Genomic DNA, 40,608 nt, shown 5'->3' with positions numbered 1-40,608 from the left:
CCTCATCAGGAGCAAGCTCCATCAGAGATCCGCTCGACTTGCATGTATTAGGCACGCCGCCAGCGTTCGTCCTGAGCCAGGATCAAACTCTCCATAATAGAGAGCCAGAAGGCTCATTACTTTATTGCTGGTTTGCCTTCCGACGACCGAAGTCGTCTTCCGACGTTTTTGTTTCTTACGCTCAATGTTCAGTTTTCAAAGAACAATCGGTGTTTCTTTTTTTCAGTGCCGCTCGAGGCGACCTTTATAATATACCACAGCGCCCAATCGGTTTGCAACAAGTTTTTTATTCCAAAACCCGATTTTTTTTGTTGATCTTCTCGACCGCTTTCGCCGATCTTTTCGACCGCCCAAGAGGCGCGAGATCTAATTTAACACATGCAACCTCACGCGTCAACTGCCTGCGACAACATTTTTCGCAAAAGCTTATTTTTCATCGCATTCCGTACTTTCTAACACTGTCTGGACTTCTTCCAAACGAACTTAGGCCAGCAGCGTCCATTGCAACCCCAGCACCAGACCGATGCCCGGCACCCCTAGCAGAGCAACGGTTCCAATCGTAAACGGGTTCAGCGGAACATACCAACCGGTCACCCATCCCGAGAAGTTCAGCGCGTATAGCGCCAGCGCGGCCAACACCAGATGAATGCCGAATCTTGTCAGCCAGCCCTTAGGAACGTTGCGCCTTAGGAGCACGACGATCAGCGATAACCCCGACACGACTAGCAAGGCAAGCCAGAACATTTTCATTTCGCTTCTCGCACCTCCTTAATAAACTCGGCGGATTCGCCAAACCTTCCCTTTGCCTGTTTGAGCAGCATGCCCAGCTTTTTCTCGGCGGCTTCCAGACAGTAGATCGCATAGTCCACATGATCGTCGCCCAATGCATGCTGAAATCTCCATTCCGCAATCTTCCACTCCTGCTCGGCTCTACGAATGTCCGCAATCAGCGTCTCATTTTCGAGCGGCCGCGCCGCGCTTGATCTACGTTTTCTTAACCATTCCATATTGAAACCCTCCCCTTCGCTCATGCATCCCCTAATCGAGGGACAACCTATAGTTATTTCTATGAGAAGGCTGAAGTCTCTTAGAACTGCCAGATCATAAAGCAGGGTTACCCGAACGGCTTATCGAATAACCAAGGGAGGATATTGGAGGCTAATTCATGAAACCAATCGATACAAATAGGAGAGGAGCAGTAAAATGAAATTCGCCGAATATCGCTACGAACGCCCGGACGTGCAAGCGATCGAGCGCGACTTCAAAGCCCATCTGGGCACATTCGCATCCGCCGACAGCTTCGAGGAGCAAAACTCCGCCATGACGGAGCTCAACAAGCTGCGCAATACCTTCGAATCTATGAGGGAAATCGCCGGTATCCGCCATTCGATCAATACAGAGGACGAATTCTACAAAGCCGAGCAGGACTTTTTCGATGAAAGCGGCCCCGTGGTCCAGGAGTATGTGAACGATTATTATCGAGAGCTCGTGAATTCCCGCTTCCGCCCTGAACTCGAACGGAAGTGGGGCTCGCAATTGTTCCGGATGGTGGAGCTGTCGCTTAAAACGTTCAGCCCCGAGGTAATCGAAGATCTTCAGCAGGAAAATAAACTGACGACGAAATATGCCAAGCTGATCGCTTCCGCCAAAATTCCGTTCGAGGGAGAAGAAAGAACGCTCGCGCAATTGACGCCGTTCCAGCAATCGACCGAGCGCGAAGTGCGTCAGCGCGCTTCGGAAGCGGTAACCGGATTTATGTCCGCCAACGAAGAACAATTCGACAATCTGTACGACGAGTTGGTGAAAGTGCGGACAAGAATCGCTCGTAAGCTAGGCTTTTCCAGCTTCGTCGAGCTTGGTTACGCCAGAATGAGTCGAATCGGATACGATGCCGGAATGGTGGCGAACTTCCGCAAGCAGGTGCACGAGCACATCGTCCCCACTGTCACCAAGCTGAAGGAACGCCAAAGAAAGCGCATAGGCGTCGACCGTCTGCTCTACTATGATGAGAATCTTACGTTTCTGTCGGGTAATGCCAAGCCTAAGGGCGATCCGGATTGGATCGTGGACAACGGTTCGCGAATGTATGCCGAGCTGTCGCCCGAGACGGACAAGTTCTTTCGTTTTATGCGAGATAACGAATTGATGGATCTGGTGAGCAAGAAGGGCAAGCAAAGCGGAGGATATTGCACCTATATAAGCGATTATGGAGCTCCGTTTATTTTCTCCAACTTTAATGGGACGGCGGGGGACATCGACGTACTGACTCACGAGGCCGGACACGCGTTCCAGGTTTATGAGAGCCCTCGACTGGGCATACCGGAGTACAGCTTCCCTACTTATGAGGCTTGCGAAATCCACTCCATGAGCATGGAGTTTTTCGCTTGGCCGTGGATGGATCTCTTCTTCGAGGAAGAGGCGGATAAGTATCGTTACCAACACTTGGCGGGCGCATTGATCTTCCTGCCTTATGGAGTCACCGTGGACGAGTTCCAGCATTATGTGTACGAAAATCCGGAAGCGACTCCGGCGGAGCGCAAACGCGCCTGGCGCGATATCGAGAAGAAGTACCTCCCTCATCGCGATTACGCGGACAACGCTTACAATGAACAGGGCGGATTTTGGCATAAACAGGGCCACATTTTCAACTCGCCGTTCTATTACATTGATTACACGTTGGCGCAGATTTGTGCGTTTCAGTTCTGGAAAAGAATGCATGAGGATCGCGCCGAAGCTTGGGCGGACTACTTGCATCTGTGCCGTCTGGGAGGTACGTTGTCCTTCGTCGAACTGGTGAAGGAGGCCGGATTGGTCTCGCCGTTCGAAGACGGGTGCGTCACCTCGGTCATCGGAAGTATTGAAGAGTGGCTGAACGGCGTTCAGGATCAGACGTTATAGGAATATAGAAAACCCCGAGTTCGCCTTCGACGGCGGTCTCGGGGTTTGGCTTATCGCGATGGCGCGTCAATTCAGTTCTCTGCGACCTTCCAACGCCTTGGAGATCGTCACTTCATCCGCGTATTCCAAGTCTCCTCCGACCGGCAATCCGTGAGCGATTCGAGTGACCTTAATACCGAATGGCTTGACCAGCCGGGATAGATACATCGCCGTCGCCTCGCCTTCAATGTTCGGGTTGGTGGCCAGAATCAGCTCCTGTACCCGCTCGTCGCCTAGTCTACGCACCAATTCGGCGATGCGGATATCGTCCGGCCCGAGGCCGTCCATCGGGGAAATCGCCCCGTTAAGCACATGATAGTGACCATTGTACTCGCGGGTTCTTTCCATAGCTACGAGATCTTTCGGCTCCTGAACGACGCAGATGACGGAGGCGTCTCGCGCCTTGTCCGAGCAAATCCGGCACGGGTCTGTATCGGTAATATTACAGCAGACGGAGCAGTAAGTGAGATTGCGTTTGACGTTCACCAATGCCTTGGCAAAATCGATCACGTCTTCCTCTTTCATCCGTAGGACGTAGAACGCCAGCCTTGCGGCCGTCTTCGGCCCGATGCCGGGAAGGCGGGAGAAGGAGTCGATTAGCTTGGCAATCGGTTCCGGATAGAACAAGGGCTCAGTCTCCTCTAAAGAAGTTGTTCAAAAAATTCGCTTTTGATCACGAAGCAACTCAGGATGCTTATTCGACTTCGAATCTTGAATTCTAGAACAAGCCGGGAATCTTCATGCCCCCGGTATATTTGCTCATATCCTGATTAGCCAGATCGTCCGCTTTAGTAAGCGCATCGTTAACGGCAGTCAGAACGAGATCCTGCAGCATCTCGACGTCTTCCGGATCAACCGCTTCCGGCTTGATCTTGATGTCGAGAAGCTTCTTGTGACCATTGACGGAAACGGTAACGACTCCGCCGCCCGCCGATCCTTCGATCGTCTTGTTGCCCAGTTCCTCTTGAGCCTTCAGCATTTGCTCCTGCATTTTCTTAACTTGCTTCATCATTTGGTTCATGTTGTTCATGTCGTGCAACCTCCCGTAGTTTGGTTTAATCGTCCTTAATCGTGACCAGCTCTTCCCCGAACAGCCGTACAGCTTCGTCTACCCAAGGCTCGCGGCCGGGCTCCTCCCCCTCGGGAACAAGCTGCAGCTCTTCTGCCTCAGGGGAACCTCCGGGCGTGCCCTCGGATTCCGCGAGCACTTCTTGCCACTCCCGCTGCAAAGTCGTCACGAGCTGCGTCGGACTGCCGAAAATCGAGTTCAGCACCCCTTCGATTACGCCCCTGTTAGCCGGCTTCTCGGTCGTCTCCCGATGAATCGAGTTTTTGAAAGCGACCAGAATCGAGCCGTCCTCGAAGGAAACCGGTTCGCCGTCCACCAGCCAAGCATGAACGGTAACCCGCTCTTCCTTGACTCTCTGCATGATCTGCGGCCATTTGGCCAAGTAAGAGCCTGCGGAGCCGCGGGCGGAAGCGAATGCCGCCAGCTTCTGGCGCGACACCGTCGCTGCGCGCGGCGCCGTGGATGAGCCGGGGCCTGCGGAGCCGCGTGAGCCCCCGGACCCGGACGCCGGCTTGCCGCCCGGCGAAGCGATCGCCGCTCCGCCATTGGTCAGCGCACCCAGCTTGCTCTCCAGAGCTGCGAGCTGCTGTTTCAACTGTCCAAGCTCTTCGCGGCCGACTCCCGAATCCGCTGTACGGATAAGTGGCTGTTCGCCGGCATCTCCGGAGCATAGCTTAAGCAGCGCGATCTCGAACATCGTCTGAGGATGCGCCGCGTATTTCATCTCCCCTTGATAACGGTTCAACAAATCAATGATAGCAAATAACCGCTCGCGAGAAAATCCGGCAGACATTTCCTTCAGCTCCGCTGGGTTGCCGACCCTTCCCGAGGACTCGCCGGCTTCCGGAGCAAGCTGCGCCAGCAACAAATCGCGGAAATAATGCATTAGCTGCTCCAGACATTTTTCTGCGCTTTTTCCCGCTCTCATCATCTCGTCGATTTCCAGCAAAACCTTCGAAGCATCATTCTCTCTCACGGCAATCGCCAATCGGGCGAATTGCTCGGAAGGCAGACCGCCCGTCGCCTCCACCGCCAGCTCCAGACTGACTCGCCCGCCCGTGAACGAGGAGATCTGATCGAGCAGACTTAACGCGTCCCGCATGCCGCCGTCGGATAGGCGGGCAATATAGCGTAGCGCCTCATCCTCCGCAGCGATGCCTTCCTCTCCGCAAATCTCTCTCATCAATCCCGTCTGTTCCTCCAGCGGAACTCTGCGGAAATCGAATCTCTGACAGCGGGAGATAATGGTTGGAGGCAGCTTGTGAGGCTCCGTCGTCGCAAGAATGAACATGACGTGGCCGGGCGGCTCCTCCAACGTTTTGAGCAGCGCGTTAAACGCTTCCGTAGTTAACATATGAACTTCGTCGATAATATACACTTTACGCCGTACTTCTGTCGGCGAATATTTGACCTTGTCGCGAATATCGCGAATTTCCTCTACCCCGCGATTGGATGCCGCATCGATCTCCACGACGTCCATAACCGAACCGCTGGTAATCCGTTCGCATTGCGAACACGAATTGCAGGGCTCCGGCGAAGGGCCGTGCTCGCAGTTGACCGCCTTCGCCAATACTTTCGCTGCGCTGGTCTTCCCCGTTCCCCTCGGACCGCTGAACAGATAGGCATGCGAAAGGCGATCTTCGCTAATCGCATTTTGCAAAGTCTGAACGATATGTTGTTGTCCGACCATGTCCTTGAACGTCTGGGGACGCCATGCCCGGTACAAAGCTAAATGTGCCATTGCTAGTCGCTCCCGTCGGCTTGCCGTTTCATCCCCCATTATACATCATCGGATGGATGTGCTCCACCTTCGTTCAATAACAAGGAAGACCTACGATAAACAGCGCGCCGTCTCCATCGGAGGCCACTTCGATGCTCCCGCCCAAATCGTCCACGATGCGCTGACAGACGGACAGCCCCAGTCCCGTGCCTTGGGGCTTCGTTGTGAAGAACGGGTCGAACACCTTGTCGAGCGCTTCCGAAGGAATCCCCGGCCCCGTATCCTTGAATTCCACTGTAATTCGATTAGTCTCTTCTGAGATGCCGCACTCGCGAATTATTAATGTCCCTCCTCCGTCCATCGCTTCTATTGCATTTTTCCCAAGGTTCAAAAATACTTGTTTCAGCAACTCCTTGTCCGCCAAGATCGGAGGCAGCTCAGGCCGGGGCAAGTAAATCACCGTTACGTTATGCAGCAACGCTTCGTTGCGTATCATCGGCAATATTTCCTGAAGAACTCCCCCAACCTTCATCGAAGCTTGGCGCAATTCTTTGGGCCTGCTTAGCAGCAGAAACTCGCTGACCAGATCGTTCACCCTATCGAGCTCGGACAATACAATTCCGACGTAATCGTACTCCTTCTCCATATCGCGATCCCTGAGGGATTTGCTCAGAAGCTGCATAAATCCTTTGATTGCCGTTAGCGGATTGCGAATCTCGTGAGCCGTGCCCGCCGCGATCTGGCCGATCGTCTTCAGCCGATCCGAACGTCTGACCTGCTCCTCCAAAGCCATTCGGTGAGATACGTCCCGGAACAGTACGAAAGCGCCGGTCCGCGTCTCCCCTTCCATCAAATTTTCGCCGTCGATCATAAGCGTATGTAGTTGCTTGTCTTGCTTCCAGTTCAAGACCTTGCTGCGAAAGGTCCTTCCTTCGAGCAAGCTCCGGTCGAACGGATGAGGCTTCAACCCAACCTCGTCAAACCATAACTCCGCATGCTTACTCACGATATCGGCTCTTGGAAGTCCGCACAAGGACACAATCATATCGCTGACTTCCACAATGTGAAAATCGGAATCCAGCAGCATGACGCCGACTCCTTCCATGGATAGAAAGCGGTTGACGAATTGCCTGACGTAGCGTTCCCGCTCGGCTTCAATTCCACCTGCCGCACGGACTCCTTCAAGATTTGCCGATTCGTCCATCATTTTCACTTCACCTCCGGACAACGAGCCAGCAATTGTAAATATTCGGTATTCCGGGCGATTTCCCTCCTTTCGGCCTATATGAAAAAAAGCACCATGACCGAATCGTCATGGTGCTTTGCTCGTATGCGCGATCAGAACCGTGCACCTGATCTCGATAATTGCGATCCAGCCGTATAGGAGCGAGACGCTCAGGCAAGGCTGCCCCCCAGCACAAGAACTAAACCACTTACGGCTGCTTCCTTCCGGACCTGACCGGGTTCATGGCCGTCCCTCGCGGAGGACCTTGCCGTCAACACATCCACACACCTACCGGAACCTGCATCGCAAAACCTCAAACAGGAATTCAACCTCGCTGGAGCGGATTGCGAGTTACAGGGCACCGCTACCTCCCCGTCTAGCACGGCAAAACTAAGTATAGCGACTTGCGCGAGGAAATGCAACCGAAGGAAACACTTCCCGAAAAAAAAGCTTATTTCATCGATTGAACGTGAATTGTGTACCGAGGATAGTTGAATCGCAGCACTGTTGCCGCCTGCTGCTCGACCGTCGGGATTTCGCGCGGGGCCAAGCCCGCTTCCAGCTTGATGGTAACGTAAGCGTCCGCTCCGTTAAAGGTGATGGAGGAATCGGCTACGCCCGGCACATTTTTGATCGCCCGCCGCATGGAAAGATTGTCGTTTTTGTAATCCGTCACGATATGATGCCCAGGCAGCCCGGGATGGGCGTTCGTCTGGCCGAGATAACCGTCCTGCTTGTAGTTTTGCGTTTTCACGCCCGACCCTGTTTTTCCATTCGTTGCGCACCCGGTAAGCGCGAGCAGCAGACATAACCCGGTCAGTAACGCGATCGATTGTTTTCTCATGAAAAAAACCTCCCTTGTATCCCGTAGGATTTCAAAGGAGGCTTATCTCTATACGGTCTAATTTTGCCATGCGTCGATAACCGGAAAGGCTGGCGGCGCTCGCTGGCGATTGCGTAATTAGATGCCGTATTTTTTCTTAAACTTGTCAACGCGACCGCCCGCATCGATAAACTTCTGTTTACCGGTGTAGAACGGATGGCAAGCCGAGCAAACTTCGACTTTCAGATTCGACTTGATCGAACCTGTTTCGAAAGTGTTGCCGCATGCGCAAACAGCCGTAACTACGTTGTATTGCGGATGAATGGATGGTTTCACAGGTTTCACCTCTTTCTGCCCTGGATCAACAGTCGGATCCAGAGTATTAGACACATGAGGGATTATATCACAGCGCTGTCCGGCCATGCAACTGCTAATCCCCGCCGCGTTCTTCGGCTTCTTGCGCTCCGCGAGGTTTGCGGCATTTTAGGTTCTGACCTCGAACTCATCCATGAATATCCATGAACTGAGCTGAGTGACCTTCGCTTTGACATACCTTCCCGTCACCCCGCTCAAGCCGGTCATTTTATAATCCTTCGTCCGGGTTGCCTCTCCGACAGCGGGTTTGCTTACAACGCCGACCGAAGTGAAATTGATATTATCCGAAGATACGAAATACTCCACCTGCTTGGGCAGAAAAATATAACGCGGTTTGTCTTGCAAAAAGCCGGCGTTAATCTCGTCAATCGTCGAGACCGCTCCCAAGTCGACGACGAATTCGAGCGGAGCGGCGGCAAAATATCCCTGCCATTCGGCATCGCCGAAATTAGAGGTCGCTCGGATCCCGTCTGTTAATTGCCCGCCGCTATCCGGGTAATTCGCATGAGCGGGCTCGCTCGCCGTATATGTCTTGCCTAGAGCCAAATTCGTCGGATAGCTTGCGCCTGCCGGAGTCGTAACGTTCGCCGTCGCAGAGAAGCCCGACAGATTTCCCGCAGCGTCTATCGCTTGAATTTTATACTGATAGGCCGTGCTGGCGTCAAGCTGAACGTCGGTAAACTCGGACAGGCTCGTATACGTTCTGCCTACCCATTCGTCATTGCGATAGATTTGGTAGCCGACCACTCCGATATTATCGGTAGAACCCGTCCATAGCAGCTGAACGGTTTGCGAATCCAGCGCAGTCGCGCTTAGTCCCGCCGGAATTGTCGGGGCGACGGTCTCCACCGTTCCGTTGTCGTAATAATCTTTGTACGTATCGTAATAGAGCGAATTCCCTTGTTGCGGGCTGATATAATGATTAAAGCTGAAGCTTAAATAATTCGTTACGTACGGCTGCACCGCGTCCATATCGTCAACCATCGTCTGGATCGCCATTGGCTGGAAATCCAAATTAAACGTTTCCGTATCGGCCCACAGTTCGGTAGTCGGCCTTGCATTCGCAATGGCGCTCTGAGTGGCGGCGAACCAGTCGGCCAGCTGTCCGGTGGTTGCATGTCCTGCTCCCACGCCATCCTGCAGCGCGATCACGTCGATCGGGGCGACATCCAAAATATATTCCCACATGTCCTGCCAGCCTGCCAGATTCAATCCGCCCGCCGGATTAAAATAAGGCGAGATAACTACGGGCTTGTTGGGAGACAGCGTTTTAAGATGGGCGATTACGTTATCGTAGTAATTGGCCAGCCGTCCCCATTCGGTTGCGGTCGGAAAATTCCAGTTTTCCACCTCAAGGCTCAAGTACCAACCCTTAAATGAAGAATAGCTTCCATATTTCGTCCACAGGTCGTCCGCGAACGCTATCGCCGCATCCTCTTCTTGGTCCAGCCAAATTGGATCGTTGGCGTATTTGAAAAACCAATCGTCGTTGACGTTTAATCCCACATAAATATCCGTTCCGACGCTCTCGCCGGTCTCTAGGGCAAGCTCCATCAAATCCTGAGTCGTATTCTGCGTGTAACCCGTCACGGACGTCGGATAGACCGCCGTCTTGAACTTGCTGTTCGCCGTCCATTGCAGCACCAACTGGTCGATTCCCACGTCCTGCATGTACTCGAACTCCTCTTCCCACTGAGCGGCATTCCACGAATCCCCCAGATCCGGCTGGAGGAAAGTTCCGCTGAATACCGGCGGGCTCGTAGTCTCAGTCGTTATCGGAGCGCTCGCAGCCGATAGATTGCCCGCTTTATCCTTCGCTTTGACCGTATACGTATAGGAGGTTCCCGAGCTCAGCCCATCGATCGTTACATAGGGAGCGGCGGTAAACGCCACTACCGTCAATCCGGAATAGACGTAGTAGCCTGTCACGAGTACATTGTCCGTCGAAGCCGTCCATGAGAGGGTTACGCTGGAGCCGGTCGTTTCCGTTACAGCAAGCCCTGTCGGAACAGTGGGAGCATCGACGTCAATCACGGCCGGTTCGTCCTGCAGCGCTTCGATCTCATCGGCGAACGTCCACACCGAATCTCCTTGCTCCACCGCAACCTTCACGTATCTGGCCGTTGTATTCAGCAGGCCGGTAAGCCCGTAAGCGACGATCTGCCGCGTTCCATCCGTAGAAGGCCGAACGACAATGCCGGCCTGGACGAACGTCTCGCCGTCGACGGACAAGGAATACGTCACCTGGTCAGGCAGATGGATGCCCGTAACCAGGTCTTGGAGGAAACGAATGCTTAAGTCTGTGATCGGCTCCAATTCTCCCAGATCGATGACGAAGTCGAACGTTCCGCTGCCGAAATGCCCTTGCCAGGCGGAATCGCTATATACATCGGAAGCGTAGAGGCCGTCGGTCAACTCCGAACCGTTCGTATCCGGGTAGCTGACATGCGCCGAAGTGCCCGAGACATAAGATTTACCGGCGGCTGCATTGACTTTGCCGGGAGGGATGAGAGCGCTGGCATGCGAGTAGGGCAGCAATGCGAACAAGATGACGACAACCAATGCCACAACTGCAGTCTCTTTGCTGAAAAGTCTATGGCTTGCAACGGATGCGTTCATATTCACAATCTCCTTTATGAATCGGAATAATTGCATATGATCGTTGAATCGCCAAACCGCAACAGATAGAGAAAGCTATGCGAGCTGGGCTGGGGCGTGTATGCATACACGCCCTAGGTCGCTGTTTGCTGCCGTAACTACAGACCGAGGAAAAACTGCATCGTCTGATCGCCGAATCCAGGCAAATATTCATGACCGAAATCCGGATAAATCTCCAGACTTTTCGGCGCCGTAATTTTGTTGTAAACCGAGAACTGCGTCGATGGAGGGCAGCCGATATCCATCATAGAAATTCCCAGGATCACTTCCCCGCGAATCCGCTGCGCCAAATATTGAATATCGATGTACCCCAGCTTAGTAAAGATTTCTTGCTTGCGCCGGTGCTGAGGATCGTGAAAACGGAAAAATCTCTTTAATTCCTGATTGCCCGGGTCCAAGTCCAGATCGTATCCCTGCAAATAATCGCAAAGATACGGGAACGTAGGAGCGAGCCGCTTAATTCTCGGCTCCAGCGCACCGCACGCCAACGTAAGACCGCCCCCTTGCGAGGCCCCCATCGCCCCGATGCGATCCGGATCCACTTCCGGGAAGCCCATCGCGATCCCGGCCAATTGCGCCGTATCCAGGAAAATGTGACGGAACAGCAGATTGTCGGGATGATCGTCAAGTCCGCGAATAAGATGGCCGTTTAATGTCGTCCCTTTTACTCCTCCGGTATCCTCCGATTTCCCCCCTTGTCCCCGTACGTCCATGGCGATGACGGAATACCCCACGGATGCGTAGCTAAGTTTGTCGCACCATTCTCCCGCGCTGCCGGTATACCCGTGAAATTGAAGAATCGCCGGATGCGGAACCGGAGCGTTCTTGGGCCGAACGTACTTGGCATGGATTCTCGCGCCGCGCACGCCCGTAAAATACAAATCGAAGCAATCCGCATTAGGTGCCTGAAATTCGCTTCTGACCAATTCCACCTCCGCCTTTACCGCCCGCATCTCCGCCAGCGCTCGGCTCCAGTATTCGTCGAAATCGTCGGGACGAGGGTTGCGGCCCTGGTATTCCTGCAGTTGCTCCAGCGACATATCCACTAATGGCACAGGTTGTCATCCTCTCGTCGTGAAGTGCATCTATGCTTTAATGCCCGTTAACGTAATGCCCTCGATAAAATATTTCTGCGCAAAAAAGAACAAGACGACAATCGGCAACGTGAACAATGCGGAAGCGGCCATAAGCAGATCCCATTCCACGTAGTGCTCGGCCATAAACGCTTGCAGCCCCAACGTCAGGGTGTAGTATTTGTTGTCGTTCAAATAAATCAACGGCCCCAGAAAATCGGACCATGTCGCGATAAAGGTGAAGATCGCTACCGCCGCCAGCGCCGGCTTGCACAGCGGAAGAATAATTCGCGTAAAGATCGTAAACTCTCTGGCTCCGTCAATTCTCGCCGCATGGATCAAGGAATCGGGAATTGTCATAAAAAACTGCCTCAGCAGAAAAATATAGAACGGAGCTCCCGTAAACGTCGGAAGGATTAGCGGCCAGAACGAGCCAACCAATTGCAGCTTCTGAAAAATCATAAAGACGGGAATCATCGTCACTTGGTAAGGCAGCAGCATCGTGGCGATAACGATCGGAAAAATCATATTTTTGCCTTTCCACTCCACCTTAGACAGCGAATAAGCGACCAGAGAAGACGAGATCACCTGTCCGATTACGCTAAACACGCTGACATAAAACGTATTTAACGTATAGCGTACATACGGAATCCGCTCGAACACCCGAACATAGTTCTCCCATTGAAACTGTTTCGGAACGATGGACAACGATTGCGAAATTTCATTCAGCGACTTAAGGGAGGTACCCAGAAGCCACAAGAAGGGAACTGCAAAAATAAGGCCCAGCGCAATCAACACGAGATGAGGAACCACTTTACTGCCCAGCTTTCTCGCAGGCGACCCAATCACCTTACTCCCCCCCGTAAGTAACCCATTTCTTCGATGATTTGAAAATGGCCCAAGTGATGACTCCGACGAGAATGAACATCACCCAAGCCATCGCCGAGGCTTTACCCATTTTCAGATAGTAAAACGCGTTCTGGTACAAATAGATTGCGTACATCAGCAGCGAGTTTTCCGGGCCGCCGCTGGCACTGTTCAATCCTCCCGAGCTGCCAACGATAAAATAAGCCTGAGTGAAGTACTGAAAACCGTTAATAACCTGCATAATTAACTGAAACAAGATAATGGGAGATATGCCGGGAAGCGTGATATGGACAAACTTCCTTCCGAAATTGGCTCCGTCGATCTCTGCGGACTCGTACAGCGATCTGGGCACATCCTGCAACGAAGCAAGAAAAATGACGATAATATTGCCTACCGCCCATACGCCGATAATGAGCAGTGAAGGCTTCGTATAGCTCGGATCGCCGAACCAGCTCGGCTGGTAAACTCCAAGCTTCCCGAGCAACTGATTCAGCAAGCCATACTGTCCGTTCATGATCCAGATCCACAGAAGCGTCGAAGCCGCGATCGGCACGATTGTAGGCAAGTAAAAGATCGTGCGGTAGAAGGCCATCCCTCGCACCTTCATATTCAACAGCATGGCGATCAGCAGCGCGAAGATCAGATTAACGGGGATTCCGATCAGCGTAACGTACAGCGTATTTTTCAGACTTTTCCAGAACAGCTCGTCTTCGAACAGTTCGGAATAGTTTTTCAAGCCGACGAATTTCGGAGGCTGGAAGACATTAAACTCCGTGAAGCCGTAATAGAGAGACAGCAGAATCGGGTACAAAGTCAAGCCGACAAAGCCCACTAGCCAAGGACTGGCGAACAATAAGCCCTTGATCGTATTTTTCTTCACCGTGCACCTCCAAGATGCGGATCAAACCGCGTCCCATGGAAATTCCTCAGCTCCAGAGAGTAGGATTCTCCATGGGACCCGGTCCCGTTATTGCAGCTTCTGGCTCTTCTCTTCCGCCGCCTTCAGTGCGTCTTCCGCCGATTTCTTGCCGTTGGCCGCAAGCTCGAATTCATCCGCAATCACCTTGTTGTATTCCGCCTGCACCGAGATGGCCGGGAACGATTTTAAATTCGGACTCTTGGCCGCTTCGGCGAACGCTTGGAAATCCGGTATGCTCTGCAGTGACGGGTCGTCATAGAGCGAGGATCTGGCCGGCAAGCTTCCGAAATCCTTGTTCATCTTCACCATCGTCTCCTTGGACATCAGCCAGCTCAAGAACGCCCATGCGCCTTCTTTGTTTTTGGCGCTCTTGGCAATGAAGAAGGTCGAGCTGCTGACTTCTCCCCCGCCCGCCAATTCAGGCTTGCCCGCCGGTGCCGGAAGCGGCGCAACGCCGTAATCGAGATCCGTAATTTTGAGCACATTTTTCACGATATGTCCGAACCACGGTCCGTCGAAACGGATCGCCTGATTGCCTGTCATAAACGGATCGGTCGCATCCATATATTTGGCGGACGAGCTGAACTTCGCGATATTGTCTTGACCGAACTGCTCCCGGTAGGATTGGATCAGCTTAAGCGCTGTCAACGTTCCCGGATTGTTGGGAGTCAGCTTGCCATCGGCGGAAATATAATCGCCGCCCATTGCGTAAGTCATCGAATTCGGATAATAAACGAACGGATAGTCCGGGAACCCGAGCACTTTAATCGTCTTGTCGGTATTAACCTGAGTCAGCTTGACCGCAAATTCGAGCAGCTCTTCGTCTGTCTTGGGAGGGTTGGCGATACCGGCTTCGGCAAACAGCTTCTTGTTGTAGAACATCATATTGAAAGATACGTTGCTTGGAAGCGCATACAGTTTTCCGTCGTATTTAGAACTATCCAGGACGGCGGGCACAAAATCGGAAATATCGTAATTATCGCGCGCGATGTATTCATCGAGCGGTTCGAGAATGCCCTTCTCCGCGTAGGACGCCGTGTTAGAGCTAAAGTTGTCCGTCACGTCCGGTCCGCTGCCGCTGGATAGCGCGACGATGATCTTCTGCATATCCGGCACGGATAAACCTTTGACCGTATATTGATCTTGACTGCCGTTGAATTCAGCAATCAGCTTTTCCATCGCTTCTCCTTCCGCCCCGGTCCACAAGTACCAGAACGAAACCTCGGATCTTTCTTTGTTTTCCGACTTTGGCGACTCGCTTGCCGGTTGCGAGGAAGCTCCTCCCGCCGATTTCGAAGGTTCCGACGATCCGCCGTTGTTCGTGGAGCAGCCCGTTAACGACAGACTGATCGCTATGGTCGCGGTAAGAAATCCTGTGCCCAACTTTTGCAAACCCTTCTTATTCATGCTCAACCCTCCGATTGGTTTACTTTCTTGGTCAAACCTGATTTGCTTCCCAGCCCCCGAGAAACCGTTTACATTTTACTTTCGGCAGCATCACCCCCGTTGTCGCGAAGAATCTGATTCATCGCCCGCTTTTATGAAGGATATATTTTTTATGAAGAGTCGAATAGTTGGATATATCGTCCCGATAAAAGCGTGCCAAACCACCCTCTAAACTCTTTGCCACCTCTCTTGGATAAACATACTATTTTAAACAGCGACTGGCTGTTTTATCAACATCATAACAGGAATCATTTGGATTTGGAATATTTATTTTATTTTTTACTAAAAGTCGGATATATCCTCCTATTTATGCTGTATGATAGAAAAAGATTCGAAAAAGGAGGCTCTTTATGACCACTATCGTTTACCTTCCGCTCGACGAACGCCCTTGCAACGCTTTGTTCCCGGCACAGATCGCCGCCATGACCGACGTACGGTTTGTCGTCCCGCCCGTTTCAGCGCTTGGAAATAAAAAACAGGCAGCCAATCACGAGCGGATCGCCGAATGGCTACTTAAGGAAACGGAGGGAGCCGACTATGCGATCCTTTCCATCGACATGCTTGTTTACGGCGGGATTGTTCCGTCCAGGCTGCATCGGCTCGACGAACAAGAATGCCTCCGTCGGCTGGCTGTCCTGAAAAATCTGAAATCGGCCAATCCGCGCCTGCGAATATACGGCTTTAACCTGATTACCCGCGCCCCGGCGTACAATAGCAGCGAAGAAGAGCCGGATTATTATGCCGAGCACGGCGCGGATCTGCATAAATACGGCTGGCTGTCCGACAAAATGGAACGAGAGACGCTCACACCGGAAGAAACCGAGGAGTGGAGCCGGCTCCAGACCCGTTTGCCCCACGACGCGCTTCACGATCTCCTCGACAGGCGGCGAACGAATGCGGCGCTTAACGAAGCCGCTGTCCGATATGCGCAGCAGGGAACGATCGATTTTCTGATCATCCCCTTGGATGACAACTCCAGATACGGTTTTACCGCCTTGGAGCAGAGGAAGCTGCTTCACTCCGTGGAAGCAAACCGGCTGATGGACCGCGTTCATATTTACCCTGGCGCCGACGAGATCGGCTGTACTTTGTTCACTCGCGTCTTCTGCGAGATCAAGCAGTATCGTCCGGAAGTGTTCGTCCGCTACTCCTCTATTCACGGACCGGCCGTTATCCCCAAATACGAGGATCGCTCTCTCGGCGAGAGCATCAAGTGCCACCTGACAGCAGCCGGCGCTTGCATCGGCGACAGCTCGGCGGATGCCGACGTCGTGCTTATGGTCCATTCGGCCGCGATCGGCCAGCATGAAATGGCGGAAACGGGAATACCGTTCGGAGAGCGCCACCGCACTTATTTTTCCGAAATCAATTACCGCGAGTTCGCCCAGGCCATCCGGATGTATTCGAGCAAAAACAAATTGATCGCGCTCGCGGACGTAGCCGTATGCAATGGCGCCGACACGGTTCTTATGAACCTGTTGGAGGATTCCGGACTCCTGCCCGCTCTCTCCGCCTATGCGGCGTGGAACACATCCGGCAACTCCCTCGGAACGGTTATCGCGCATGCGATCGTAGCTTCTTATTATCGTAAAGAGGAGCAAGCTCCTGAGCGAAAGTCTCTTGAGAGGGAATTTTTGCTCTGTCGTCTGATCGAAGATTGGGGATATCAGTCGCTCGTCCGCGGGGATATCGTCGCCAACGATTTACCTGAGCTTGGCGGGGAGTATTTCAGCATCGATCACATTCGCGAGCAGGTTTACGAATTAATCCGCACGAAGCTGGACGAGTTTATCCGCAACCGCCTGGCGGATTTTCAGCTGGACCGTTACCGGCTGACTGAGATTCGACTTCCTTGGAATCGCATGTTCGAGCTTGACTTCAAGCTGCAAAGGATTGAAGCGGAGGAAGGATAAGGCGAGAAATTGGGGATGTCCCATAGATAGAGTTGTGTTGAAATGCTCGATAGACAAAGAAGGGGTATGTTGCCTCCCGTAGACGCTTCATACGCTACTGAAATTATCCGGTGTCGGGTTTCCCCATTCAGGATTCAGGAGTGTATAGCATCGGCAGGAGGTACATACCCCTTTACCTTGTTCATCGATAAAATCTTCAAGCAGCCTGAAGTGCTTACGGGATAGCCTTGTCGGCTATGGACGAGCAACCGGGGGCACGTGCGTATACGATCCGATCACGACGTCCGGCAGCTCCTGCTTATAGATTTCCAGCAGTGTTTTCATGCCGTAGATCTCCCCCTGAGCTGGCGGGATAAGCTCAAGATAAGCGTCCGGGTCGATGTTCAGATTGCGCATCTGGATCAGCTTCAAGCCGGTCCGCCGCGCAAAGTCGATCATCGCCTCAATCTCTTCCTCGCGATCCGTTACGCCCGGAAAGATCAAGTAGTTGATCGACGTATACACGCCCTTGTCCGCCGCGTACCGAAGCGACTTCTCCACGTTCTTGAGGGTGTAGCCCCGAGGTTTGTAGTACGCGTTGTAATGGTCGTCGAGCGCGCTGATCGTACTCACGCGCATCAAATCCAGGCCCGCGTCGGTAATTGCCCGCAGGTGATCGGACAGCCCCGCGTTCGTGTTGATATTGATGTAGCCGAGCGACGTCTGCTCGCGCACGCGCTTGATGGCTTCGATGATCGTCTTGGCCTGGGTTGAAGGCTCGCCTTCACAGCCTTGACCGAAGCTGATAATCGATTGCGGCGTCTTCAAGTGCTCCAGCATAATGTCGACGACTTCATCCGCTTCCGGCCGGAACTTCAATCGCGTCTGCGGAGCGACGAAGCCGCTGTCGTCCGGTTGCTCGGAAATGCAACCGTAGCAGCCCGCGTTGCATGAGAACGACACGGGAACGGCGCCTTCCAGACGCTGCAGGAATGTATTGGATGCGGTGAGGCATTCGTATTCCAGCGCGCAGTGAGACAGATGCTTGTATAGCCGGTTGTCCGGATACGTCCCAAGCAGCCGGTCGACTTCAAGCTTAAGCTCGTTGCGATCGCAGTTCTCGGGATTCCACGGCTCCGGGTCGTCGGTCTGCCCCGCCGCCACATAGAAACCGCCGTCCTTCCAGACGACCGCAGTGTAGCCGAACAGCGGGAATTTCTGCGATTTGTCCGTCTTCGAGTAGCCCGGCACATAAAATCGCGTAAAACCTTGCGGAAGCAGCGCCCCTACCGCTTGATAATTGCCGGGAAGAAGCTGCATTCTGCCGCTGTCCGGGTCCATGCCGATAGCCCTTGTGTGAGGCAAGCCCACAAGCGTCGCTCCCGCAGGAAGCGGAATGAGCTCGTCTTCGAGAAGCTCGACGAGGTTGTCGCCGCTGCGGGCTACGCCGTACAGCTCGGGATGATCGAATACGTTGCCTTGTTCGTCTGCATATACCAGGTGCATCGCTTAACCTCTCCTTCGAGACTCAGGTGCTGCTCCGGGGAGGCCGGCGCCCGCCGGTGCTTGAAGAGTGGCTTGAAGAGCTTGGCGCGCTCGCAGGCGCGTTGACGTCCAACATATCGAGAAACTCCTGATTCGTCTTCGTGTTGGCCAGCTTCTTCAGGAAGCCCTCCACATATTCCATGGAATCGTTCATACTCTTGCGGATCGCCCACAGCTTGTCGAGCGCCTCCTTGTCAAGCAGCAGCTCCTCCCGCCTCGTCCCCGAACGGCGGATATCGAGAGCCGGGAAAATTCGGCGTTCGGAAAGCTTGCGATCTAGATGAAGCTCCATGTTGCCGGTGCCTTTGAATTCCTCGTAAATAATATCGTCCATACGCGAGCCGGTCTCCACGAGAGCAGTAGCCAGAATCGTCAGGCTGCCGCCTTCCTCGATATTCCGCGCCGATCCGAAGAAGCGCTTCGGCCGGTGGAAAGACGCCGGATCGATACCTCCCGACAACGTGCGTCCCGACGGAGGAACGACCAGGTTGTAAGCCCGCGCCAGACGCGTAATACTGTCCATCAAAATTACAACGTCCCTCTTGTGCTCTACCAGACGCAGCGCGCGTTCAAGCACAAGCTCCGCAACCTTGATATGGTTCTCCGGCACCTCGTCGAATGTGGATGCGATGACCTCGCCTTTGACCGAACGCTGCATATCCGTCACTTCTTCCGGACGCTCGTCGATCAGCAGAACGAACAGGTCGATCTCGGGATGATTCGTAGCGATGCTGTTGGCGATTTCCTTCAGCAGCAACGTTTTGCCCGCTTTAGGCTGAGCGACGATCAAGCCGCGCTGGCCCAATCCGACAGGTGCAACGAGATCCATAATGCGAGTGGACAGTTGGGTGGGAGACGTTTCGAGCTTGATTTTCTTCTGCGGGTAGAGCGGGGTGAGTGCGGGAAAATGCAGCCGTTCCGCGGCGGTCTCCGGAGCGATACCGTTGACGGCGTTCACTTGCAGAAGGCCGAAATAACGTTCGTTTTCCTTCGGAGCCCGGCACTTGCCGGATACGAGATCCCCAGTGCGCAAATCGAATTTACGAATTTGCGAGGCGGAGATGTAGATGTCCTCCGGACTCGGCAAGTAATTGATCGGCCTCAGGAACCCGAAGCCTTCGGGCAGAACGTCCAGCACGCCTTCCATGTACATCAGGCCGCTTCGTTCCGCCTGCGCTCGCAAAATCGCGATAATCAATTCTCTTTTTTTCATCTGGGCATAGTTATTGATCTGGTGCTGCTTCGCAAGCTTGTACAGCTCGGTCAGCTTAAGTCCTTCCAAATCGCCCATCATCAGATCGGTCAATGGAATCCCTACTTTTTGTGAATTAAAATAATATTCGACGCAAGCGACAAACTATCCGTCTCTCCATACTTCCGCGCCCAGATTGCTGAGCTGTGTGACGAGGCGCTCGTATCCGCGATCGATATATTCAACGCCGCTAATCTCCGTCGTCCCCTCTTCGACCGTCAGCGCGGCTACGACAAGCGCTGCGCCGGCGCGAAGGTCCGCAGCTTTAACTTTGGCCGCGTTCAGCGGGCCGCCCTCGATGATGGCGGATCGGCCTTCCACCCGAATTTGCGCACCCATTCGCGCCAGCTCGGGAACATGCTTAAACCGGTTGTTGTACACATAATCGGATAACACACTGACTCCGCGGGCCTGCGTAAGCAAGCTCGTCATCGGGGATTGCAGATCGGTGGCGAAGCCGGGATAGACGAGAGCCTTCACGTCCACCGCTTCGTAGAGGGATTGTCCGACAACGCGAATCGCTTCGTCCATCTCGTACACATGTACGCCCATCTCCTGCAGCTTGGCGGTTATCGCTTCCAGATGCTTCGGAATAATATTATCGATAAGGACGTCGCCGCGGGTCGCCGCAGCGGCTATCATATAGGTTCCGGCTTGAATGCGATCGGGGATAATCGAATGGCGGCAGCCGTGCATCTCGCTAACGCCCTCAATGCGAATCGTTTCCGTGCCTGCGCCTTTGATCTTTGCCCCCATGGCGTTGAGCAGCGTCGCCACGTCGATAATCTCCGGCTCCTTCGCAGCGTTCTCGATCAGAGTGAGGCCTTTGGCGCGAGAAGCTGCCAGCATGATGTTGATCGTTGCTCCGACGCTGACGACGTCGAGATAGATTTTGGCCCCTCTTAATTCCTTGGCTCTAATCCGAATCGAGCCGTGGTCGTTCGTCACTTCGGCGCCAAGCGCCTCGAAACCTTTAATATGCTGATCGATCGGGCGCGGCTCGAAATTGCAGCCTCCCGGCAAGCCGATCGTCGCTTCTCCGAATCTCCCTAACAAAGCCCCCATTAAATAATAAGATGCTCTTAACAATTTAACTCTGCCGTTAGGCATAGGAACCGAGCTCATGCCTGACGGGTCGATCGTCATCGTATCTTCTTGCCAAGTCACCTTGCCGCCGAGCTGCTCAAGAAGCTCCGCATAGACCGCTACGTCGCTAAGCTGCGGAAGATTGTCCAATCTCACTTCCGACTCTGCCAATATCGCTGCGGGAATAAGGGCGACGGCGCTATTCTTCGCGCCGCTGATGCCGACCGTTCCTCTGAGCGGCCGGCCTCCGCGGACCATCAATTTATCCATGAATGCCGTCTTCCTCCTCGTGGTGTTGCCGAGGGGAACCCTCGGCACATGAAGGAACGGGAAAACGCCCCATGACGTTTTCCCGCGTTGAAATTCGATAATAGGATGCGATATAAATTAAGCTTTGTTGCTGCTTCCGAACAGGCGGATTTTCTCACGTACGACGGCTTTCATCGCGTCGCGGGCAGGAGTCAAGTATTTGCGAGGGTCGATTACGCTGTCATTCTTTCCAAGGACGTCGCGAATAGCAGCCGTGCAAGCGACTTGGTTCTCGGTATTTACGTTGATCTTGCCTGCTCCGGATTGAATCGCTTCGCGAATCATATCGTCCGGAACGCCGGAGCCGCCGTGAAGCACGACTGGAACCGGAATTTTAGCTACGACTTCTTTAATGATATCGAAGTGAATTTTCACTTCGCCCTTGTACATGCCGTGAGCCGTACCTACTGCGATTGCCAGGCAGTCAACGCCCGTCTCTTCGTAGAAACGGATCGCTTCTTCCGGCTTGGCCAACTTCGCGTCAGCCTCGTCTACGCTAAGATCGTCCTCGACGCCGCCGATCGTGCCCAGCTCGCCTTCGACGGATACGCCCATCGCATGAGCGGCTTTAACGACTTCCTTGGTCAAACGGATGTTATCCTCGAACGAGTGGTGCGAACCGTCGAACATAACGGAAGAGAATCCTGCGCGGATACATTTCATTGCGATATCGAAGTTGCTGCCGTGGTCCAAGTGCAGCGCGATCGGAAGACCGGATTTCTCGGCGGCCGCTTTAGCGATCGCAACGGTGTATTCCATTCCCATGTACTTAAGAGCGCCTTCGCTAACGCCAAAAATGAACGGGGAGTTTTCCTCGATCGCAGCGTCGGTGATCGCTTGGGCAAACTCCAGGTTATTCATGTTGAATTGACCGATGGCATACTTACCCGCTTTGGCTTGAGGCAGAAATTCGGACATGGATACTAATGGCATAGTGTAATATTCCTCCTGCAGTTTCATTCGATTTCTCACGCATCGTACATACTGCGTTATTATAACACAAAATAACTTTGCGAAGTAAACCGAACTCACGTTTCCAGGTTTATCCTTAGTTGCGACCCCCCGCCGAATTAAGTGCCTGTTGCGAACTGCGAAGACGAACCGTGTCCGAGTTGCATATTGACGGCCAATCTCATCTCGTCGATGTCGAACGGCTTCGTGAAATGCATTAGCGCGCCCAGATCCGTCGCCTCCTTGATCATGTCCAACTCTCCGTATGCGGTCATCATGATGACTTTAATGTCTCGGTCATACTCCTTAATCTGCTTGAGAATTTCAAGCCCGTCCATCCCGGGGATCTTCATATCAAGCAGGACGAGGTCAGGGCGGTTCGTGCGCACGATATCCAACGCCGCTCTTCCGTTCGCCGCTTGAAAGGTATCATAGCCCTCGGTAGCGAAAACCTCCAACAACAAAATGCGGATACCGACTTGATCGTCAACAATCAGCAGTCTTTTCTTGTCCAAGAGCTCATCCCTCCGAATCGCCTTTGTAGCCTTATTCGTGACCGCTAGCGGAAATTCCTTCTGTTTCCATGTAAAAAAATGTACAATGCTTCAAATATCCATGATTGACATTTCGCCGTTCTTGTTATTCCTTCACAAAATGATTATCTGAAACGTTCTAATAGTCAACCTTGATTGAGGTTTCCAGTGTCAATCGCAGTCGCTGCCCAGATTAATAGAGAGGGAGTTTACGCCTTGTAGATTTTAAGCGGGCATTCCTCAGTAGACGGTTTCCGGCTTTCTAAAGCGGATGTCCCGCCCTATTTCCCCCGATTGACCCCTTTTGGAGAAAATAAAGAGGATTTTCCGCCCCATTTTCCGCCATTCACCATTTTGGTGAAAATAAAGCGGATATCCCGCTCTATTCCTCCCATTTCCCGCCATTCGACAAAATTAGTGCGGACTTTCCGCCTTATGTTGTTCATGAAAAAAAGACCGTCCCGGCAATGCCGAAACGATCTTCGCTAGTGTCCGAATTAAGCCTCGGAACGCTTCAACGCCGCTTTCACGAATTCGCGGAACAGCGGCTGCGGACGGTTCGGACGCGAGGTGAACTCCGGATGGAACTGCACGGCCAAGAACCATGGATGGCCCGGAAGCTCGACCATCTCCACAAGACGTCCGTCCGGCGAAGTGCCCGAGATGCGCAGGCCGGTCGACTCGATGCGCTCGCGATACTCGTTGTTGAACTCGTACCGGTGGCGATGGCGCTCGTAGACAAGCTCGTCCCCGTAGCATTGCGCAGCCAGGCTTCCCGGAGCCAGCTTGCAAGGATAGAGGCCGAGACGCATCGTGCCGCCGAGATCTTCGATATCCTTCTGCTCTGGCAGCAGATCGATGACCGGATACGGGGTCGCCGGATGAATCTCGGAGCTGTTCGCGCCGTCCAAGCCGGCCATATGACGAGCGTATTCGATGACGGCCACCTGCATGCCGAGGCAAATGCCGAAGAACGGAATTCCGCTCTCTCTCGCATACCGGATCGCGGTGATTTTTCCTTCGATACCGCGATCTCCGAATCCGCCCGGAACAAGAATGCCGTGCACGCCGCCCAGCATCTCTTCCACGTTGCCCGGTTCTATCTCTTCGGCGTTGACCCAGCGGATGTTCACTTCGGAGTCGGCGTCGATGCCGGCATGCGCCAGCGATTCCACGATGCTTAAGTATGCATCGTGAAGCGCGACGTATTTGCCCACGATCGCAATCTCCGTCGTCTTCTTAAGCGACTTCACGCGGTTCACGAGCGCTTCCCACTCCGTCATATCCGGAGCGCCGACTTGCAGGTTCAAATGCTTAACGACATAGTCGTCCAGCCCTTCGTTGCGCAGGTTAAGCGGAACCTCGTACAACGTCGAAGCGTCGCGGCATTCGACAACCGCATTGGCGTCAATGTCGCAGAGGGACGCGATCTTGCGTTTCAAATCTTCGGCCAGCGGATATTCCGTACGGCAGACGATGACGTTCGGCTGGATGCCGATGCTGCGCAGCTCCTTGACGCTGTGCTGAGTCGGCTTCGTCTTGACCTCTCCGGCAGCTTTAATATAAGGAATGAGCGTCACGTGAATATACATCACGTTGTCCCGCCCGATATCGCTCTTGATTTGGCGAATTGCTTCGAGGAACGGCAAGCTCTCGATGTCTCCGACCGTGCCGCCGATCTCCGTAATAACGACGTCCGAGCCCGCTTCCTTGCCTGCGCGGAAGACGCGATCCTTGATCTCGTTCGTAATGTGCGGAATGACCTGCACTGTGCCGCCGAGATATTCTCCGCGACGCTCCTTGCTGATGACAGTCGAATAAATCTTGCCCGTCGTCACGTTGCTGTTCTTCGATAGATTAATATCGATAAATCGCTCGTAGTGGCCGAGATCCAGATCGGTCTCCGCTCCGTCGTCGGTCACGAACACTTCACCGTGCTGATAGGGGCTCATCGTCCCCGGGTCAACGTTGATGTACGGATCGAACTTTTGGATGGTTACTTTAAGCCCTCGATTTTTAAGCAGCCGTCCCAACGATGCAGCCGTTATTCCTTTGCCGAGCGAAGAGACGACGCCCCCCGTTACGAAAATATATTTGGTCACCCTGTCCGAAACCTCCCGCTGCCTGCTGATGCGGCATTCTCAATTAGCTTTGCCTGAAACTGATTTTCCCTTGCAATCCGGGGAAAAAATAAAAAAAGTGACGCCCAATAAATGGGGGCACTTTTCCTAAAACCAACCCTATAAAAAACCGCGCTTCTAAAGCCCAAGCCTTAGTTTAACTTCTGGAATGGGCGGTGTCAAGTAGAACGGCTTCCCCATTCTGCACGAATGGAGAAGCCCCGAATTCACGGCGCTTGCGCCCTGCGGCGCCCCCGTCAATCTTCGTCTTCTTCGTCGTTATCGTCGTCCGCGGCTTCCTCGTCGTCGGCTTCGAAATCGTCATCCTCGTCCTCGGATTCAAGCTCTTCGTCGATCTCGGCTTCCTCGTCGTCCTCAAGCACGACCTCGTCGTCGGCTTCGGCGGCTTCTTCGCCTTCCTCGAACACGCCATCTTGATCCTCGTCGAACAGATCGTAGCTTTCTTCGTCCCCGGTTGCGACATCCTCTTCTTCGCCGTACAGATCGTCGTCATCCTCGTCGTCATCGTCGTTAATGATGCGAGGACGCTTCGTTCCGCCCATCTGCTCGTCGGAGCGCTCGACTGGATACCAGCGTTTAAGTCCCCAGACGTTGCCGCCTACGCAAGCAAATCTTCCGTCGATATTGATCTCCGTGTACAGTTGGGCAATTACCTCGGTGATTTGCTCCTGGGACAATCCGCGCAGCTTGGCGATTTCCATCATCAGATCGCGATAGTAAAACGGGGTATTCGCTGTCTTCAACAGCTCATAAGCCAGATCGACCATCGGCATCTCGCGGATTTTCTCGGAGTCGATTTTCAGCACGTATTCGGCGCTCACGCGACTTCCATCCTCTCTGTATGTGAACCGGTATATAAACCTTCACGTTAATTTGTCAACCTTTAGTAAACCGTATTTCGTCTAAAATTGCAAGTCACCGGAACGAAAAAGCGAAGGCGTGTCCTCAACGGACAGCGCCTTCGCTTTTCGACTGTATCCTTTCCGGCCTCTCCGCGGGCGGAGGAACCGGCATGACCAAGAGTCTCACCGGGAAACTCTCCATTCATCCTATGTCGCCGAGGCGAAAATGACACGGAACGCCGCCTATTTCCCGTTAAAAAGGACGCATTCCCAAGCTTTTGCCTCCGGTTCTTCATACAGTAGAGAACACGGCAGAGAAGCGCGGCTCCGCGCCGCCCTTTCCTGCACACTCGTTCCGGGAGGGATGCCGCCTTGAATCGAAGCGAAATCGCGAACGAAATCTGCGCATTCCCCGGCCCGCCGACAATCGATGACCAAAGATACATCGTCCGCTTCCTGGATAGCCGCGATTTCGAGCGTTTCCTTCTGGAGGGGAGGTCGGGCGAGCTTCGCGAGGAGGCAGCGGATCGAGATATTCGGCCTCTCCCGCTCATTCAGGCGGTCTCTTGTCCCGCGAAGGAAGCAGCCCAAATCATCTTAGCGCTCGGGGACAAGGCGGTTTGGGAAATCGATGCGCCCGTTAGAGCGTCGGCTCTGTCCAAAGGCGCAATCGTCACCGATAAAGGCATTCCTTGGGGCGTACGCCGCATTCAAGCGCCGCAAGCATGGGGAAAGACGACCGGCTACCGAGTCAAGGTCGGCGTGATCGATACCGGCGTCGATTACGGCCATCCGGATTTGAAGCATTCGCTCGAACGCGGCATCAATCTGCTGAGTCGGATGTCGCTGCCGCAGGACGACAACGGCCACGGCACGCACATTGCCGGAACGATCGCCGCCGCCAATGAGCTTCAAGGGATGATCGGCGTCGCTCCGCGATCGATGATCTATCCGGTCAAAGCCTTCGATCACAATGGAACCGCCTTTGTCTCCGACATCGTCCTTGGCATCGAATGGTGCGTTCGCAACCATATGGATGTGGTCAATATGAGCTTCGGCATGCGCACGAGAAGCCGCTCTCTGTTAAGCGCCGTTAATTACGCCTACCATTCGGGCGTGTTGATCGTCGCTTCCTCCGGCAACGAAGGTCGGATTGGAGAAATCGACTATCCCGCAGGCTTCAGCCGGACGATCGCCGTCGGGGCGACCAATCGGACCGGACGGATCGCGAAATTCACGAATCGCAACTCGCTCATCGATATTTTCGCCCCCGGAGACCGAATCATGTCCTCCTGGCTAAGAGGCAAACATCGCGAGATGAGCGGAACATCGATGGCCACGTCGCACGTAACCGGAGCAATCGCCTTGCTGCTGTCGCTGCGACCGGGACTTCCCCCAAGCCAGATCAAGTCGATCGTGAAGAACGCCGCCGTGCCCCTGAGAAACGCCAAAGCTCCCCGGACGGCCGGGGAGCTTAACGTAACGCGCATTTTGAGCGCGGCGGATCAATTGTGAGCTTTACATTTTGTCAGGTGCGGATACGCCGACGAGCTTCAAGGCATTGGCGATCGTAATCCGAATGGCGGCAAGCAGCTGCAGCCGCGCCTGGCTCTGCTCCGCATCCTCGGTAATAACCCGTTCCGCCTTATAGTAGCTGTGGAACTGGGAGGCCAGCTCGTAGACGTAACGGATAATCGCGTGAGGCGCATAGATTTTTGCGGCCTCCGCGATCGTCTCCGGAAGCTCTCCGATCTTCCGCAGCAGGTCAAACTCATGCTCGGAGGACAGGCGGGTCAAGTCAACCTCCTGCCATGTCTGAACCGCAACTCCCTGCTCCTCGGCTTGACGGAAAATGCTGCAAATTCTCGCATGCGCATACTGCACGTAGAACACGGGATTTTCGTTGGATTTCGACACAGCCAAATCCATGTCGAAATCCAGATGGGAATCCATGCTCCGCATCGTGAAGAAATAGCGAATCGCGTCGACGCCGACCTCGTCCATAAGGTCTTCCATTGTAATCGCCTTGCCCGTGCGCTTGGACATTTTGACTTTCTCGCCGTTCTGGAACAGACTGACCATCTGGGCGATCAGGACAGTCAGCTTGTCGGGATCGTTGCCCATCGCCGCCATCGCCGCTTTCATCCGCGGAATGTAACCGTGGTGATCCGCGCCCCAGATGTTGATGAGCTGATCGTAGCCCCGTTTGTACTTATCCATATGATAAGCCGCGTCCGGCGTCAAATACGTATAGCTTCCGTCGTTCTTCACGAGCACGCGATCCTTGTCGTCGCCGAAGGTCATGGACGCCAGCCATACCGCGCCGTCCTGCTCGTAGACATGGCCCTTGGCACGCAGCGCGTCGAGCACCTCAATCACTTTACCGGACTCATATAGAGAGGTCTCGCTGTACCATTCGTCGAACTGCACCCCGAAGCGCCCCAGATCGCGTTTGATCTTGGCCAGTTCCTTGTCCAGGCCGTAATTGCGGAAGAATGCAAAACGCTCCTCGTCGGACAAACTCAACAGCCGCTCGCCCTTTTCTTCCGCCAGCTCCTTGGCGAAGCCGACGATATCCTCGCCATAGTACCCGTCCTCCGGCATCTCCGCCGCCTGCCCGAGAGCTTGACGATAACGCGCTTCAAGCGATTTGGCCAGGTTGTTGACCTGATTGCCGGCATCGTTAATATAGTATTCCCGCGTAACCTCGTAACCGGCCGCGGCCAACACGTTGCAGAGGGCGTCTCCTACCGCCGCTCCCCGCGCATGGCCGAGATGCAGACTGCCCGTCGGATTCGCGCTGACGAACTCCACTTGAATTCTTTTGCCTTGTCCCGCATCGATGTGGCCGTATTTCCCGTCTTGAGTCAACGCTTCTCCGATTACCGGATACAGATAGCTCTTGTTCAGACGAAAATTGATAAAGCCCGGCCCGGCGATTTCCGCCGACTCGATCGAGGCTCGTCCCGCCTCCAGCTTCCCGATGATCGCCTCCGCGATCTGCCGCGGGTTCTTCTTGGCGATCTTCGTCAGCTGCATCGCCAGATTCGTGGCCAAGTCTCCGTGCGCTTTGTCCTTGGGAACCTCCAGCACGATAGCCGGAAGCTCGCTCTTGTCCGCAACCAATTCTGCCGCCAGCGCAGCGTCGGCCAGCGCTTCTTTTACCGATAATTGCAATTGTTCCAATACGCCCATCTTGCTATTCCTCCCGAATATCGAGCCGGATGCGGAAGCTTCCGACCTGCTGATCTTGCATATGCAACTCGTACGACCATTCCACTCGGCCGCCGGTATCGGACAGTTCGCTGTCCAATTGCGAGGTGAGCGCCTGCACGGCATGAAGTCCGTAAGGCGTCTCCAGCTTGCCCGCCGCAAGCTCGCCCCGTCGAAACTGCTGCTCGAAGAAAATCGAACCACGTCGACGCAGCTGCAGCCCGTTCGAGTGAATGAACAGCGTATTGCTGGCTTCCACTCCGTTATCGTCCGGCTTCTCGACGTAAGTAAGCGCCCATCCCGTCTTCAGCCGGAACAGCTCTCCGGGCACATCGAACTTCTGCACGCCCCCGTCCTGCTGCCAGCTTCGAAACCCGACCCGCACTTTTCGCTTGTCCGGCATCGCTGCTCTCTCCTGCTCTCATAGTCTTGTTACTACTATATACAGAACCCTTGTTCAATTCAAATGGAATGATCGGCCATGACGCGCTTCAGCGCCTCGACCAGCTTGCCGGGAGAGTAAGGCTTAACCAGATACTCCGACACCCCCAACCTTCGCGCGCGCTCCTGCTCCTCAAGGGCGCTGGACACGATTATCGGCAAATCGCGCAGGCGCTCGTCCTGCTTGAGCCGTTCCGCCAGCCGCCAGCCGTCCGTCCCCCGCTCTAGCACCAGATCGAGAATAATAGCTCCGGGAATATATTGCTCCAGCGCTTTTAGCGCCGTCTCTTCGCTGGAGAAACGGCTGACTCCGTAACCCGAAGCCTCCAGCTCGTCGGCCAGTAGATCGGCAAAGTCGGAATCGTCCTCTACCAGATACACTTCGCCCGCGCGTTCCACGCTTGCCGCCGCTTCCAGACGCCATCTGGCTACCGATCTGGCCGGCAAGGGCAGCAACAGAGAGAACGTGCTGCCTTGCCCGTATATGGACGAGGCGAGAGCTCTGCCCTTATGTACATCCATAATTTCCTTGACGATCGCCAGACCCAGACCCGTACCTCCGATCTCGCGCCGATCCGAATTGTCCACCCGATAAAACTTGGAGAACAGTCCGGACAAAGCCTCCGGAGGAATGCCAAGCCCTTGGTCGGTCACATCGATTCTGAGCTGCCCGTTCTCCTCGCTGCAGACGGCCGTCACCGTGCCGCCGTTGGGAGAATATTTTACGGCATTGCCGACAAGGTTCATCAGCGCCTGCTTCAGTTTGTCCGCATCCGCATACACTTCCGTCTCGTCCGTATGCTGAAGCCATTCGAAGCGATGGTCGGAGGAGGCCACCTGGTGCATCTCCATCACTTCCTGCACAAGCGTCATAACGTTCACCTGGCGGAAATCGTAGGTTTGCTTGCCGGATTCCATCCGCTGCAAATCCAAGAAGTCGTTAATAAGCGCCGTCAGCCGCGAAGCTTCCTTATGAATCGTGCGCACGTATTTTTTCTGCCGCTCCGGCGCCAGCTCCTTATACAGCAATAGCTCGGCAAAGCCGAGCACGCTTGCCAGAGGAGTCCGCAATTCATGGCTGACCGTGCTGACAAACTCCGACTTGACGCGATCCATTTCGCGCTCCTGCGTCACATCGCGATGAACGAACAGCGTGCCGATTCTTTCGCCGCCCCGGTATAGCGGTTCGTAATACATCTGCACATGCCGTTTGACTAACCCTTTCCATTCGTAGACGATGCTTTTCGCCTCGGTGTGCTGACCGTCCACGATGTCGGCAATGAACCGTTCAAACGGAACGGGGTCCTTCACGTAAGGCTGGATATAAGCTCCGTACTGCTCAATCGTCGGGTTCCAGCTCCGATCGGCCTTCTCCCCCATCATTTCGATCCAACGTGCATTGACGAGCACCGTCGTGCCTTCCCGGTCGGTCAGCTGCACCCCTTCATGAAGCGCGTCCAGCGTCGTTTGCACCATCTGGCGCTGACGCTCCGCTTTCTCGTACAGCTCCAGCTTGTCGAGAGAGATCGAGATTTGCTTGGCGAAGGCCAATGCCTCCGCTTGCTCGTCCGCAGACAAGGGCGATCCGACCCGAGTGAGCACGATGCAAGCCGTCGCCTGACCGTCGGAGTTCAATACCGGCAAGTAAAAATCAAACGCCCGCAAGCCGCTTGACGGTTCGTGATATCCCAGCTCGGAGGGCGAGGCGGGACGCTCAAGCAGGTATGGAGCCCGGCTTTCCTTAACCCGCACGATCGGGCCTTCGTCCGCCGTTGCCGCGAATCTGCAAATCGCCTCTTGAGACAAGCCGAATGCGGCATACTCCCGATCGGCCGTCAGACGAATGATGATTCCTTTATCGGCCTTCAGAATAAGAGCCAGATTGCGAATGATACTGCCCAGCAATTCTCCCCGATCCAACGTATTCGCCAGCGCCTCCACGAATTCGTTGCGTCTCCTTAACTGCGCCTCATTCTCTTCCGCTCGGATAAACGCCTTCGTCAATTCCTCCTGCTGGGAATGAAGCTCGTCCTGCTGCGCCAGCAGCTCCTCGTTCTGGGCCAGCAGATCTTCGGCTTTGTTCTGAATCTCGGACATCATCGATTCCATCGCCCGGGCCAGGCTGCCGATCTCATCCTTCCTGTCCGTGTAACCGATGGCCAGATTGCGCGCTTCCATGTGCTTCGAGTTCAGAGGGAAGCGCTCCGCGGTAGCGGCAATCTCCTTGGCGCCCGCCGCCAATCTGCTGATCGGCAGTCCGAAATTTCTCGCCGCCAGCAGGATGACTACGCCAGATACCGTTACGATTCCCGCGACGTATGCGATTAGCAGAATGCTTCTATTCGTCACGGAATCCGCTAGATGCGCGCTCATCTCCTCCAAACCCCGCCGATAGATCTCGTACTGTTTCTTTGTTTCCTGAACGAGTCGCTGTAGCGACCGCCCCTCCTCCGAGGCAAGCGCGCCGCGCAGCGCCTCCTTGTCGTTATTACGGGCCAACAGCGCCGCCTGAGGCAACCATTTTGCGAAATACCGCTCGCGGAAACTCTCTAACGAACGGATGAATTCAGTCTCCTGCGCGTCTATCGTCAGTCTGGCAAACTCGGAAACGATTCGCTCCAGCCGTTCTCCTTCGTTTACTGCCGCACGATACTCCCGCTCCTCCTGCACGGTCAGATAGGCCAAGGAATGGGCCGATATGGCGTTCAAATGCAGCATCGCCTGCTCCATCTGGTATTGCTTCAGCTTGTAGCGGTCATACGCCTCCCGATAGCCGCTCTCGGTCTGACGGTCGCTCCAATAAATAAATCCCGCTCCGGCCAGCACAAGCAGCAGCAATGCGAGCATCAGACCCGCGAAGCGCGCGGTAATGCTTCTTTTGTAATCGCCGTCCGACCGTTTAGCCATTCAGCATTTCTCCGATCTTCTCGACCAGAGCGAAGGGGCTGAACGGCTTGGACATAAAATCGTCCGCCCCGGCCAGCAGCACCTTGTCCCGCTCCGTCTGCTGGCTCTTGGCCGTCAACATCAATATTTTAACCCGCTCTTTCCCCGGCAGGTTGCGAACCTTCTCGATCACTTCGTACCCGGTAAGCTTCGGCATCATATTATCCAGGATCACAAGGTCGTAAGCGCCGGAAAGGATCATATTCAGCGCCTCTTCCCCATCGCAGGCGAGATCCGTTTCGTACCCCTCGTCCTCCAGCGTGTCGGACAGAAGCATGCGCAATGCCGACTCGTCTTCCGCTACCAGCAATTTGGCCACAGCGATAACCGCCTTTTCTCTTAGTTGAAATCCATTCTTTGCATCAGCCGAACGATTCTCGTCCGCAGATCCGCCAGCCGGAACGGCTTCGTCACATAGTCGTCCGCTCCCAGCTTTAGCGCGCGCACGATGTCGTCGTTGCCGGAACGTCCGGTCAGCATGATCGCGGAGTATTGATTCGAATCGGGCAGCGAGCGAAGATACGCCAGCACCTCCAGCCCGTCCATTCCCGGCAGCATGCCGTCCAGAATCACGATGCAAGGCGCCTTCTCCAGATGCCAGCTGTCGCCCTGAAAATCTTCCCCCGAGCGATAGGCGCGAATATCTCCCTTGCCCGGACGAATGGCTTCCCGCAAATATTCGGTCAACAGCGCGCGCACGATCGGATCGTCGTCGATTAGCGCGATGCGCAGTCTTCTTGCGGTCAACTGCGCGTCGCGATTCGCCGTCTCGATCCGGTTGCGGCCAAGCTCCTTCGCCAGATACAGCGCCTGATCCGCAAGCTTGAGCCATCGTCGGCAGCTTGCGGGGTCGGGCTCGGTGACTTCGATGACCCCTGCTGAGAAGGTCGCTCTAAGCTCCTCCGGCGCCGCCGCAAGCTCGATCGCTCCGAACTCCTCGCCCAGTCGCTCCAGCAGTATGCGCACCTCTCCCTCCCGCATTCCCGGAAACAGCAGAATAAACTCTTCTCCGCCATAGCGGAGCAGCACGTCGGAGGACCTGATGCGCGATTTCAGGAACGCGACAAAATCGGCCAGCACCCGGTCGCCGATCAGATGCCCGAAGCGATCGTTGATTTTTTTGAAGTGATCGAGATCGAGCACCGCCATCGTGAAGCTCTCTTGATTTCTTTGCGCCTCCAGACAGAGCGTCCGGAAAACCTCGTCCAAATATTTGCGATTGTAGGCTCCCGTCAGTTCGTCGATAAACAGCAGCTCGTCCAACTGCTTCTTGCGCGCCAGCTGCCGTTCGATCCGCACGATTAGCTCCTCCATATCGAGCGGCTTGTTCAGAAAATCGTCCGCTCCCATCCGGATAGCCTTCAGCCGGGTTTCGCGAGCGACGTCCATACTAATGACAGTGGTTGGAATATATCTTTTGCGAATCTGCTCTTTGATCGCCTCCATCACCTGGAACCCGTCCTGCTCGGGAATGATCAAGTCCAGAATAAAACAGTCGGGCGCCCGGTCGTGAAAATAATGAATGGCGAGAGCGGGGTTAACGGTAGCAATAACGTAGTAGCCGCAGCGTTCCAACTCTTCCTTCAGATAATGGAGCAGCGCCGCGTCGTCGTCTAGAATGAGAATAAGCGGCTGACTTCCCGGCGCTTCCCCTTCCAAATAGGTATAACCGGAAGTCGGATAGACGGTTTCCTGCTCCTGGTGAAGCTCGAAGCAAGCGGCAATCAGCCCGATCAGAAACGCCCGCAGCGCCTCCGGCTCCCACAGCCCGTCATCGGAACGAAGCCGAATCTGCTCCAGCAGCTCGGCCGACACACTGTAAAGCTTAGTCAAACCGATCGTGCCGGACGTGCCCTTGACCGAATGCAAAAATCGCTCCGCCTCCTCGTAAGGAACAGCAGAGCCGGTTTCGAACCATATTTCAAGCTGCTTGCGGATGTTGGCTAGCAAAGCGTCTTGATACTTCTTCACGTTACTCCTCCTGATAAGGGCACTGCCGTCTCTTTCTCCTATATCGGACAAGCCAGGGAAAAGAGTGAATGGGGCGGCCATACGGCATAAATATTTGACGGATTGCCACTCCGCAACGAAATGGCTATAATAAACGGAAATATCGTTAACGACGATGAACGAGAGAGTACTTCGTTTTCCCTGACCTCAGCGAGCCGGGACGGTGAAAGCCGGCGCAGGATTCGAAGGAACCGCACTCGGGAGTCGACTTCCCGAACCGCCGCCCTCACGGCAGTAGGGTCGTCCGGCGTCAAGCCGTTATCTTTTAATGAAGCGGCTTCCCTTGCGGGGAAGCTAGAAGAGTGGTACCGCGGAACCGACCTCCGTCTCTTTACGAGACGGGGGTCTTTTTGGCGTCCATCCAAACTATAAGGAGGAAAATAGCTATGTTACTGCAGCAAGCAGCCGTTATCCTGGCGCCCTACTTGGACCTGCCGTCCGAAGAGGCGCTCGCCAAACTGGAGGTGCCGCCCGAATCTCACATGGGCGACGTCTCCCTGCCCTGTTTCTCGTTCGCCAAGACGCTAAAGCAAGCTCCCGGGGCGATTGCGGCCAAAATCGCCGAGAGGATCAACGCCGACCGCGACGACTTGCGCGTCGAGGTTGCGGGAGGTTATCTGAACCTTTTTTTCCAGGGAGCTTCTTGGAAGGAACAGCTTCTGAAGCGTGCGCTCGATGAAAACTATGGACGTTCCGATTGGGGCGCCGGCAGACGCGTCGTTATCGATATGTCCTCTCCCAATATTGCCAAGCCTTTCGGCATCGGCCATTTGCGCTCGACGATGATCGGCAACTCCTTGAGCCGGCTTTACCGCGCTACCGGACATGAAGTCGTCACCGTGAATCATATCGGCGACTGGGGAACCCAATTCGGCAAGCTGATCGTCGCGTACCGGAAATGGGGCAACAAACAAGCGCTCGATCAGGCTCCTATTCAGGAAAGCTTGCGACTGTATGTTGAATTCCACAAGCAGGCCGAGCTGCTCCCGGCGCTGGAGGATGAAGCCAGGGAAGCCTTCGCCAAGCTGGAACGCGGAGATGCCGCCATGCGGGAGCTGTGGCAGTATTTCGTAGACGAGAGCCTCAAGGAATTCCATCGCGTATACGAGCGCTTGGGCGTGACCTTCGACTCCTATGCCGGAGAGAGCTTCTACAACGATAAAATCGCCCCCGTCGTGCGCAATCTCGAAGAGCTCCGCATGCTTGAGGAAGACGCCGGAGCGCAGATCGTCAGACTCGAGGAGGAAGCTCTGCCTCCCTGCCTGATTCTGAAGAAAGACGGCTCCAGCATCTACGCCGTTCGCGACCTCGCCACCGCAATCTACCGGAAGGAAGAGCTGTTTGCGGACGAAATCCTGTACGTGGTGGGAGCGGAGCAGAGCCTGCACTTCCAACAGGTATTCGCCGTGCTGCGCAAAATGGGCCACGAATGGGCGGCGCATTGCCGGCACGTTCCCTTCGGTCTGATCACCATCGGAGGCAAGAAAATGTCTACGCGCAAAGGCAAAGTCGTCATGCTCGACGAAGTGCTTGACGAAGCGGTTGAACGAGCGCTCCAAATCATTGAAGGGAAAAACCCCGCGCTCGCGAACAAAGAGGCCGTCGCCGAAGCCGTTGGTGTCGGAGCGATTATTTTCGGCGATCTGAAGCACCATCGGCAGCTCTCCGTCGATTTCAACCTGGAGGACGCCGTCAGCTTTGAAGGCGAAACGGGGCCTTATCTGCAATACACCAACGCCAGAATCCTGACCTTGCTGCGCAAAGGAAATTACGTGGAGCTGCGGAGCCGGCTTGCCGTCGATGGACGGCATTTGTCCTCGGAGGCGGCCTGGGCCTGCATCAAGACGCTCTCCCGCTACGAAGCCGCCATTCAAGATGCCGTCCGAACGGCTGAGCCTTACGTCGTGGCGAAATACTTGCTTGCTCTGGCCAAGGACTTCAACCGCTTCTACAATTCGGGCAAAATATTAAGCGAAGCTGCGGACGAAGCCGACATCTTCGCGAAATTGAGTCTTAGCTCGGCCGTCGCCTCCGTTCTAAGAAGCGGACTAGCGCTGCTGGGTATGCACACTCCTGCGGAAATGTGAAAACAAGCCCCCGAACCATACTTTAAATCGTAGGCCGGGGGCTTATCGCCTGTTTATTTGACGAAGCCAAGCAGCATTTCGCGAATCATTTTGGAAGCCACGATTGGCGTCATCTCTGTCGGATCGTAGATCGGCGCCACCTCAACGAGGTCGAAGCCGACAACATTGACGCCGGAGCGCGCAATCGCATGGATCGCTTCAAGCAGCTCCTTGGATGTGATGCCTCCGGCCTCCGTCGTTCCCGTGCCGGGAGCGGCCGAAGGATCGAGCACATCGATGTCGATCGTCACGTAGACCGGACGTCCGGCCAAGGAAGGAAGCTCTTTCTTGAGCGGCTCGGCCACTTCGAACGGGTGGAAGTGAATGCCGGATTCCTGAGCGTACGTCCAGTCTTCTTTGGAGCCGGAACGGATGCCGAACTGATAGATATTGGACGGCCCCATCAGCTGCGCCGCTTTGCGCAGCGGGGTGGAATGGGACAGCGGCTCGCCCTCGTAGTCCTCGCGCAGATCGGTATGTGCGTCGAAGTGAAGAATCGCAAGGTCCGGATACTTCTTATACACTTCCTGAATGACCGGCCAGCTGACAAGATGCTCTCCGCCCAGGCCGACAGGGATTTTGCCGTCTGCTAGCACGCCGCTAACATACTCCCCGATGATGTCCAGGCTTTTCGCCGCATTGCCGAACGGAAGCAGCAGATCTCCCGCATCGAAATAAGCAAGATCGTACAGGCTGCGGTCGAGGTAGGGGCTGTACTCCTCCAGGCCGACGGAAGCTTCGCGGATTCGGCCGGGGCCGAATCGGGAGCCGGGACGGAAAGAGACGGTATAATCCATTGGCATGCCGTAAATGACGGCTTTGGAAGCGGCATAATCGTCGGAGCTGCAGATGAATACATTGCCGGAATAAGCTTGGTTTAAGCGCATAAAATGAACGATTCTCCTTTATTTCGTCAGATCCTCGACAAACTTCGGCAGCGCGAACGCCGCCTTGTGCAGCCGAGGCGAATAATATTGGGTATCGAGCTCGGGAATTCCGCTCTCGTCGACCGCTAGCGGATCGTATTTCTTGCTGCCCATCGTGAACGTCCACAGACCGCTCGGATAGGTCGGAATGTTCGCAACGTATACGCGCACGATATCGAACACTTCCTTGACGTCGCGATTAACGCTGCGGATCAGATCGGCTTTGAACCACGGATTGTCCGTCTGTGCAACGAAAATACCGTCTTCCTTCAGCGCATCGTGAATGCCCTGATAGAAGCCTTTGGTGAACAGGTTGACGGCCGGGCCCACCGGCTCCGTCGAATCCACCATAATGACGTCGTACGTATTTCTGTGATCGTGGATGTGCATAAAGCCGTCGTTAACGATCACTTCGACACGCGGATCGTTCAACTGGCCCGCGATGGAAGGCAAATATTGCTTCGAGTATTCGATGACTTTGCCGTCGATGTCGACGAGCACCGCCTTCTTCACTTGCGAATGCTTCAGCACTTCGCGAATAACGCCGCCGTCGCCACCGCCGACAACGAGCACATTTTCCGGGTTCGGATGCGTAAACAGCGCCGGGTGCGCCACCATCTCATGGTACACGAATTCGTCCTTCTCCGTCGTCATGACCATGCCGTCGAGCACGAGCATATTGCCGTATTCCTCCGTCTCGATCATTGCGAGCTCTTGGAAATCCGTCTGCTCATGGACCATCGTTCGTTTGATTTTCATTGTGATGCCGAAGTTTTCGGTCTGCTTCTCCGTGTACCACAACTCCATGGAGGACATGCGCATCCCTGCTTTCTATGGGCTGAATTCCGACCGCCTAATGTATCAAGCTAGAAGTATTATAAAATATCGACGACAAAAAGCAATCATTCCATAAGGAATTTTAATGTTCGTTTGCCCTATTGCGGAATATTCCCCGCGCAGAATAGCCTCCCCCTTCCTTCCCCATACTACAAAGGAAACGATTCCCTTTATGTCGAAGGAGGCCTCATCCATGGATCGTCAAGCCGCCGACAATCGGAAGAAGTCCCGCCCTGTCTCCGGCTGGAGCAAGCTGCGCCGCCGCATCGGATGGATGACGCTGCTATCGCTGATCGCGTTGGCCGCGACGGGCTTTCTGCTGCTCAAATACGCCCCGCTACCGGCCGGCGCGACGATGCAGTCGACCCGCATCCTGGACGCCAACGGACAGACGATAGCCAGCCTGAAGGGCGGCGTCAACCGGCCGACCGCGAAGCTGGCCGACATCTCTCCCTGGCTGGTCAAGGCAACCCTTGCCGTCGAAGATCGTCGCTTCTATGAGCATGCGGGAGTCGACTGGCGCGGTTTGGCCCGGGCGGCTTGGGTGGATCTGCGCCATATGTCCAAGGAGCAGGGGGCCAGTACGCTTACCCAGCAGCTTGCCCGCAACCTGTATTTGTCGCATGAACGGACGTGGACGCGCAAGCTTAAGGAAGCCTGGTATGCAGGCCGGTTGGAGCAAAGCTTTACCAAGGATGAGATTTTGGAGCTGTACCTCAACCAGATCTATTACGGGCACGGGGCATACGGAGCGGAGGCCGCCTCCCGGCTTTACTTCAATAAACCCGCCAAAGAGCTGACGATCGCCGAAAGCGCCCTGCTCGCCGGCATTCCCAAAGGACCGCGCTATTACTCTCCGCATCTGAATCCCAAGAGCTCCCGCGCGCGCCAGCGGAAAGTGCTTCAATCCCTGCTCGAAACCGGTCAGATCACCAAACTGCAAGCCGATCGTGCGGCACGCGAGAACGTCGCCGTCCGCGCTTTGCCGGAGGAGGAGGAACGGGCGGCCCCTTATTTCGCCGAATACGTCAAGAAGATTGCCGTCGAACGGCTCGGCATCGACGAGAGGCTGATGAACGAAGGAGGGCTGACGATACGCACGACGCTCGATCTGCGCATGCAGCAGATGGCCGAGGCGGCCGTCAAGAAGGGGCTGACAGGAGCTAACGAGGAATTGCAAGCGGCTCTAATCGCCGTCGATCCTCGCAACGGTTACATTAAAGCGATGGTCGGCGGGCGCAGCTTCCGCACCAACCAATATAACCGCGTGTTCACGAACACGCGGCAGCCTGGCTCTTCATTTAAACCGATCGTCTATGCGGCGGCGCTGGAAAACCGAACGATAACGGCGGCGACCCGCTTTCGCAGCGAACCGACGCTATTCTACTTCGATCATGGCCGCCAGATTTATCGTCCCGGCAACTATAGCGGACGATACGCTCATGCGGATATCGGGCTGCGCCAGGCGATCTCGGCTTCCGACAACATCTATGCCGTCCATACGATTGTACAGACCGGACCGGAGGCCGTCATCTCCATGGCTCGCAAATTAGGCATCGCCTCGCCGCTCAAAGCCGTCCCTTCCCTGGCGCTTGGCACGTTCCCGGTCAGCCCCTTCGAGATGGCGTACGCCTTCTCCGTCTTCGCCGGCGGAGGAGAACGGGTCGAGCCGATCGCGATTACGCTCGTCCAGGATCGCCGGGGCAAGGTTCTGTACGAGAGCCATCCGCAACGGACACAAGCCATCGAGCCTGCTCTGGCCTACGTAACGACCCATTTGCTGAAAAGCGTATTCGAACGGGGAGGCACCGCTCGCAGAGTCGCAAACATGATCAAGCGTCCCGTCGCCGGCAAATCGGGCACGACCGACTCCGACGCCTGGTTCGTCGGCTATACGCCGGAGCTGACGACCGCCGTATGGCTTGGCTATGACCGCGGCCGGCCCATTACGTCCGGCGAAGCTCATCGCGCCGCGCCGATCTTCGCCCAATATACAGAAGCGGCTTTGTCGGGAACCGCTCCGAAGGGCTTTCCCGTGCCGGAAGGCGTCGTTCACGCCTATATCGATCCGGCAACCGGCCTGCTCGCTTCCCCCGCCTGTCCCGGCGAGGGTGCGGTCGAGGTGTTCCTGGAAGGAACCGAGCCCCTCCGCTCATGCGGTCCGCTGGGATCGGCCGTCGAAGTCAAGCCGAATCGGGACGAGCAGTCGGGCCGTTCCTGGTGGCGGAAGCTGCGGGGCTGGTGGCGTTCCTGATGTCGCGGGTGCTCCGCGCGGGCCAGGGGTGAAGGCCAAAAATGTCACTAGTCATGCATCAAACCTAACATGAAAAAACGATCTCCATAATTACCTGTATAAGGAATATTATGATTGTTTTCTCGTAGCCAAACGCATTAAAGCTCCTTTATTGTAGAAATGACGCGTTATCCATCATTTCTCCAAAAAAGG

32 protein-coding genes, 1 rRNA gene, 1 other RNA gene and 1 other annotated feature are annotated in these 40,608 nt (G+C 54.9%); of the genes, 5 read left to right on the top strand and 29 right to left on the bottom strand.

Translation table 11 applies throughout. The features are described 5' to 3' along the window. From DFP98_RS36990 to DFP98_RS36980, 3 genes are all read right to left on the bottom strand, one after another. Window positions 1-98, bottom strand: a 16S ribosomal RNA gene (locus DFP98_RS36990); the annotation flags it as partial. 385 nt (window positions 99-483) lie between these two features. Then, window positions 484-750 (bottom strand): pro-sigmaK processing inhibitor BofA family protein, encoded by a 267-nt coding sequence (locus DFP98_RS36985; protein ID WP_116065661.1) that lies wholly within the window; start codon window positions 748-750, stop codon window positions 484-486. Continuing rightward, on the bottom strand, window positions 747-1,007 hold the full coding sequence (locus tag DFP98_RS36980) for a DUF2508 family protein (protein ID WP_116065660.1): 261 nt from the start codon (window positions 1,005-1,007) through the stop codon (window positions 747-749). The genes DFP98_RS36985 and DFP98_RS36980 overlap by 4 nt, the downstream gene beginning before the upstream one ends. Before the next feature lie 196 nt (window positions 1,008-1,203). On the opposite strand from DFP98_RS36980, the gene DFP98_RS36975 reads away from it, so the two are divergent. Further along, window positions 1,204-2,898 (top strand): M3 family oligoendopeptidase, encoded by a 1,695-nt coding sequence (locus tag DFP98_RS36975; RefSeq protein WP_116065659.1) that lies wholly within the window; start codon window positions 1,204-1,206, stop codon window positions 2,896-2,898. A gap of 66 nt (window positions 2,899-2,964) precedes the next feature. Here DFP98_RS36975 and recR read toward each other — a convergent pair whose 3' ends face one another. From recR to DFP98_RS36915, 12 genes are all read right to left on the bottom strand, one after another. Beyond that, complete coding sequence (recR, locus tag DFP98_RS36970; RefSeq protein ID WP_116065658.1) at window positions 2,965-3,564, bottom strand: recombination mediator RecR; 600 nt, start codon at window positions 3,562-3,564, stop codon at window positions 2,965-2,967. Between the two features lie 91 nt (window positions 3,565-3,655). Further along, window positions 3,656-3,967 carry a YbaB/EbfC family nucleoid-associated protein gene (locus DFP98_RS36965; protein ID WP_116065657.1) on the bottom strand — a complete coding sequence of 104 codons (312 nt, stop codon included), beginning with the start codon at window positions 3,965-3,967 and terminating at the stop codon, window positions 3,656-3,658. Window positions 3,968-3,992: 25 nt separating this feature from the next. Then, complete coding sequence (dnaX, locus tag DFP98_RS36960; protein ID WP_116065656.1) at window positions 3,993-5,747, bottom strand: DNA polymerase III subunit gamma/tau; 1,755 nt, start codon at window positions 5,745-5,747, stop codon at window positions 3,993-3,995. A gap of 73 nt (window positions 5,748-5,820) precedes the next feature. Then, window positions 5,821-6,933, bottom strand: a complete 1,113-nt coding sequence (locus DFP98_RS36955; RefSeq protein ID WP_116065655.1) for a two-component system sensor histidine kinase NtrB — start codon at window positions 6,931-6,933, stop codon at window positions 5,821-5,823. 137 nt (window positions 6,934-7,070) lie between these two features. After that, window positions 7,071-7,336, bottom strand: an RNA gene (ffs, locus tag DFP98_RS36950) — signal recognition particle sRNA large type. A 66-nt stretch (window positions 7,337-7,402) separates the two neighbouring features. Then, complete coding sequence (locus DFP98_RS36945) at window positions 7,403-7,795, bottom strand: hypothetical protein (RefSeq protein WP_116065654.1); 393 nt, start codon at window positions 7,793-7,795, stop codon at window positions 7,403-7,405. 117 nt (window positions 7,796-7,912) lie between these two features. Beyond that, window positions 7,913-8,110, bottom strand: coding sequence for a 50S ribosomal protein L31 (gene rpmE / locus DFP98_RS36940; protein WP_116065653.1), 198 nt, complete (start codon window positions 8,108-8,110; stop codon window positions 7,913-7,915). Window positions 8,111-8,257: 147 nt separating this feature from the next. Further along, on the bottom strand, window positions 8,258-10,768 hold the full coding sequence (locus tag DFP98_RS36935; RefSeq protein ID WP_116065652.1) for a DUF4434 domain-containing protein: 2,511 nt from the start codon (window positions 10,766-10,768) through the stop codon (window positions 8,258-8,260). A gap of 137 nt (window positions 10,769-10,905) precedes the next feature. Next, the gene (locus DFP98_RS36930) at window positions 10,906-11,862 is read right to left on the bottom strand and encodes an acetylxylan esterase (RefSeq protein WP_116065651.1); all 957 of its coding nucleotides are present in this window, start codon (window positions 11,860-11,862) and stop codon (window positions 10,906-10,908) included. Between the two features lie 30 nt (window positions 11,863-11,892). Continuing rightward, window positions 11,893-12,729 (bottom strand): carbohydrate ABC transporter permease, encoded by an 837-nt coding sequence (locus tag DFP98_RS36925; protein ID WP_246017130.1) that lies wholly within the window; start codon window positions 12,727-12,729, stop codon window positions 11,893-11,895. Between the two features lies 1 nt (window position 12,730). Then, the gene (locus tag DFP98_RS36920; RefSeq protein WP_116065650.1) at window positions 12,731-13,627 is read right to left on the bottom strand and encodes a carbohydrate ABC transporter permease; all 897 of its coding nucleotides are present in this window, start codon (window positions 13,625-13,627) and stop codon (window positions 12,731-12,733) included. A gap of 87 nt (window positions 13,628-13,714) precedes the next feature. After that, window positions 13,715-15,073, bottom strand: coding sequence for an ABC transporter substrate-binding protein (locus tag DFP98_RS36915; RefSeq protein ID WP_116065649.1), 1,359 nt, complete (start codon window positions 15,071-15,073; stop codon window positions 13,715-13,717). Window positions 15,074-15,462: 389 nt separating this feature from the next. Here DFP98_RS36915 and DFP98_RS36910 point away from each other — a divergent pair, with 389 nt between their 5' ends. Then, window positions 15,463-17,025 carry a DUF4127 family protein gene (locus tag DFP98_RS36910; RefSeq protein ID WP_116065648.1) on the top strand — a complete coding sequence of 521 codons (1,563 nt, stop codon included), beginning with the start codon at window positions 15,463-15,465 and terminating at the stop codon, window positions 17,023-17,025. 234 nt (window positions 17,026-17,259) lie between these two features. Here DFP98_RS36910 and DFP98_RS36905 read toward each other — a convergent pair whose 3' ends face one another. The 7 genes from DFP98_RS36905 to rpoE form a co-directional block, all read right to left on the bottom strand. Then, on the bottom strand, window positions 17,260-18,510 hold the full coding sequence (locus DFP98_RS36905; RefSeq protein WP_116065647.1) for a radical SAM family protein: 1,251 nt from the start codon (window positions 18,508-18,510) through the stop codon (window positions 17,260-17,262). 22 nt (window positions 18,511-18,532) lie between these two features. Then, window positions 18,533-19,843 carry a transcription termination factor Rho gene (gene rho / locus DFP98_RS36900; protein WP_116065664.1) on the bottom strand — a complete coding sequence of 437 codons (1,311 nt, stop codon included), beginning with the start codon at window positions 19,841-19,843 and terminating at the stop codon, window positions 18,533-18,535. A 63-nt stretch (window positions 19,844-19,906) separates the two neighbouring features. Continuing rightward, window positions 19,907-21,157 carry a UDP-N-acetylglucosamine 1-carboxyvinyltransferase gene (locus DFP98_RS36895; RefSeq protein ID WP_116065646.1) on the bottom strand — a complete coding sequence of 417 codons (1,251 nt, stop codon included), beginning with the start codon at window positions 21,155-21,157 and terminating at the stop codon, window positions 19,907-19,909. A 117-nt stretch (window positions 21,158-21,274) separates the two neighbouring features. Further along, window positions 21,275-22,129, bottom strand: a complete 855-nt coding sequence (fba, locus tag DFP98_RS36890; RefSeq protein WP_116065645.1) for a class II fructose-1,6-bisphosphate aldolase — start codon at window positions 22,127-22,129, stop codon at window positions 21,275-21,277. Window positions 22,130-22,266: 137 nt separating this feature from the next. Continuing rightward, entirely contained in the window at window positions 22,267-22,662 is a 396-nt protein-coding gene (locus DFP98_RS36885) for a response regulator (RefSeq protein ID WP_116065644.1), read from the bottom strand. A 515-nt stretch (window positions 22,663-23,177) separates the two neighbouring features. Then, window positions 23,178-24,782 carry a CTP synthase gene (locus DFP98_RS36880; protein WP_116065643.1) on the bottom strand — a complete coding sequence of 535 codons (1,605 nt, stop codon included), beginning with the start codon at window positions 24,780-24,782 and terminating at the stop codon, window positions 23,178-23,180. A 275-nt stretch (window positions 24,783-25,057) separates the two neighbouring features. Beyond that, complete coding sequence (gene rpoE, locus DFP98_RS36875; RefSeq protein WP_116065642.1) at window positions 25,058-25,642, bottom strand: DNA-directed RNA polymerase subunit delta; 585 nt, start codon at window positions 25,640-25,642, stop codon at window positions 25,058-25,060. A gap of 393 nt (window positions 25,643-26,035) precedes the next feature. On the opposite strand from rpoE, the gene DFP98_RS36870 reads away from it, so the two are divergent. Beyond that, a complete protein-coding gene (locus DFP98_RS36870; protein ID WP_246017129.1) occupies window positions 26,036-27,178 on the top strand; it encodes a S8 family peptidase in 1,143 nt (380 codons plus the stop codon). A 3-nt stretch (window positions 27,179-27,181) separates the two neighbouring features. On the opposite strand, the gene argS (DFP98_RS36865) is transcribed toward DFP98_RS36870, so the two are convergent. The 5 genes from argS (DFP98_RS36865) to DFP98_RS36845 are packed head-to-tail and all read right to left on the bottom strand — an operon-like array spanning window position 27,182 to window position 34,234. Continuing rightward, window positions 27,182-28,858, bottom strand: coding sequence for an arginine--tRNA ligase (gene argS, locus DFP98_RS36865; RefSeq protein ID WP_116065641.1), 1,677 nt, complete (start codon window positions 28,856-28,858; stop codon window positions 27,182-27,184). Between the two features lie 4 nt (window positions 28,859-28,862). Further along, window positions 28,863-29,279: a YwiB family protein gene (locus DFP98_RS36860; protein ID WP_116065640.1), complete on the bottom strand. Its 417-nt coding sequence runs from the start codon at window positions 29,277-29,279 to the stop codon at window positions 28,863-28,865. A 59-nt stretch (window positions 29,280-29,338) separates the two neighbouring features. Then, window positions 29,339-32,224, bottom strand: a complete 2,886-nt coding sequence (locus tag DFP98_RS36855) for an ATP-binding protein (protein WP_116065639.1) — start codon at window positions 32,222-32,224, stop codon at window positions 29,339-29,341. After that, window positions 32,217-32,582, bottom strand: coding sequence for a response regulator transcription factor (locus DFP98_RS36850; protein WP_116065638.1), 366 nt, complete (start codon window positions 32,580-32,582; stop codon window positions 32,217-32,219). Before DFP98_RS36850 ends, DFP98_RS36855 begins: the two co-directional genes overlap by 8 nt. A 20-nt stretch (window positions 32,583-32,602) precedes the next feature. Beyond that, entirely contained in the window at window positions 32,603-34,234 is a 1,632-nt protein-coding gene (locus DFP98_RS36845) for a GGDEF domain-containing response regulator (protein WP_116065637.1), read from the bottom strand. 145 nt (window positions 34,235-34,379) lie between these two features. Continuing rightward, window positions 34,380-34,607, top strand: a binding site (T-box leader). A gap of 16 nt (window positions 34,608-34,623) precedes the next feature. On the opposite strand from DFP98_RS36845, the gene argS (DFP98_RS36840) reads away from it, so the two are divergent. Further along, on the top strand, window positions 34,624-36,360 hold the full coding sequence (gene argS, locus DFP98_RS36840; RefSeq protein ID WP_425455577.1) for an arginine--tRNA ligase: 1,737 nt from the start codon (window positions 34,624-34,626) through the stop codon (window positions 36,358-36,360). Window positions 36,361-36,413: 53 nt separating this feature from the next. Here argS (DFP98_RS36840) and speB read toward each other — a convergent pair whose 3' ends face one another. Continuing rightward, window positions 36,414-37,286, bottom strand: a complete 873-nt coding sequence (speB, locus tag DFP98_RS36835; RefSeq protein WP_116065635.1) for an agmatinase — start codon at window positions 37,284-37,286, stop codon at window positions 36,414-36,416. An 18-nt stretch (window positions 37,287-37,304) separates the two neighbouring features. Beyond that, window positions 37,305-38,132, bottom strand: coding sequence for a polyamine aminopropyltransferase (gene speE, locus DFP98_RS36830; protein WP_116065662.1), 828 nt, complete (start codon window positions 38,130-38,132; stop codon window positions 37,305-37,307). A 223-nt stretch (window positions 38,133-38,355) separates the two neighbouring features. Here speE and DFP98_RS36825 point away from each other — a divergent pair, with 223 nt between their 5' ends. After that, window positions 38,356-40,416, top strand: a complete 2,061-nt coding sequence (locus DFP98_RS36825; protein WP_246017121.1) for a transglycosylase domain-containing protein — start codon at window positions 38,356-38,358, stop codon at window positions 40,414-40,416. Window positions 40,417-40,608: the final 192 nt, after the last annotated feature.

Source organism: Cohnella phaseoli, from assembly GCF_003386235.1.
Taxonomy (GTDB): domain Bacteria; phylum Bacillota; class Bacilli; order Paenibacillales; family Paenibacillaceae; genus Cohnella; species Cohnella phaseoli.
This window is presented reverse-complemented; position numbering and strand designations above follow the sequence as displayed.

Coding starts and splice junctions, on each gene's coding strand:
- DFP98_RS36985 (WP_116065661.1), bottom strand. CDS start 750: ATGAAAATGTTCTGGCTTGCCTTGCTAGTCGTGTCGGGGTTATCGCTG.
- DFP98_RS36980 (WP_116065660.1), bottom strand. CDS start 1,007: ATGGAATGGTTAAGAAAACGTAGATCAAGCGCGGCGCGGCCGCTCGAA.
- DFP98_RS36975 (WP_116065659.1), top strand. CDS start 1,204: ATGAAATTCGCCGAATATCGCTACGAACGCCCGGACGTGCAAGCGATC.
- DFP98_RS36965 (WP_116065657.1), bottom strand. CDS start 3,967: ATGAACAACATGAACCAAATGATGAAGCAAGTTAAGAAAATGCAGGAG.
- dnaX (WP_116065656.1), bottom strand. CDS start 5,747: ATGGCACATTTAGCTTTGTACCGGGCATGGCGTCCCCAGACGTTCAAG.
- DFP98_RS36955 (WP_116065655.1), bottom strand. CDS start 6,933: ATGATGGACGAATCGGCAAATCTTGAAGGAGTCCGTGCGGCAGGTGGA.
- DFP98_RS36945 (WP_116065654.1), bottom strand. CDS start 7,795: ATGAGAAAACAATCGATCGCGTTACTGACCGGGTTATGTCTGCTGCTC.
- DFP98_RS36935 (WP_116065652.1), bottom strand. CDS start 10,768: ATGAACGCATCCGTTGCAAGCCATAGACTTTTCAGCAAAGAGACTGCA.
- DFP98_RS36915 (WP_116065649.1), bottom strand. CDS start 15,073: ATGAATAAGAAGGGTTTGCAAAAGTTGGGCACAGGATTTCTTACCGCG.
- DFP98_RS36910 (WP_116065648.1), top strand. CDS start 15,463: ATGACCACTATCGTTTACCTTCCGCTCGACGAACGCCCTTGCAACGCT.
- DFP98_RS36905 (WP_116065647.1), bottom strand. CDS start 18,510: ATGCACCTGGTATATGCAGACGAACAAGGCAACGTATTCGATCATCCC.
- rho (WP_116065664.1), bottom strand. CDS start 19,843: ATGATGGGCGATTTGGAAGGACTTAAGCTGACCGAGCTGTACAAGCTT.
- DFP98_RS36895 (WP_116065646.1), bottom strand. CDS start 21,157: ATGGATAAATTGATGGTCCGCGGAGGCCGGCCGCTCAGAGGAACGGTC.
- fba (WP_116065645.1), bottom strand. CDS start 22,129: ATGCCATTAGTATCCATGTCCGAATTTCTGCCTCAAGCCAAAGCGGGT.
- argS (WP_116065641.1), bottom strand. CDS start 28,858: ATGGGCGTATTGGAACAATTGCAATTATCGGTAAAAGAAGCGCTGGCC.
- DFP98_RS36860 (WP_116065640.1), bottom strand. CDS start 29,279: ATGCCGGACAAGCGAAAAGTGCGGGTCGGGTTTCGAAGCTGGCAGCAG.
- DFP98_RS36855 (WP_116065639.1), bottom strand. CDS start 32,224: ATGGCTAAACGGTCGGACGGCGATTACAAAAGAAGCATTACCGCGCGC.
- speB (WP_116065635.1), bottom strand. CDS start 37,286: ATGCGCTTAAACCAAGCTTATTCCGGCAATGTATTCATCTGCAGCTCC.
- speE (WP_116065662.1), bottom strand. CDS start 38,132: ATGGAGTTGTGGTACACGGAGAAGCAGACCGAAAACTTCGGCATCACA.
- DFP98_RS36825 (WP_246017121.1), top strand. CDS start 38,356: ATGGATCGTCAAGCCGCCGACAATCGGAAGAAGTCCCGCCCTGTCTCC.